Source organism: Thalassospira profundimaris WP0211, from assembly GCF_000300275.1.
GTDB classification, from domain to species: Bacteria; Pseudomonadota; Alphaproteobacteria; order Rhodospirillales; family Thalassospiraceae; genus Thalassospira; species Thalassospira profundimaris.
Window position 1 is genome coordinate 230687 of the sequence record NZ_AMRN01000002.1, and the last position, 53819, is coordinate 284505.

The window sequence follows — 53819 nt, forward strand, 5'->3', positions numbered from 1 at the left end:
CCGCGGTCGGCCAGCAACCACTCCGCATTTGGCAGGCTGCCCAGCAGGGCCGCGGCGCCGGTGTAATCGCTTACCTGGCCGGCGGTCATGGAGAAGCGGAGAGGGCGCCCCTCGGCGTCGGTGACGGCATGCAGCTTGGTGTTCATGCCGCCCTTCGTTCGGCCGATCAGACGGCCGCGCAGGTCGCCGGGGCCCCCTTTTTCGACCGCAGGCTGGTCGCCGTGCGGTGCGCCTTCAAGTAAGTCGCGTCGATCATCACCGTCTTCGGAACAGCGGCCTCGGCGGCCAGGCCATCCATCATCCGGGCGAAGACCCCTTTGTCACTCCACCGCTTCCAGCGGTTGTAGAGGGTCTTGGGAGGGCCGTACTCCCTCGGCGCATCCCGCCACCGCAACCCGTTGCGATTGATGAAGATTATCCCGCTCAGCACGCGCCGGTCATCGACCCGCGGCTTGCCATGGCTCTTGGGAAAGAAGGGCTGGAGCCGCGCCATCTGCGCCTCCGTCAGCCAGAAAAGGTTGCTCATTGGTCAGTCTCCTTGCTGAGGCTGAATCATGCCGCAAGCCAATGATCAATGGGTCCTGACCCTAATGATGGACAACCTTTTGGAGGACTGGGGGCAGCCATTTTATCCAGTCGTCGAGTAGCGACGTCTGCCGGTCAACGCCATGCCCTCGACCCATCGCACACTCGCGCTTGCTCCCGCATCACCGCGTAGTCGCTCAGCATCTCAGCGATGACCGAACCTCCCGGCAGGAGGGCCAGCTCCTCCGCCGCCTGCACCTTGAACTCCCGGCCATACTCGACCACGGGCGGGCACGTCGCGAGCCTGCCGTCCTCAGAACGAACCGTCCCGCAGCCGGTCAGCGAGATCGCTGCGATCGCGAGGACGGCGAGCCGCCGCTTCCAGCATCCGACGTTGGACGTCATTGGCCTTCTCCATGGTTTCAAGGCGTTCCGCCAGCCGTCCCGCACGCTCGCCGGAGCGCCGAAGGGCCAGCAAGAACAGAAGGACGGCGAGTGCGATGGCCGCGTAATGCAGGGCCGCCCGGATCCACGGGGCGGCCGCGATCCCGGTGAACAGAGCGGCGATCATCGACGCCCCCGCTTCCAGTCATCAAGCCGCGCGTAGATCGTGACGGCAACGCCCGCGAGCGCTAAGGCGATGAACACCCAGCGCAGCGTATCGAGGTAGGGCACGAGCGGCAGGATCGCGGACTGGGTGTCCGTCAGGACGCTCTGCGCAACCTCGACACCCGCGGCGCCGAGCGTCGCCACACCGGCCGCGCCGCCACCCTTCATCGTGCGGCTGTCGGCCAGCACCTCGCGCGCCGGCAGCGTTTCCGCGGCAAACGCCGTCGCCCGAACCGGGAAGCGTTCGCCCCACTGCCGCGCAGGACCGAGATCAATGTGCATGAAGTCGGAGCGCGGGTAGAAACCGAACCCGAGGAAGCCGACCTCTCGCGCCGCCGCCTCAAAGGCGACCGGGTCGTGGTTCGCCATGGCGATGTCGAAGGCCGTGCCGTCCATGTGCGTCGAGCGTGGCGCGCCGCCGACGGCCCGGTTATGCGCCGGACTGCGGTAGGCCGAACGGACGATGAGGGGCTTGCCAAGCCGATCGCGCAGCGCCTGGAGCTTGTCGAGCGCATCTTCGTTGATCCGCAGGGAGCCGCTGCCTCGGCAGGCGATCTCGGCAGGCGAGAAGTTCTTCCAGCGCCACGAGTCCTCGGGCACATCGCGCCAGTGGTTGAAATAGCTCGTCGTCATCGGTGGTCTCCGGGCACAAAAAAGCCCGCCGGACGGCGGGCTGGTGGGTTGGGGCTCGTCGGGGCCAATTAGGGCCCATTGCCGAACAGCTTCAGCTTGATGGCGATGCCGGCCATTAGGGCGAGCAGGATTCCGGTGGTAATCAGCCGTACGCTGGTCTGGACGGCCGTGCGCTTGGCGAGCCTGAGGCTGCTCAGCAGGGAGCGCAGGTCGCGGATGTCGCCGGGCGCGTCCTCGTCGACCAAGCCGACATCGGCCAGCGCCCGCTTGGCCCCTCGCTCGGCCGCCAGTTCGAGCAATTGCTCGAACTCGGCCTCGGGCATGGCGACATACCCGTCCTTCGTCGAAGGGCAGTTCATGGTGGTCTCCAATCTGGATCTGATCAGGCGGCCAGGTCGGCCTCGTGAACGCGCGCGTCCTCGCCGACGGCGGTGATTTCCACCTGCTCGCCGCGCGGGCGAACGGCAATGACGCGGGCCTTGGCGCTCCAGGTTTCGCCGGGGCCGAAGGCGAAGTGGCTGCGCTCCTCGGCGGTGCCGGTATAGGGAGCGAAGCCCAGAGGATCGAGAACCCGGAGCGTCCGACCCTCGCCAACGACGGCCTCCACGTGGAACGGCCCGGCGGGACTGCCGTCACGACGGCGCAGCGCGATGTAGTGGTCCTGGCCCTCTACCCACTCCAAGGGCTCCGAGACCGACAGCAGTGCTTCCGTTTCGTCCCAGGCGACCACCTCCCCACCCTGGCCCCAGCGGGGCATGTCGTGGGTGACGGCGACCAGATCGCCGTAGGTGGGGATCAACCCGTCCAGTTCGGTGCGCCAGGAGACCAGTTTGCGCCGATAACGATTGTCGGCGGCCATGTAGAGCCCCTCGCGGGCGGCCTGGGCCTCGTCGGTGCAGCCGAACAGGGTCACCTTGGCGGGCTTTTCGGCGGCGCTGTCGGGCAGGCTTGCCGTGACTTCATCCGGCTTCCAGGCCCGGGCGTTGAAGAACTCGACGGTGACCGCGTCGGCGGTGTCCTCGCCCGGCATGATGTACTGGATCTTGAACGAGCCCTTGACGATGTTGCGCGGCCCGAACATCGCCACCGGCAAGGTCTGCGCCGCATCCCGAAACAGACGCACGATGCCCCCCTGGAGAACCGGCACGGCGCGACCGCAACGGGCGATCCGGGTCAGCGCCTCCCACACGGTCATGGCGCTGTCGAACACGCCGTCGAAGGTATCGCCCCGCCCGGTCCAGATCTGATCGAGGGCATAGAGCGCCAACAGATCGATCCGACCGTCCGCCAGACCGGCGCCGTAGGATGCTCGGCAGGCGTCGGCGAAGGCCCAGGCGATGGAACGGGTCGGCTGTGGTGCGGACCACCCTGTAATCGGCTCCCAAACCGGTAGCCGGCGGGTGACCACGCAGTTGATCATCCGCGAAGAGCGCTGGGACAGGTTGTCGGTGGCCCGCATTTTGACGGCAAGCAGGGTCACTCCTTGTGTCCCTGTCGCGGCTCCGCCGCTCCCCGCCTCTTGGCCGAAGTCGGGCGTGCCTTCCAGATAGGCGCGCAGCGCGCCCCAGCGCAGTTCATGCCCGGCCCTCGACGAGGTGTCGATGGCATCCAGCCGGATCATCCGGACCTCGTAGCGGCCCGGCGTGACGGCGTACTTGTAGCTGAGCCGCAGCGCGGTGTTGGTGGCCGCCGAATGGCTCTCGGTGCCGAGCGTCGTCCAGTCTCCGATGGCCTGACCGTCGTCGTCGACGGCCCTGGCCTGCACCTCCCACTGGGCGCTCCGGGTGTCGAGCCCGCCTGCGTCATTGGCGTAGTAGAGACCTCGAGCGAACACCACGTCGATGCCGATGTGCCCGGCCTGGGTCTCGACGGGATTGGCCGTGAAGGGTCCGACCCAATCGCCGCCATCGCCCGTGCTGCGCAATTCCTGACCCGCGACCTCGGGCGCCGTGACCACATCGGTCTCGAACAAGGTGACCGTGCCGCCAGGGCCGACGATCTCCGTTTCCACCTCCTCGAAGGCGGCGATGGGCGTGTCCTCGATGCGCACCTGTTCCAGGTCGTATTCGCCCTGGCCGATCACATGAAGCTGGAACAGATACTGCTCGTTGCCGGCAAACTCCTGATAGGGCTGGGTGGCAAGGTCGGGATAGATCAGGTGGCGGCCATAGAGCACCGGGATCGGCTGGCCGAGACGGGCCTCGTTGCCCTGGGCCGAGAGGGAATAGGTGGGACTTGGTGCCGGTGGCGCGCCGACCGATCCGAAACTGAGCGACGGCACCGAGGGCTTGGGCGCCGGCACCACGGCATTCATCAACGCCATGCCGGCGAGCGAGATGATCGCCCCACCGATGGCCTGCTGCAGGACACCCGCGCCGATGCCGAGCGCTGCCCCGGCGTTGGCTGAGATGCCCATGGCCGCGCCCAGCGGACCGCCGAGGGCGAACGAAGCCACCATGACGGCGATGGACAGCACGGTGCGCAGCGGATTCTTTCCGCCCCCACCGCCTCCGCCACCGCCTTGGGGCAGGGTCACGAACGCGACCACGTCACCGTCGGCGATGACCGTGGTGGTCCAGTCGGCGCGCAGAACGGCCCTGCCATTGTGCAGGCAGATGGTCGGGCGGTCGAATTCGCCAACACCCCTGTTATCGAGCCAGCCGCGCACCGTGGTCAGGCTCAGCACCGGGCACACTTCGCGGTCCCGATCCGGACAGAACGGGTTACGGACCATGGTCACGGCGGCGAGCATCAGTTTTCCCCGGTGAAACGGTAATAGCCTTCGATGCGCCAGCCGTTGGCCGCCAGCGCGGTCACGCCCTGGAACGCCACCCCGGCCTCCTGGGCGCAGTGCAGAACGCCGCCGCCGTCCACGTCCAGCCAGACGCCGACATGGATTGGATAGCGGGCCTGGCGGATGAGCACGCAGTCCCCCTCGGCGGGAGCATCAACCTGGATCCAGCGTTTCCGTTCCGGGTGGTCACGAAAATCTCGGGCAATACCCAGCAGGTCCTCGGGGTTGGCGATCACGGGCAAGGCTCGCCCGAAATGCCGCTCCTGAACCCAGCACACGAAGGCCCAACAATGAAACGAACCGGGGCCTTCCCCCGTGGCGGACCACGGCAGGCCGATGTAGGTTTCTGCCCAGTGCATTATCGCGTCAGTCCAGGAAAGCGCTTGGCGGTGTAGGTTTCGCCGGGGAAGGTCTTGTTGCCGATGTCGAGCATCCGCGCCCGCCCGGTGACCTGGAGCGCGTTGGCCTCCACCTCGGTCAGAACCAGGGTGATCGGCGGGTCCATCTGCGGCCCTTCCAGATCGGTGGAGAGATAGGGCCGATAGGTGATCTCGATCTTGTCCTGGGAGACGGCCGCTGCATCCAGATGGCGGACGATCTCTCGGCTCACGTTATCCAGCGTCACCGTGATCTCGGGGACCGGCGCGGTGTCGATGGGCGGCAGCGACAGATCGAAGGCGAGCGCCACGAAGGTCACCATCTCCCCGCCGTCGATCGGCGCCGAGGGCTCCAGTCGGGCGGTCAGGTCCCGGTGGTCCCGCACCACGCGGATGGCGGTGGGGTGGCCATCGCCATCCTCGAAGGCCGGATGGCGCAGTTCCAGGGTATGCAGGATCACGACGTCCGACGGCGCGGTGGCATAGGCTTCCTTGATCGCCTGGGACAGGGCCGGATCAGGCATTGGGATCGTCCAGCAGGGTCGGCTTGGGATGCGCGCGTTTGACGGCGAGCCAGCGGCCGATGACCTCGTTCATCTCGGCGGGCAAGGTCGTGCCGTTCATGCGCAGATGATTGAAGGCCTTGAGGATGGCGTCCAACTGCTCGCCGGTCGGCAGCGCCCGTTGGTATTCCGACGCCCGCTCCTCGCGCACGCGTTGGACCGGCACCGACTGGTCCAGGATGTGCTGGATTTCCGCTTCGCCATGATGCTGAAGGTCGATGCCTTCGGCTTGCTCTCCATAATCTCAAACCTCAAAGATCAGGGACGTGACATGGGCGTAGTGACGCCCATCGACTTCACAAAGCCACTCGAATTCGCCGTCGATCCACTCCCCCGGTGGGAGAAAGTGCCAACCGTCCGGGCTTTCCACATAGCTGATAAAAGGCATCAGTGAATCTCCACCCGTTCCACGAAGGTCGGATAGCTGTTGGTCGCCTCCGTCCCCAGCTTGTTGCTGCTGTTGCGCCCGGCCGCCCACAGTTCTCCATTGTTCAGGAGCACGAACGCCCCCCATTCGGAGGTGTAGGCATGGGACACCACGTCCACCACCTTCCGACGGAGGGGATCGTCCGCATATTTTGGCCAGGGGCGGTACCAGCACACGGGTTTCTGCCAGTTGCTGCCACCGCTGTTCCCGAAGAAGTACCCAGCGTAATGGCCGCAGGTATATACCTCGCCATCCGTGCCCAGCATGATGGTGGTGTGCCGTTGGGTGGCCCCGTCGTAGGCGCCGCCCGTGGAGACCTTCTTCAACTGCACGCCCGAGGGAAGATTGATCTTGCCCATATACGCGTTGGACGTGGATCCGACACCCAATTGGCCATTGCCGTTGTATCCGCAGGCATAGCAGGCCCCGTCATCCGCGTTGAAATACGCCTGGGCGTATTCACCCGCGATCCACATGTCGGTGAACCCGCCGACGCCGGTGGGAAAGGCCAGTTGATTGAAGCCGCTCCAGTTGGAAGCGGAGGCGTTCAACTGATACTGCCCCCCGTACCCGGTCCCGAAGACACGGCCATCCTTCAGCAGAACATAAGTGCTGGCCCCACGGCTCGACCCGCCGAGTTGGACCTTCTTGATGGGGGAGTCGGCTGGAAGGCCAACGCAAGGCTTCAGGCGGTACTGGTTCCCGGTGGTCCCATCGCCCAGCTTGCCCCAGTTGTTCTGCCCGCAAGACCACAGCGTGCCGTCCGCGCGAAGGACAAAGACGGCTTGATAGTTGCCGTGCCCCGCGAAGATGCCGATGGCGTCGTCAACGGGCGAGCCCGTGTTGTCATGCAGTTGGACGGGCGTGTAGCAATTCGAGGTGTTGTTCTGCCCCAACTGGCCGTAGCCGTTATAGCCCCAGCCCCAAACCGTGCCGTCCTTGCACCGGACGTATAGGGTGTGCCCGGAGTTCGGATACCCCTTGGTGAGGTCGATTTCCACGACCTCGCGCCCCTTGATGCCGGATCGTGGACCAACATTGGTCCCTGTTATGCCTTGGGCATATCCATTTCCGGACGCATGACCTCGTCCCTGCTGTCCGTGGCCATTGTAACCCCAGACCGCCACGTCACCTTGGTCCGTCAGAACCATCGTGCAGTCATAGGCAGCGCGGATCGCCACGGGATCGCCGATCACCCCCCAGGTGGCGTTCTGATCGTGGCGCAGCAAGGCGACCTTTTTCGTGTCATGGACGCTGAAGCCAGTGTTTCCCTGCGCCAAGGTGTAGTTGTTGTGCGCGCCCGACATATGCAGCAGGCCATCCTTGGTGAGGAAGCAGTTGTGGTAATAGGTGATGTCGGAATTGGACCCGATGGTCTCCTGCCCGCCCGACAGGGTGGAATTCTGGAGCGTGACAACGAAATGCTGGTCAGGCTTCCCGTTGTTGAGCCCGACGGCAGCCCCCTGACCGCCCCGCCGTTCCACGCGCGGCAGGTCGGCGGTGATGGTGGAATTGCTCATCAGTAGTCACCGCCGAAGAAGGTGATGTGGACGTTGCCGGTCGCGACCGCGTTGGCATTGGCCGGAATGCGGGCCGCCAGCGGGGCGGTCAGCAACAGCCAGCGATCGCCCGTGAGATCGAGCCAGGGCAGCGTCTCGAGATCGAGACCGGCTGCGGACGGGTTGCCGTCGAACCCGGCGCGCGCGGGCACGGTCACGGCCCACAGGGGCCGCCACCGATAGGCGTCGATGAATACGCCCAGTTCCTGCGCGATGGCGTTGCCGGGGGTGTTCTGGACGTTGAGGACGTCGAAGATCCCGGAGCCCGGAGTCTGCTCGGCCGTTCCAGAAAGACGATAGTCGCCCCGATTGACGGTCGCCGCGTTCCACAGTGTCAGGACCTGGAGGTTTTCCGTGATAGGCCAGGACTGGTCGTCGACGCGGGTAACGGTGAAGGGATCCGTGGCCGGCGTGGCGCCGGGGACGATGTTCACCTCGATCCCGGAGAACACCACGTCATAGGTACCGAACTCCACCGTCACTTCCGTCTCACCGTCATTGCCGAGCGCCAAGGCATGGAGACGGGTGCCAGCGGCGCCTGGCGTGAAAATATCCTGCGCCGCGTTGCCGAGATCGGCGCGCAGAACGGTCGTGTCCTGGCGATAGCCGGACACGAAGATCGGTTGATTGGCCATGGGGTCCTCGTTCAGTTCAGATGAAGCCGCGGGCCAACGCCACCAGGGCGCCGGCGTGAACCTGCGGGGTCACGGAGATGGCGAGCCGCTCGTCGCCACCGGAATTGGCGATCGTGGCCTCCAGCCCCACCCCGGCCTCGATCTTCGAGGCCAAGCTGGCGGGAGCCGCATCTGTTTCCGAAACGGCCACGGTGCCGACGGCACCGAGTGCCGCATCCCGTGCATCGACGGCTTGATCGCGGGCCAGTTCGGCAGCGGCGCGGGACGCATCCGCGTCATCGACGGCCTGAGTGATCGTCGCCGTACTCGCCGCGACACTGGCCTCCACGTCGTCGATCGCCTTGGCGACAGACTTCACCGGGCCGCCTTCGGTCGAGACGGTGGTCTCGGCATCGCCGTGGACGATCTGATGCAGCAACAGGCTGTCGGCCGTCGCCTTGTCGGCGGCGGCCCGCAGGTCGGTCTCGATGGTCATGGGATACTCCAAGAGGCGAGGAGCACCGGAGGTGCGACAGGGACAAAAAAGGTGTTACCAGACGTGCGGTCCGGGCAGGGTCGCGTGGACCAGGGTGTGCAGCGCTTCGATGCTGACGCCGAGTCCCGTCATCTCTTCTTCCAGCAGGAGGTTCATCGCCCCTTCGGACAGCGTCGGACGCTCACGGATTTCCAGTTCGCTGGTCACTTCCCAGAGCACGCCACCGCGCACACGGGCCTCGAACTGGCGGGTGAACCGGGCCTCGTGGGCGACCAGCCCGAGGCCGCCCAGCAAGTCGATCTCGAACCACGCGCCGCCCTCCTTGGCGTGCCAGCGGTACCAGGCCTCGAAGAGGGCGAACTGCTGGCGGCGAAACAGCCAGCGCACCGAGATCCGGCTCGGCATGCTCGTGAACCGCCGCCGTTGCCGCGCCGGTCCTGCCTCCATCTCGGTGCGCAGGATCGCCTCGCCCGGATGGACGCCGTAGCCCTCGATGGTGGGCAGTGGTAGGGTCGTGGGCCAGGAGATGGACGTACCCATGCGCTAGCGTTCCCAAGTACAATAATTATGGGTGGCAACTATGATTGGTTTTACCTAAACAGGTTTATGTGGACATTTCTTAAGGTAAGGAGGTTTGGTCGTGCACCCCCTGTTTGATAAGGATTGCGACCTTGTCGCTTGGATTGATCCTGGACATCATATTTTCAGTGTAGACATGGATTGGCTGGCATACATCTCGAACGGACATGCTTGGTCGGCCTCCACAGGCGATTGGTTAGGACCGGTGAAGGGACTGCTCTGCTTAGATCAATCGGGACATCCTGTGGCATGGAACCCGAAAGAGGGGGTTTCGGGCACGGCGAGACCTGCAAGACCCGCACGAGCCGCTAGGGCTGCCAAACCAGCGCGACCCGCCCGCCCGGCACGACCTGCAAGACCCGCTCGACCAGCGAGGCCTGCTGGAGGCTGGTCATCTTTGTCTTTCTTCGCATGGGTGGCGCAGTAGACTCATTTTTCTAACAGCCAAGTTTGTTTGCTGGCTTTCCTCACCGATAAGCTCCCGCCGCCGGATTAAGCCCGTAGCGGCGTTCCATGGTCGGAGCCAGGCCTTCGCCGCGACCGATATTGCGGGCGATCTGGCCCTCGATCTGCTCGACCACGATGTCGAGGCTCAAGCCGCCGTTGCCGTCCGAGCGCCACTGGGCGCGGGCCTCCGTGCCAGGGGCGCGATTATCGACATGGACATTCACCTGGACCTCGGGCCGTTGACCGAGTTCCGTGCCGAGCGCCCGCATCTGGCCTGGCGTGAACACGGTTTCGCCGCGCTGGGCGATGATCGGCACTTCGGCTCCGACCACGCCACCGCCGTGGAACCGGGGCGCGTTTTCAAACAGGACCGGTGAGACCGACCGGCTGGGCAAAACGTCTCCGCCGATCACGCCACCACCGTGAGCCACCTGGACCGGGCCGGGGGCCGGGAAATCGCCAATCATCTCCGAACCACCGCCGAACAGGCTGCCGGCGATAGAGCCTCCGATGGACGAGAAGATGCCCTCGAACAGCGACCTGAAGGGCTTGATCACCGCCATGCGATAGGCGGCGCGCAGAGCCTCCTCGGCGATGCTGTTGAACAGGTCGGACGCACTGACCTTGCCGGTGGTCGCCCACTGGACGAAGGCGTCTTCGCCGGCCTTGAGCGCCCGGGTGGTCGCCTGCTCGAACTGGGTCGCCGCGTCCGAGGATTCCCGCGCGTAGTCGCGAAGCGCTCGGACCACGCCCGCCGACCAGTCGTCGCTGGCGCGCAACATCCGGTCATAGGCCTGTTCCGAAGCGCGGGCGAAGGTTTCCTGGTTGATGGCGCCCGCCGCAAGGAGGGCGTTCAACTCTCGCACTTCATCGGCATAGGCCTGCTCGACCGTGCGCAATTGCTCGGTGAGGGACTTTCCCTTCTCACGCAGACGAGCGGCTTCCTCTTCCGCCTTGGTACGCGCCTCGATCGCTTGGCGTTCGTCGAACAAGGCGCCAGCCAAATCACGGACCTGCTGGCGCTGAGAGTCCGTGGCATCCGCTGACAGACGCCGCAGAGCCTGGGAGACGAAGCGTTCCTTGTCGGTCATCGCCAGTTCGTCACGCTCTGCGCGCAGGTTTTCGATGACGCGGGTGTTGGCTGCCTGGCGGCGCCTTGCCGCTTCCTCTTCCTGGGCCGCGAGACGGGCCAGCTTGGCGTCCCGCACGGCCGCCGCCCGGGCCATGATCTCACCCACCTGATCCAGGTTGCCGCCATCGGGCTTGATGAGCGTCTGCATCTCGGCGACAAGCTGTTGGTACTCGGCGCGGATGCGGTCCGCCCCCTCGTGGGTGGCCTCGAACAATTGGCGTTGCAGATCGGTCTCGATCTGGGCGATGCGCTGGGCCCGGTCCTGGGCGGCGCGAATATCGGCCTCGATGGTATCGGGTGTCGAAGCGCCGTCCGGCGCGTCCGGGACATCGGCATTGTCGTCGCGCTGCATCCAGGCGAGCTTGGCCGCCCATTGGCGGTACTGTTCGCCCCGCTCTTGCAAGCGGCGCTCGAGCGCGACCTTGCGCCCCCAGGCGATGGGATCGTCTGCGAACCCGATGTCTCCGATCTCTTTCAGTTCGCGGGCGATCTCCTGCAGTTCCTGGCGGCGCTCATCGACGATGCGCCGGGTGGCGCGTTCCGACAAGCCATCGAAGTTAAAATCGCCGGACAGAGCCAACTTGATCTGCTCGTAGGCGGTGGCGGCATCGGCCGCCAGATCGGCCAGGTTCGACGAGACGTCGGTGATGGCCGGGGCCAGATCCAGCATGGCGCGGGTCAGGTTGGCGGAGACCACCTTGCCCAAGGTATCCAACTGGCTGTGGGCCTCCTCGGCATTGCGGACCAGATCCTCCTCCAGCACGATGCCGAGGTCGCGGGCATGGCGACGGGTGGCTTCCAGCGCGTCCGCGCCGCCGACCAGCATGTTGACCATGGCCACGCCTTCGCTGTCGAACAGCTTGAAGGCGAGCCGCAGCCGTTCCGCCGGATCCTCGGTACGCTTGAAGGCCTCCGCCACGTCGTTCAGCAGATCCTCGGAACGGCGAATGTTGCCATGTTGATCGCGAAGCGCGATACCCATGTCGGTCAGCGCCTGTTTGGCCTCGCCGGTGCCCTTGGCCGCTTCCGCGACGCGCCGGGTGAAGCGCTGCAGGCCCATGTCCAGGGTCTGTTGTTGAACCCCCGCCAGTTGGGCGGCAAAGCGCAGTTCCTGAAGCGCCTCGACGCCCACACCCAGCTTGTCGGCGGTCTTGGCGATGGCATCGGCGGCCGAGATGGACCGGTCGATCAGGGTCGCCAAACCACCGACGGCGGCAGCCCCCGCCATCGCCCCGACCAGACTGCGCATGCCCAGGGTCAACTTGCGGGCACGGTCGGCCAGGCCGGTCAGCCCACGCGAGGCCTTACCGCCGGCACGGTCGATCTTCTTCAGCGACCGCTCGCCGCTGTCACCGACCGAGACCAGCTCGGCCTTGACCTTTCTACCGCCCTCGACGGCAAGACGGACAGCGTAGGTGTGCTTGGCTTTGGCCATCAATCGGCATCCTTGGAGTTCATCGCATCGACCAAGCCCGCCCCCGCCTCCTGGAGCAGTTCGGAGACAATGGCGAGGTCATGGCCTCGGGCTTCGGCGATGTTGAGGGCCACGCCCAGGTCAATGCCGAGCACATGGCCGGATGCAGCCAACCGCAGCTGCCCGAGGCATGCTTGCAGCACATCCCATGCCTGGTGCTCTTCGTCCGTGATCAGGGCGTACTTGCGTCGGGGGCACTGTTGGCCGCAGTCCGTTTCGCAGGCTTCGCAGTATCCCGGCCCTCCGCCCGGCTGGAAGTGCCAGCGGCAGAGAGCCCTGATCCGTTTTTTGCGGCGGTGAGCAGCACCTGTTTGAGCGTGAACTCATGAAAGAACCGCTCGCCGACGGGATAGAGAGCCATGACGGCGGCCACGTTCTCCGGCGTCACCGGCGGGTCGTCTTCGATGCCCGTCCAGGCGCTCACATGGCGGATCGCCAGTTCCTTGATCAGCAGGTCCTGGAACAGACCATCGCGTTCGGCATCGCTCGCCAGATCGGGGAGCCCGTCGGCGGACAGCCCCGCCTCGATCCGTTCCTTGAACTGCGCTTCCAGCCCCTCGACCCGACGCCGTGCGGCCGCCTGGGCCGCCGCCATGCCGGCGGTGGTGAGCGGCTTCACGGTGACCGTGATGCCGTAGGGAAGCTCGATGTCAAAGGGCTCGCTGGTTTGCTTCAGGGAGATCATGCGTATTCCGTCCCGTCCAGATCGTTGGTGAGGGTGACGTCGAGCATCCGCCCGGCGGTCTCATTGCGCGCGCCCTGGAAGTCGAAACTGGCCTGCACCCCGCCCGGCCCCTCGACGGCCAGCTTGGGCTTGGGCAGATAGACCTCGTGGGCAGCGAACGCGACCTTGGCGGTACCGACCGTGTACCCGAAGGTCAGGTCCACCGGCGTGCCGCCCGAGGCGAGGTCGATCAGGGTGGTATCGGCGAAGCGAACGTCGATGCGTCCGGTCAAGGCCGCCACCGTGGGATCGGCCCCGTCGATCTTGCCGTCAGAACGGATGGTCTCGATTTTCTCCAGGTTGTTGGAATAGGTGAGCGAGCCGCCGGTCAGATTGCCGATCGGATTACCGGCCCGGGTGATCGACCCCTGGAACTGACTGATCCTGGTAAACGCCAAGCTCGTCGGTACACCTCCTTGCGTGGCCGCCTTGCGGCTCTCGCCCTGGGCGATGACGCCAAGGGTCGCGGCGGCCGCGCCGGATCGCTGGAACTCCAGCGCGATGGAACCCAACACCACGCCGGTGTGCAGGAAAAACGCGGGCACCTGGGACATGCCGACCTCGACCGTGTAGCTCGGCAGGGCATCGTTTCCGGAGACGAACAGATGATCGAATGTGCCGTCCAGATTGTCCGTGGTGACCGGATCACCGAACAGGCCGGTGAGCCAGATCCCGAGGTAACGCGGGTCCATGGGCACGACGATCTCGCCCTCGTCGTTGATGACGTCCTGCAAGGGTGCCAGCGGATCGCGGCCTTGGCCGAGGACCGGATCGTCGATCAGGCCCTGCTCGGAACCCAGGGTGCAGCGATTGAAGGGCATGCGGATGTAGTCGCCACTGGCCGCCTGCCCGTAGGCGGTTTCCCGCTTGAGCAGCAGCGTGGCGCTCGAACCATAGGCTCGGGCCATGATGGGTTCTCCTGGTTTTCTGTAGATTCAGCCGAGGGCCGTGTCGGCCTCGAACTCAATGGCGACGATCAAAGTGCCGGCCTTGATGGCAGGCGCGCCGACAACAGCTTCGGTGTCGATCTCGGGCCGACCGTAGGTCATGCCGAAGGCCAGGCCGCCGAGGGTGGGGTCGGCATCGAGGATCGAACCGACCATCTGCAACAAGGCGTCGAAGGCCGCATCGCGGGATGTGGCGTCGCCGTCCTCGATGGTGATATCGATCTCGGCCTCCTGTCGGCAGTAGACGCCACCGAACCCGCCCAAGGCTTGCTCGGGCTCGCCCGGCGTGCCGTCACGCAGGATCAGCAATCCGCCGGTCGAGATCTTCTCGGGCACCACAGAATTGCGCTCGACGGTGGCGTCCGGGATGGTCTCGAGCCGGGTCTTGAGGGCATCGAGGATCTGCTCGGTCTTGGTCGCGGGCATGGGTCAGTCCTTACGGGTATGGCGGCCGATCAGACCCGGCACCCGCCCTGTCCAGGTTTCCGCCGCACGGCGAACGTCGAGCCGCTTCGGCATGCGGACCTGGGGCACCATCACGAACATCACCACCGTGGTGATGCCGGACTTCATGCGCCCGGTCTTGGTGAAAGCGCCGCCCTTGGCCCGGCGGCCGACCCGTCCGGTCTTGGCACTGATCCGCACCCCGTCCACCACCAGCAGCGACGGCGCGCCCCGCCGGTAGACGAACCGTAAGGGGCCGAAGCGATGCTCCGGGAACGTGGCCGGCGTGATCCGCTTGCCGCCCCCCGCCTCCGCGGGGACAGGCTTACCCCGCTTGGGCGCCGCTGCTGTCGGAATGGCGAGCCAGAACCCGCTCTTGCCACGGATCACCGCGCCCCGATCGAAGCTGCGCACGATATCGGGCGCCTTGGACCAGACGAGGCTCGCCGCGTCATGCCCCTTGTTGGGATAGGCGCGGGAACGCCAGGTCCGGGCCAGACGGGGGCCGAGCCCCGCCGTGATCACCTGGCGGCGCAGGCTGCCCTTGAGACCGTCGCCAGCGTCCTTGACCCCTTCAGCGACCGCCTTTTCGATCTGGCGCATCTCCGCCTTGAGATCGGCCTTCAGGGAACCGGCAATGGAAGCGGAAAATTTCACGAAGGTCTCACGTCCAGAGTCCAGATCAGCCGATCCGGATCGCGCCGCTCGGGCTCGCCCTGGATCACGTAGTCGACACCGTCCAGGGTCAGCCGATCGCCCGGACGGGGACCGGCGACCTCGGACGCCCGAACATCAAACACCGTGGTCTCGGTGTGGATGCGGGTCTCGCCGAAGCCGATGATCTCGTCCGGACGACGAGCAACAAGCCGAACGGACACCGCCTCGCCACCTGCCGGAACGTAGAGAGCGTCCCGCGCGATGGTGGGATCCCCGAACAGGGCATCGATGGCGGCATCCATTACGGACATCAGACGCTGCCGTTGAGCCGCACACGGCCGATGGTGTCGGTCGCGGTGCCTCCCACCGCTTCGATCGCCACGCCGATCAGGGTGTTTCCGGTCGCCGTCTTGGTGGCGACCTTGTTGGTGTCGTCCCAGTAGACCTTGTCGCCGACACTCCAGGCCTGCGAGGCCGCCTTGGTCAGGTCGAAGACACCGACAAGGCTGGTTTCCACCGCCTCACCGGCCAGCGCATCGCCACCGGCGACGCCGAACAGCGCGCCGACCAGCAGACCGCCGCCAGAAGTGACATCGTAGGGGGCCGCAAGGGTGATCGTGTTGCCGGGCTGAATGTAGTTTCGCATGGAATGGTCCTTTCGTGTGCTTGCGCTTGGTGCGAATATTTCCTACTTTTGGAGACAGGAGGATCCGGATATGACCGAGAAGATCAGCGTTTCCCTGACCGACGAGCACGCGCACCTGTTGCAGGAAGCGGTCAAAAGCGGCGACTACGCCTCCTCCAGCGAGGTGATCCGGGAAGCCTTGCGGGAATGGAAGACCCGCCGCCTTCTGGGCCAGATGTGGGACGAAGGCGTCGCCAGCGGCCCCGCCGAGCCCGGGTTGAGCATGAACGACATCAAGGCCGAGGCCCGCCGACGCAAAGGCCTCGCCTGACCCCATGGCGCGTGTCGTCTTCACGAACAAGGCCCGCGAGGACCTGATCGACATCTGGCTGCATGTCGCGGAGGACGACCCGGCGGCCGCCGACCGTGTTCTCGACCGACTGGACGAGGCCGCCAGCCATCTGGCCGATCACCCGGAGATGGGCGCGGCGCGCGACGACATTCGCCCGGGTCTGCGCTATCTGGTCAGCGGCTCCTACCTCCTGCTCTATCGGATCACCGATGCCGGGGTCGAGATCGTGAGAGCCGTGCATGGCCGCCGGGATCTGATCAGTCTGGTTTAGCGGTTACGCCCCAGGATTTTTATAGAGGCCGCGCCAGTCGATGGCCTTGGCGCCGAAGTCGAGGCGGCACTTGATCTCCACCCCGTCCACATCGAAGCCGTTGCGGGTTTCGATGTAGGCGCCCTGCTGGCCTTCCAGATAGGCATACTCGATGGTATCGATCTGGTTCGGGCTGGCCGCCAGGTACCAGGCGGTTTCGCTGACGGCGTCCAGACGCGGCTCGGAGATGGGCGAGAGCGTGCGGATCGACTGCGGCACCACCTTGGCGGTGTCGGCCGGCACCAGGTTCTGGGCCACCATCTGCTCGGCCTTCAACTCGAGAGAGGCCGGCACGATCAGGAAAGACGGGCGGATGTTGAGCACCGTCTTCTTGTCGAGGCCGGTCTGCTTGGCCATGGCCGCCCGGGCTGCGCCGACCGCATCGACACCGAGCGCCTTGCCGGTGCCGGCCAGGTTCTTGTGGTCGGCATGGAACAGGTTCTTGTTGTCGGCCATGGCCGGATTGGCGGTGATGATGTCCCAGACCACGTCGCTTTCAAGCTGAGCGATGGCGTTGCCGTACATGGCGGGGATCCGGGTAAAGGCGTCCAGATCGTCGTTGATGAGCACCTGACGGGTGATGGCGACCACCCGGCCATAGGTCTCGATGCGGTAGCTCTCCTTGGACTCGCCCAGCGTGCCCCGCTTGAACTCGCCGCTCTCGTCCACTTTCAGAAGCTGCGGCGCCTCGCCCAACTGCACCCGGTGCATGGCCTTGAAGTCGGTGGCCAGGACCTGGCGGCAGAACAGCGTGAAGGTGCGAGGATAGGCGTCGTAGGCCTGACGCAGGGTCTTGTTGGTGACCGCCGCCAGGATCTCCGGGAAGTCGGAGGTGGAATGGAGCGCCCGGGTCGCCACTTCGTCGCGCGAGAGGCCGCGCGTGTTGACGCCGGCGTCCGACAGGCTCTCGCGGGCCAGTTCCATCAGGGTCATGCCGCGATACTGGCGCGCGGCATCCTCCAGCGGGAACAGGGTCGGGCTGTAGCGATGCAGCAGCGCACTGGTCACCGCGTCCCGGCGGGTGACCCGTTCGTCGCGCCCGCCCAGCGGCACGGAGACCTGGGAGAAGGTCCGCGTCTCCTCGGACTTGGACGCCACTTGATCGAGGATCACCGTGCGGGCCTCGTCCAACGAGGTTCCCCGTTTCACGAGGTCGTCGGCAAAGCCGCGCTCCAGGTCCAGCTTGGACGCTAGGTCGTAGATGGTCGAGACCCGTTCGCGCTCGGCCTCGCGCGCCCGGCTGACCAGGGCTTCCGCGTCCGCCGTCCGGGACTGGGGCACGGCTTGGGGCTGGGCTTGGGTCTCGGCGGCATCGTCCGGGGTCTTCGGGGCTTCCTCGGAAATCGTTGCCTCGGTCACCTCGGCGGCATCGTTCTCACGGTTGTCTTCGTCATGCATTGTCTGGGTCCTCTTGCTGTAAGGGGGTTCGGCGCCGTCTCGATGCACGACGCATTCGTGGGTGCGGGGAGCATGGGGGTCGTGGATGGCGCGAAAGCCGGCGTCCGCGTCGGCGCCCACCGGCACGGCGGAAATCTCGAACGGCGTCCAGTCGACGGCCCGCCAGACTTCGCGCGCCCCTTCCGGCTTGTTCACCTCATAGCGGTGAACCTGATAGCCGATGGAGACCGCCCGGATGTGCCCGGCCTGGATGTCGCGCCAGATGGGCTCCACGTCATCGCGATCGGAGAAGCGAATGGTGGCGACACCCCGGCCCTGTTCGATGCGCGCGCTGCCCGGCACCACCGAGCCGATCACCGCGCTCAACTCTCCGGTCTCGTGAACCTTTAGAAACGGTGCGCCGGCGTTGAGGCGGTCGAGACGGACATGGTCCGCCTCCAGGCTCAGATCCTCGTCATAAGGCTCGCCGAAGAACGGCACGCGGCGCACCCGAGCGCCAGTGGACCAGACCACGTCGATGGTCCGGGCCTCGGCATCGGCGGAGTTCGGCGCAAGCTCCGCCGCCCGGCGCAAGGCCGGCAGTTCGATGGTGGTATCCATGAAATCCTCGAAATCAGTCGGAAGTGTCGATGTCGGTGGCGGCAAACGCGTCGGCCGCTTGCGCGCTGCCCGTCTTGGTCACCCGGCGCGGATCGGAATCGAGCACGATCCCGGCTTCATCCAACTTGGCGTTGGTGGCCGCGATCTCCGCCAGCACGGCGTCCGGGTTGCGACCCTGGCGGGCGATCGCCTCGGCCAGGGTCATGGTCCCGGAACGCACCGACAGCAGATCCGCCATGGCGTCCTTCAACGGATCCACGGCGTCGAACTTGGGCGGCGCCCATTCGACGGGCACGACCGGCTCGGGAATGCGCCCGGCCGCCCAGGCGGCCTGCGTGAACCAGTCCCACACCGGCTGGCACAGCATGGGAATGAACAACTGCCACTGCACGGCGTCGATCATGCGCCGAAACTCGACCAGCCCGGCGCGGATCGAGGAATAGTTCACCTGGGAAAGGTCCCCGGTGAGCAGTTCGTAAGGCACCCGGAAGCCGGCCGCGATGGTGTGCAGGCTGGCCCGCTTGTACTCGGCATAACCGCCGACGGCCGCCGGCTGGTTGAAGCGAATGTCCTTACCGCCTCGGGCATAGGCGATGAGACCCGGCTCGAACTGCTCGATCCGCTTGCCGTCGGCATCGACCACGGCGGGCGCGACGCCCTGCTGGGTTTCCTCGTCGCCGAACACGATGGCCGTGACACAGGCCTCGGTCTTCTTGCGCACGATCTCGGCGACCTCGTAGTCGTCGAGGTCGCGCAAACTGCGGATCACCGGCGCGCCCCAGGGGACGCCGCGCACCTGGACCCGCTGCTTCTCGTAGACATGGACGATGTCGCGGGCCGGGATGGGGTGGCTTTGCAGTCCCCCCTGCCAGGCGCCGAAGACATCGCCGGGGTGGCTTTCGTGAAGCCAATAGGCGGTGCGGCGACCGATGCCGTCGAACTCGACACCTTGCACCAAGCGTCCCTTGCCGCTGCCTTGGCCACTCTTGGTAGCATCCAAGAAGTCAGCCTCCAGGATCTGCACTTGCAGGGGAACGTCGAGACCGTCGCTCGGGCGGCGCAGACGTCGGCGCACCAGCACCTCACCGGCCTCGACCATCTCGCGACAGATCAGCGTCTGCAGGCCGTAGAAGTCCAACTGGCCGTCGGCATCGCATCGGCGGGACCACTGTTCCCACAGCGCGTTGACGGTCCGGTCGAGTTTTTCATCGCCGGACGTGGCGCGCGGCATGATCCCGGCGCCGATGATGTTGTTGACCAGCACCGACACCGCCTTGGCGGCATGCGGGTTGTTGCGCACCAGATCCCGCATGCGATCGCGCAGTAACGCCGACGCCATGGCCACCTCGGTATCCGCTGAGGTGCCCGGAGTCCGCCAGCCGTCGGTGCGGCGTCCCTTGGCAGCGCCATCGTAGCCGCGCGCCAGCCCATCGAAAGCCTGCCGCGCCAGCGCCCTGCGAGTGGCCGCCCTCGGCGCGACCGCCGCCAGGGCTCGATCGAACCAGCCCAGAGCCATCAGGAATTACCTCGCCGAAACCCGGCGAAGCCGGCCACCGGAAGCGGCTTGGTGGCAGCCGCCAGTTCCCGTTCGATGGTCCGGATGCGGCCCAGCAGGTCCTCGGCAGAGCCGTACTCGACGGTCTTGCCGTCGTAGCTGACACGCAGCGTGCCGCTGGCATAGGCGCGTTTCAGCGCCGCCAGTTCGGTTTCAGTGAATGACGACATTTATGAACTCACGGAGTTGTCTTGAGACGACCCAGGTCTGGCGTTATGCTGCGCTCAACACGCCCCTCACGCCTCTCAACGATGCGCACCAGAGGGGCCTTCTTTTTTCAAAACCAACCATCCCGCCGACCGAGCCAATCGGAGCGGCGTTTTTCCGACGACACGGGGGCCGGGCGGTTGATCATGCCGGCGGCTTCGACGCCACCATCGACCGCACCGAGTTGCTCCTCCAGATCGGTCCACTGACGATCAGACCAGCGATCGGCGCCGGCGATCCAGGCCGCCGCCCGGGCATAGACCCGGCAGTCCAGCGCTTCGTTGCGTTCGCGCAGCTTCTGCCATTCGAGACGGGCAAAGCCGCGTTTGGTCTTCACCGTCACCAATTGCTCGGCGACCAGCTGCTTGAGCCATTCGCTTTCGACCCAACTCGGCAGATGCACCGTGCCCGGCAGGCACGCGGCACCCTCCGCCTTTTCCTCGTCGGTCGGGCGTTGAAGCCTCAGGAAGCGATAGGTCTCGGACTTGAAGGTCGAGACCGCAATGGTCCAGAGCCTTGCACCACGGCGCAGTTTCTTGCCGCCATCGGTGGCGTCCACGAAGGTCGGCCCGGACACCGGGCTCGCCCGATTGAAGCCTTCGACGCCCTTCACCGGCGCCACCTGCCCGAACCCGACCCGGCGCGCCCAGGCGTATATGGCCGGGGCTTCGTAGCCGGTATCGATGGCCAGCTTGGCGATCCGCAAATGGGCGCCGCGCGCATGCGGCCAGGTCCGGTCCAGAAGCGCGTCGAGATCAGTCCAGGCATCAGGACGGTGCGGCCCGCCTTCGATCACGGTGTGCTCGATGAGCCAGCTTTCGAGTCCACGCCCCCAGGCCCAGACGTCCACTTCCAGGCGGTCCTTCTGGACATCGACCCCCGCGGTCAAGAACAGGCCCCCGGCGGGAACACTCCCCGCCGACCAGGTCTCGCGTTGGTCATAGAGCCGTTGCCAATCGGGCGCTTCACCGGTTTCGACCCAGGTCTCGCCGAGGTCCGTGTTCTTCACCGACTTGAGCGCCGCGTCATTGCCTTGGGCGGCCTCCCAATCGGCGGCGATGTCCGCCCAGCTTCGCCAGCCGATGGGGCTGTAGAGACTGGAGATGTGAAAGCCCGCCGTTTTCTCGCTGCCTTGTTCCGACGCGGCGGTTGCCCGCCACGTGCCTGCCTCCAGCATCCGCGTCTTGTGATGCTCCTGGATATGCCCCTCGCATTCGCCGCAAAGGTAGTGCGCCGTCTCGGGGCGTCCCTTGTCCCAGCGCAGGCGCTCGAACTCGAGCCACTGGAAATGCCCACAATGGGGACAGGGCACGAAATAACGCCGCTGGTCCGAGGCTTCGAACTCGCGCTCGATGCGCGACACGCCCTTGACCGTCGGCGTCGAGACGATGAACACCTTGCGCCGCGCGAAGGTCCGGGTCCGGGCTTCGGCCAGCGCCACCGGATCGCCTTCGCCGTCGATGTCGCCGGGGTACCCGTCGACCTCGTCCAGGAACAGATAACGCACCGGCATGGAGCGCAGGCCCACCGCCGAGTTGGCCCCGGTCATGGCCAGCACCCCGCCCTGGAACGCCTTGGTGAGCACCGTGTTGCCGGAATCCCGCGCGCGTGCCGGCTTGACCAGACTGGACAGCACCTCGCTGTCCTCGATCAGCGGATCGATGCGCTGGCGTGAATTGCGCTTGGCCATCTCCACCGTCGGCAGGACCGCCAGCATGGGACCGGGCGCATGATGGATGACGTAGCCGATCCAGTTGTTCCCCGTTTCCGTCGCGCCCACCTGCGCGCCCTTCATGAACACCACCCGCTCGTAGGGCGAGGACGGCGACAGGCAGTCCATGATCTCGCGCAGATACGGCGTGCGGGCCGTGCGCCAGGGACCGGGCTCCGCCGCGCCCTTGCCCGAGAGACGCCGGTGCTGGTCGGCCCATTCGGAAACCTTCAACAGCGGATCGGGACGCAGGCCCCGGTCGAACGCGGCGTCATGGATGGCGGCGGCGTCAGGAAGCACCGGTCAGGTCCTCGAGTGCTGCGCGGATCTCATTGGTCAGCATGGCATGCACCCGCGCGGCATCGGTCTCGGCCGCCAGCACGGCGGACAGACGTTCAGGGATATTCATCAGGGCATCGCGCACGACGCGGGCCTTGTTGAAAGCGGCGACCTTCACCTCGTCGGCATCGACGTACTTACCGGCCTCGACCCGCGCCTTGATCTCCAGGAGCTTGGCCTTCTCGACCTCGCTTTTGATCCGGGTCTTCAAGAGCAGGGTCGGCAGATCGCCACCGCCCGCACCACCTTGGGGCAGCGCGGGAAGATCGGTCGCCGGAACGGCCGGGTTCGGGGCCGGGTCGGACTTCGGCTTGGTGCTGCGCTCGGGCCGCGCCGGTTCACGGACCGCCGCCAGGGCGGCATCGGCCTGATCCGTGTCCACCTTGCGGTCCTTCAGCGCGATCACGCCCTTGGCCACCATCTGGCCGATGTACTGGCGCGAAACCCCACGCCGGCGCGCGTATTCGGCCTGACTGACAAGCATGTGCGTTCAACGTTCCCATGTCCGGGCCGCCCTCGAAAACTTGATCAATTACAATCTATTAGACTTGATGTTCTTCGCCCGTGGAGCCTGTATGGGATTACCAACGGACACGGAGACGACGCCATGAAAACCGAAACCATCCTGCCCACGCGAAACACCGACTGGGGCTTCTTCGGCACCATCACCCACCACGGCGACCCGCTTGAGGCCTGGCCGCTGGCCATGGCGCGGATCGGCCGCGCCACGGGCTGCCCGCACGACGCGGTGCGCGACTTCCTCGACAGCCGATATGGGCGGCATTTTGCGGACGACGTTGCCAACGGACTGGCGCGCAAGCTCACCATCGAGAGCGCCATCGACGCGGCGGTCGAGCGCTGGATGGGCTGGACCATCACCCGGCGCACGAGCCGCGAGACCGGCATCCCATCGGGGCTTCCCTATCTCACCGGGTTCGTCACCCACTGCGAGATCGAAGCCGAAGCCTTCGGCTGATGGACGGCTCCTCCCCGCCATCGCCCCGCGCGATCAGCGTCGGGGCTCGGGGTGGTAGAAGCCCCGCGATGGTCGCGGCGGCATCACTCGGAGGATAACCCCATGACCACCACCAGCGTCGCCATCGAGAAATTCACCGTCGCTCAGCTCGCGACCGCGATTTCCAGCATCACCGGAGAAACGGTCACCACCAAATCGTTCAACTACAAAAGCAAGGCGGTCGATCGCCTGAAGGCCTTGATCACCGAGCACCACCTTTCCAACCAGGACGTACTCCAGGCGGCTGGCATCGAGGCGATCACGCCGACCGGCGAAGCCATGTCCGGCATCGGGATCGGCGCAGGCGCCAAACCGCCAAAGACGAAGCGCAAGCCCCGCGACAGCAAACGGGCCAAGGTAATCGAAATGCTCAAGCGCGACGGCGGCGCGACCATCACTCAGATCACCGAGGTCACCGGCTGGCAGCCGCACACGGTGCGCGGTGCAATCAGCGGGGCGCTCAAGAAAAAGCTCGGGTACAACATCGTCTCGCGCAAGCTCGACACCGGCGAGCGGATCTATCGGATCGAGGCGTAACCAGCTATGCCAACCTTCCAAGTGATCATCACCCGCGACGTCACCGAGAGCACGGTCATCGAGGTCGATGCCGACACCATGGTGCAGGCTGAAGAGGCGGCATTCGAGAAGCTGGTGGCCAGCGACGATACCGAATGGCGTCTCGACGACGGTTCTTGGAACAAGGGCGACGCCTACGTCACCGCCGTCGACCCGATCGACGAAGCCTGACCATCTCTCCCGCCGGGGTCATCGCCAGATCCCGGCGGGAAAAGCGGACCTGGAATTCTTGAGCCCGCTATGTAGAGCCATAGGGGGCATCAGTCCATTTTCAACGGGCCAAACATGCCGCTTTCGACCATTGCCAGGTAGGCTCTTTTCATTGCAAGAGCCGTTTCTTGATCGACAAAAAGAGAAGATCTGCTGCCGTGCGGTTCACCTAAAAGATATGGGCGCATTACCTCCCATCTTTCAGCGCGGCTTGACCACCTCCAACACGGCAATTCCTGTTCGAGCATTAGGGGAACAGCGATTTTCTTCGGGATCAGCTTGCCGAGCGAAAGCGGTTCTGACCATTCACATTTTACGACGATTGGTTTGGCTCCATCTGCGTAGAACCGTACGTTCAACTCTTCGGCCGTGATGGTCGCGCAATGGTGGTTAATTCGCGATGCGGATTCAATTACATCTGCCACGCCCCCATACGGACAGGTGATAAACCCGTGCGCAAAATAACGAGTATGGTCCAGCCCCTTATACCCGGTTTGTGCATTCGGGATAGTCTCGGGATTACGTCCATCATGTTTGGATACAAGCGGGTGCCATGTTGGATAACTTTCAACGGCAGGCCCCAGTTCATCAACAAGGTCCAGCAGCGCTTCCTCGCTCTCGGACCTCACCTCTGGAGAAAACGTTACCGGAATGAGGTAATTCTTTGCTCTCTCAAATCCGCTAGACGCGGCCTCGTCTGCTCTGAATGCCATCGGCGCACACTCCAAATTTCACCACCATCACGAATATATGGAATTGCGCACAAAAAGTCAATATCGTGCGTCATAATTATATATTACGCACGAACACAAGGTAACATGAAACTCAGTGCTCCCTCCGATTAGCAAAGGACTCGCTCTCCTGGAGGCCGTCGGTGTTGGTCGGCTTTAGCGGCGGAGCGACCATTTCGGCCCGATCCTAAATTTACCTCTGGAGATATTTTCCACAGACGAGCTCATCGCCAGATCCCGGCGGCACTCGTCAGAGATCCACGCATCTGGATCGCCTCGAACAGGCGGCGGACCGCATACGAGCGAATGATGCTGATGCAGGTGAAGACAGCGCCGATGGCCAGATTGTCCGAGAGCGACACCGTGAGCCCGAACAGCGGGAACACCGCGATCTGTGTCGCCACGGCAACGCCGTAACCGATGCCCACGTTGGCCAGCGCTTCCACCAGCGACATGCGTCTCGACTGCCTCATCCGCGCGTCCTTTCCTCCTTGATCTCATCGAACGTCCGATCGTCCCCGTCGAGGACGGCGGTCTTGCCGGTCGCCTTCTGCCAACGCTCGACGGCCACGTCCACGTAGACGGGACTAATCTCCATGGCAAAGACCCGTCGGCCAACGGACTCGCCCGCCATGATCTGTGATCCCGACCCCGAGAACGGCTCATAGCACAGACCGCCCGGCTCCACATGCTGGCGCATCGGCGTCGCGAAACAGTCCAGCGGTTTCGGCGTCGGATGGTCGGGGCGTTCCTCGCCCGAGAGACCATGGATGTCCCAGACCGACGGCAGGAACTCGGCACCATCCGCCTTGGGCGGCATGTTGCCCTTGATCCAGCCCATCAGGCAGGGCTCGTGTTTCCAGAGATAGCGCGACCGGGTGAGGACGCCCTTCTCCTTGTTCCAGATGATCTGCTGATGCTGAAAGGCGCCCATCTCGGTCCAGACCTCTTCGAGCATGGCCTGGCGGCGGGAGGCATGCCAGCAGTACCAGGCGGCGTTGGGCTCGATCGCTTCCGCAATCGCCGCCTTGATGAAGCCGCGATAGAGGTCGGGGCCTTGCGAGGAATCGTCCCAGGTCACACCATAGGTGGCGGACCAGTCCTTGTTGCCGTCGGTTCCGCTGGTGTCACCCTTGGCGACCTTGGCCTTGCGCGCGCTGTTCTGCGGATGGTTGGTGCCATCGTAGTCGACCAGGTACGGCGGATCGGTGGCGAACAGGATGGCGCGCTCGCCGTTCATCAGGCGCTTCACGTCATCCGCGTTCGTGCTGTCGCCGCAGAGCAGACGATGATCGCCCAGCAGCCACAGGTCACCCGGACGACTGACCGGCTCGACCGGCGGCTCCGGGATGGTGTCCTCAGCAACGAAACCACCGGCTTGCTGTTCCCCATCCTCGCTCTCCAACAACCGGTCGATCTCCGACAGGTCGAAGCCGGTCAGGTCGAGGTCGAAGTCCTGGGCCTTGAGGTCCGCCAGTTCGAGACGCAGCAGTTCCTCGTCCCATCCGGCGTTCTCCGCGATCTTGTTGTCGGCGATGATCAGCGCCCGGCGTTGGGTCTCGGAGAGATGGCCGAGGCGGATCACCGGCACGTCGTCGAGACCGAGCTTGCGCGCCGCCATGAGACGGCCATGTCCGGCGATGACGCCACCGTCCTCGCCGATCAGGATCGGATTGACGAAACCGAACTCGGCGATGGACCCGGCGATCTGCGCGACCTGCCCCTCGTCGTGGGTGCGGGCGTTGCGCGCATAGGGGATCAATCGATCCACCGGAACGGTTTCGATCGTCAAGTCCATCTGTCAATCTGCCATGTGTCGGGAACGCTTGACGGACCGGCGGCGCAAACCCGCAGAAACCCTGGGGTTGGCGTCAATCCGTCAAGTCGGTGTCAAGTAAGTTGGCGGGCCTGTCGGTGGCGAAATCCCGCGCTGGCGCCTCCCGCATACGATATCCGCCAGGAAGGAACCAAGATATCAAATACTTAGCGGGCGACGACTACCGGGACCACGTGTCCCGCGCGCGCCTCTCGCGAGCATGGTTTGAATATAGCCCATCGAAGCCGAGCCTGTCTCACCGTCCGATGTCTCACGGAAAAATGTCTCACGAGGCGGTTTCATCTTGACAGCCGTGCCGCCCGGTCGACCACGAAGGACTGCGAGCGCTTCGCCGGGACGCGGCGACCGTCGAGCCGCAGGGCGATGACGCTGAGTCCGTACTGCCAGCGGCGATGGGCGGTGGCGCGACTGACGCCGAAGCGCCAGCAGATGGCCTTCCACGGCGCGCCCTCGGCTCGAGCCCAGAGGAGCTTGCCGTCCTCGGGTGCCAGGAAGCGGATCCAGGTCAGGGTTTCCTCCATGCGCGAGATGGCCGCCGCCGAGGGTGGGGGGCGCCGCATGGGCTGAGGGATCGCTCCGACCATGTCGGCGAAGTCGCGCGCCACCTCGGGCCAGACGTTAAAGAAGCCCTGGACCTTCTCCTCGGGCAACCGCTTGAGCACGTCGGCGGCCTCGACGAGACGGTCCTCGACCCGTTCCGGCGTCCAGTCAGCCATGGTGCACCTCCCGGCCGCCGTCGCGCCGGCCATAGAGCTTCTCGCCCAGTTGGCGGATCAGTTCGCGCTCGGGCCAGGTCAGGCGGTCATCCTCCACCGACACCGCGAGCAGACCCTGCTCGTGCCATCCATCGCGCTTGACCTGTTCGGGGTCGCGGCGTTCGCCGCCGTAGCCTTTCGGGAAACGCTTCATCGCGCACCTCCCCGGGTCTCCATGGCCCAGAGCAGCAGCGCGATGGCGTCGGCCTCGTTGTCGTCGGCGGGGGCATACCCCCGCGCCGTCACCGCCGCGATGACCGCGTCCTTGTTGGCGTTGCCCTTGCCAGTGACATGGCGCTTGATGGTGCCCACCGGCACGGCCTCATAGGGGATCGCATGGTGTTCGCACCAGGCGGTGACGTGAGCGAGGAAGCCGCCGTAGGCATGGGCGGCGTCGACCCCGGCATGGCGACGGACTTCCTCGACGAAAACGGCGTCCAGGTAGCCTGCCGCCTGCTTGATCTCTGTGAGCCAGCGCTTGAAGCGCAGGAAGCGCATGCCGCCACCCTGCCAGCGGTCGTTCTTGAACTCGGCGGTGCCACTGATGATCCGACCGTCCGGCCCATGCAGCGCCCATCCGGTCTTGGTGCCGAGATCGAGGGCAAGAATGACGGGGTGGTCCGGCGCCTGTTCGGCGAGAAATTCGATCAATGCGGGCTGGCTCATCATCGGGCTCCTTGGCAATCGGTTTTGGGAATGGGCCGGGAAGCAGCAACCCGACCATTGGTGGGAGGAGTGTGCGTTCCCGGGAACACTCCTCCCCCTATAGGGGGAGGTGGGAACGTGGAAATCGTTGAAATCATTACGTTTTTCCTTGGTTGGGAACGGATGGGAACGAGATTTTTGGGAAGCTGATTTATTCAATGGGTTCAATGACTTGATGCGGATTTGAGGGCACAAAATCTTGGGAATTCCCGTTGGGAAGCTGGGAACCGGGAACGGAAACCGCCCCCCATCCGCTTGGGCAGGAAGCTCTGGGAACGCTGGGAACGGAGCACGCATGGTCCTCACTCCCCGGTCTCGTGGGCGCCATGGACGAACCGCCCGACACCCCGCGCAAACGGCCCGGCCGGAACGTCCAGCCACTTGAGTTCCTTCGAGCCTTCGGCCATGCCCTTGACCAGGATGGGCGGCCGGCCGTTGAGCATCTCCTGGACCAGCCCCTCGATCTTGTTGCGCGCCATGTCGTGGAATACGACGGGCAAGCGGTGGCGCTGCTTGAACAGCCCCGTGCCGCCGGTATGGGTGTAGGGGTGACCGTCCTCGGCCGCACGGGCGATGGCTTCGACCAGGGCATCCATCAGGTCCTGCTCGGGCCGGCGGACGGCCCGCAGGCGTTCGGTCGCATCGACCAGCAGCCCGGTCGGCGCGCGCAGGAAGGTACGGATGGCCCGATCGGCCGGGCCGTTGGCCTTGACCACCGCGCCCTGGAAAACGGCGTTGCGGGCAAAGGGCTCTTCGAGCGCCTTAAAGATGTACCCCTGATGCTCCTCGGGCGCGGGCCAGAGCGCATAGACCATGCGCACCCCATCGACGATGGCGCTGGTGCCGCGCACGGCGTCACGGGCTTGCTCGACCGAGGCGATGGGCCGATTGCCCTGGGGCTTGCGCATGTGGTGGGCGACGATTACCGCCGCGCCGGTTTCGGTGGCGAGGCTCGCCAACAGGCCCGTCGCAAAACTGCCGGCAGCCGGATCGGAGGTGACGTCGGCATGGATGAAGGACGCCAGCGGGTCGAACACCACCAGCTTGAGATCGCGCAGCCTCATGATCTGATCGCGCACCATGCGGAACTGGGGCGTGATTTCGGGGCCGTCCTTGCCGGACACCACCAGCGGGATCGGCCCGCCCGCATTGGGCAGCGGCACGACGATCAGCCGTTCGGGTGCCTTGAGACGAAGCTCGTCCGGGTCCAGGCGCTGCAAGCGACGATGGACTTCCCCCTGGTCATCCTCGGCGGTGAAGATGACGGCGGTGCCGAACGCGCGCACCGGGCCACCGAAAGCCATCGGCTCAGGGCTGACCGAGACGGAACGCGCCTTGCCGGTCGCCACTGACAGCGCCAGGTCGAGGGTCATCATGCCCTTGCCGGTGTCGCCCATGGCGGCCAGGATCGAGACCATGCCCATGGGGAACGAGCCTTCGACCAGAAAACGCTGCTCGGGCGCATCGCCGGAATAGCGAGTGGCATGCCAGTCCGAAAGGTCGAGAGTGGCATTCTCCGAACGGAGGGTCTGGCGTTCGGTGGTGGCGATGAACTCGGCCACGTCCATGCCGTCGTCGACCGCGTCCGCCGCATCCCATTTCTCAAGCTTTTCGTCGGGCGGTAGCAGAACGGACACCGACCGGGCGCCAGCGGCCAACACGGCCTGTCCCGCCGCCATGGCGTACTGCCAACCGGGGCCGTCCTTGTCGGGCCAGATCAGCACCCGTTTGCCGTCGAGCGGCGACCAGTCGGTCTTCTCGATCGGCGCCTTGGCCCCGTTCATGGCCGTGGTGGCCGAGATGCCGGCATCGATGAGCGCCTGGGCGGCCTTCTCGCCTTCCACCAGAACCACCGGATCGGCGGCCTTGATGCCGGGTCGATTGTAGAGGGGGCGCGGCTCCGGGGCTTTGAGACGCCGGTTGACCACATCCCAGGGCCGGAACTGTTTGCCGCCGGGAGGGTCGTAACGATAGACGCAGGCGATCAGCCGACCGTCCTCGTCGTGATAGTCCCACTTGGCGGTGACCGGCCCGAGATCATCCGTCGGCGGCGCTTTGGCCTGTGCCGCGCGATCGTCGTGGAGTGTCCGGCTGCGGCCATCGAGCCATTCGCGGATGTCGTCCATGATGGCGGGGAAATCCGTGCGCGTATCCCGGCCGGAAACCGCAGCCCACAAGCCGATGATGTCGCCGCCCTCGCCGGTCGCGAAGTCGTGCCACATGCCGGCCTTGGGTCCGGCCAGTTCCACCGACAGGCTGTCGCCGCGATTGCCTTGGACGTCGCCGACCAGGAACTTGCCCCCCTGGAACGCACCGCCCGGCAGCAGGTAGGAAAGCACGCCCCGCAGGTTGACCAGCATCCGGGTCTTGATCTCCTCGGTGGTCTCCGCCCCATCCCAGGGTCGGCTATCGTCGAGGCGCTGGGGCTCGGCGTCGTTGAAGTCACGCCAACGCTCGAAGTCGATGACGTTGTCCTCGGTCGGCGGCGTATCAACCATGGTCCGACCTCCAGCAGCGATCCGACCAGGCGCAGAACCGGCATTCGTGGAAGTCGGCGGATTGGGCGATGCGGGGCAGCAACTCGCCCGCCTCGGTGGCGCGGATGATGCGCACCGCCTTGTCGCTCGCCGTCTGGGCCAGGCCGCCGTCGAACGGCACCAGTTCGTGATGCAGCTCGGCGGTGTCCTTGTTGATCGCCGTGAACAGCGCCGGGTTTTGGGAGATGCCCGGCACGCTTGCTTCCATGTAGGCCTGATAGGTGGCGATCTGGGCCGCATAGATCGGTTTCGAGACCGCCACACCCCGTTTGGCCGTATCCTTCCAGGACCTGTCGTTGAGCGACTTGCATTCCCAAAGCGCCGGGAACCCGGTCAGCACGGGACCGGCATTGATGATGCCGTCCACATGGCCGCGGATGCGCCCGTCGGCGACGGAGAAACCGAACTGCTCGCCGTCCGGGCGGTTGCCCTTGGTGGTGTAGAGATCGAACCCAGCCTTGCGCAGCCAGCCGATGGCCAGGTCCTCGAACACATGACCGGCGGCAAAGATGCGCAACGTCCGACCGTCGAAGTCGCTGCCATCGTCCTTCGGCGCGTCGGCATACTCGAACTGCAAGGCACGCTCGCAGGCCACGCCCAAACGGGATCCGCCGAGATAGTCCCGCGACGGCCTCGCGGCGTTCTCCGCCTCCAGGGCCTCGTCGATGAGCGCGTTGATCCGCTCGGCGACGGTTGCCGAGTGGTTGTAATCGAGCATCAGAAAGGGATCTCCGTGTCCTCGGCCTTGGCCGTCGCCAACATGGCGTCCTGAAAGCCACCGACGGCGACCTCGATCAGGGTGAGGACCTGCGCTTCGGTGAGGTCGACCAGCCGGATCTGCCAGCCGATCTCCTCCATGATTTCGGCGAGCGGCTTCATGGCGGCGCGGATCGCGGCCTGTTCCTGTTCGGTCAGATCAACCATGCCCCAGCGCTCCTTCGCCAAACGCGACCAGAAGCCTTGGCAACTCATGGAGCAGAACCAGACCGAGGGCCGGGGCCGTTTCGATGGCACCGGGTCGAACCAGCCAAAGCCACGGGCTGGACGTCGACAGACGGCACAGAACGCACCACGCGGATGCCAGAGGCGCAGACGGGTGGCGGCAGTGTCGGATGAAGAAGCCATGGATCATGCCGCCCTCCCAATGTCGGCCGCCGAAGCCACCAGATTGGTGATGGCGCCCTTGTTGAACTGGAAGGTGAGCAGCGCCGAAGCCTGATAGCGGGTCAGGCCGAAGTCCTGGCGGAACTGAGGTGGCAGATACTGAAGCTGGCGTTCCGTCGCCGGCTGGTTGAGCCAGGAGCGGGTCTTGTGCGCGCTCTCGTCGGTCTCGTTCTCGTTGAGCCAGTCATCGGCCGCCGCCAGGCAAACGGTGCGCTCGCCCACGGCCAGCAACCGCGCGCGCTGTCCTTTCGCCCCGCCGACGGCATGCCAGCGGCCATGAAGGAAGAAGATGCCGCCCCAGGCACTGAACCCATTGGCCACCAATGCCGCGTCGTCGCCGAAGAGATCGCACCAGCGGAAGCTGGAGCGCTTCAGGAGATCGATCTCCGACATCACGAAATCGGCAAGCGGCGTCGCCTCGCCGTCGCCCAAGCCGGCGGACTCCCACAGGTAGCCGCAGAGGGGGCATTCGCGGAGTGCCAACGGCACCTGAGCGGCGCACTCCGGGCAGTCCTTGGTCGGGGCCTCGCCGTCACCGGTCTTGCCGTCGAGATTGACGTCCTGCTCAAGGCAGCCGTGCAGCAGGGTCGAGGTGCCGAAGTCGAGAACGATGCAATCGGTCTTGACCACACCCGGAAACTCGCCTGGATCGACGGTGCGCAAGCCCCTCCCGACCATCTGGATCATGGTGGACTTGTAGGAACTGGGGCGCAGCAGCACGACGCAGCTGGTCGGCTGATGATCCCAGCCCTCGGTCAGCACCGCCACGTTGACGATGACCTGGGTGTCTCCCTTCTCAAAGGCACGCAGCACCGAGCGGCGTTCCGCCTCGCCCATGTCACCATGGACCATGCCGGCGGCCACGCCATCATCGCGGAAGGCCTCGGTGACGTTGCGGGCGTGATCGACCGTGGAACAGAACACCACGGTCTGCCGATCGCCCGCCTTCTCGCGCCAGTGGCGGATCACCGCTTCGGTGATCGGCGCCGTGTTCATGATCGCGTCGACCGCCTTCATGTCGAAGTCGTCGACGGTCTTGCGAACACTCTTCAGCGCCTCCTGCGCGCCGACATCGATGACGAAGGTGCGCGGCGGCACGAGATGGCCCGAGGCGATCAGTTCGCCGATGCTGATCTGGTCGGCGACGTTGGAGAAGACGGGCCGCAGCCCTCGTCTGTCACCCCGGTTGGGCGTCGCTGTGACGCCGAACACCCGGACATCCGGATTGCGGTCCCGCGCCTTGTCGATGATCCTGCGGTAGCTGTCGGCGGCCACATGGTGCGCCTCGTCGATCACCAGCAGATCGAGCGCCGGCAGGAGATCGAGGTTGGCGGACCGGGCCAGGGTCGGCACCATGGCGAAGGTCGTCCGCCCCCGCCAGGACTTGGTGCGGGAGTCGACAATCGACGTGCTGATCTTCGGATTGACCTTGGCGAACTTGAGCACGTTCTGCGCCGTCAGTTCATCGCGATGGGCGAGCACGGCCGCCTTGGCGTCGGTGCCCTCCAGCATCCGGCCGACCACGCCCGAAAGCATGATCGTCTTGCCGGCACCGGTCGGCGCGACGCCCAGGGTGTTGCCGTGCTCATCGAGCGCATCCACGGCGCGCTCGACGAACACCTTCTGGCGGGGACGGAGAAGCATCGGCCCACCCTCCTACTGCGCCCAGGCCGGACGGCCAGGATTGGCGGCAGGCTGTGATGCGGGAGCAGCGGCTGCCGAGGCCGACGAAGCGGTCGGGGCGCCACCGGCCGGACGCCAGATTCCTCCGTTCTCCTGAAACGCCTTCCAGTCCTTGGTGTCCGGCGTGACGGCGAAGCGGATTTCGTTCTTGGCGTCGCCGTTGGCATCCTTGCCGACGTCGATCTTGGCCAGGAACTCGATGCCGTCCAGATCGGCGAAGCCATTGATCCGCCGCGCCGCCTGGGCCTGGGGGGAGTTGTCCTTGTCCGACAGTCCGCGCGCCGAGTTGAGGATGCCGCGCACGAAGGACCGGCCCATGTTGCCCCATTCGGGACCCTTCAGGCTCAACAGCCCGATCAGCGACCAGACCTTGCGCCGCGCATGGGCGCCTTCGAGGATGACGAACTCGGCATTCAGGTAGACCGAGCCGGTGGTCTCGTTGCGGGTCGCGTAGCCGCCCGTCCAACCCTGGGACGGATCGTCATAGCCGCCGGGCTTGAGGGTCATCCGCACGGGCACGATGGTGCCCTTGGGGATCAGATCAAAGGAGTTCTGGGACTCCGCATCGTTGTAGTCGTTCCACGCACCGGTCATGGTCAGGACGCTCCTTCATTGTCTTGGGGGTCGGGGGTGTCGGGGGTGTCGGCGGGGCGGTCGAAGACCAACCGCTCGCTCGCCGGTTTGACGGGACCGCCGATCTTTTCCATCAGGCGGCCGAGATGGGGTTCCTCGATCTGGTCGAGACGCCCGCTGCGATCCTTGGCGGGGAAGCCGAAGGGGTTCAGTGTCTGGCAAACGAAGGCCCGAAACGGCTCGCCGTCGCCCTGGCTGACTTCGGCCATGGTGATGACCTCATCGACGATGCCGGGCAGTTCGTTGCCGGTCTTGGAGCCGTCGATCTGGGGGGTGAAGACGCGCCGATTGAAGTCGTCGAGCTTCTCGTCGAGGATCCCGACGAACCAGACGTTCTTGCCTCGCGTGTGCTGCAGGTGGGTGAGCCAGGCGATCATCTCCTGGCCGTGCAGGCCGTAGGCGCCGCGCATGTCGGGCTTGCCGGTACGCTCGGAGACCGCCTGCGGCTGGCCCTTGCACCACTGGAAGCACAGCCGTCCGGCAACCGTGATGCTGTCGATGAAGACGGTCTGGTACTTATCCAGCGCCGCCGGGTCGCCGAAGCGATCACAGACCGCCTCGAAATGCGCCTGGCTGTAGACCTGGTCTTCGCGAAGCGCCGGGTTCGGCCCACCGATGAAGACGGCGAAGTCGCGGCATTCCTGCCAAGTCCGAGGGCGGATGGTGTCGCCCGGCCAGCCCTCGATGGCGAGATCGCCGGCCTCTAGATCGAAGAACAAGGTCGATGGCGCATCCAGCGTCCACAGCAGCGAGGTTTTGCCGATCCCGGACTTGCCGAAAATCGTGCCCTTGATGCCACGCCGTTCGGCCAGACGTTCGTCGGCGGAGATGATGGGGAGCACCATTATTTGCGCTCCTTCTTCTCGGCCACGGCGTCGAGGGCGTTGTCGGCCCCGACCGCGCCGTTCTTGCGCGCCAGGTCGTAGAGCCGACGCAGGGAGTCCATCTCGGCGTAGAGGGCCGAGGACCTGCTCTGCAGCGCCAACTGGGCGAAGGCGATGTCGTCGAGCGACGCCGTCTCCATGGGCTTGGTTACTTCCTCGCGCCGCTCGCCCAGAGGCGGAATGCGGATCGCATCGGGGAGTTCGGTGAGGAAGCAGTTGTCCTCGCGCAGGCGGTCGAGCTTGGTCTTGGCGGTCATTTGGACACCTCATCGTTCAGGGAAAGACGGAAGGAGGGCTTGCCGACCCGAACCGTGCGAGCAGCCTCGAAAGCGGCGCGAATGGCATTCGGCCAGGCGGCGTACTTGCGTTCGGGAACCTTGAAGGCGATGTCGACATACTCGGCCGGGTCGTCGCCCTCGGCGCGGATGCGCTCGACCAGGGCGGCCAGTTGGGCCTGATCCCAATCGACCTTCTTTGGAAGGTCGGCGACCACGGTTACGGCGCCGTCTTCGACCCGGACCGTGCCGGTGTCCTTTCCCTGGTGCGCCCGTAGCGCGGCAGCCCGGGCGGCGTATTTGAGGGCGAGCGCCTCGTCGAGCCGGGCCTTGCCCGTCTTCGCCGCCTTCAGGGCGCCGTCCGCTTCCTGCTGCAGGTCGACCAGGACGTCGGCCGGAAGGGCCGCGATGTCACGGACCTCCAGCCGGGTGAGATCGGCAATGGTCGGATGGTTGTCGGGAAAGGGCATTACGCGGCCTCCTCGATCATCAAGGTTGAGAATTCCAAAGGAGTGTTCCGGGGGTGCGGCCGGGCGATGGCGAGGTAGGCGAAAGCGCCGGGGCCGATCCGTCGCTGGACCAGATGAACGAAGTCCCGTTCCGCAAGATCGAAGGCGCGGTCGGAGACGCGGGCCAGCTCGGCCCGAGCTTCGCCGTCCATGGGAGAGCCGAACGGCGTGATATCCAGCACCAGAAAGCCACGGTGGTATTCGAACTCGTCACCCGGCGCGGCCTGGGTGAGCCAGGCGCAAAAGTCGACCTCGCGGATCATCGGCACGGGATCGGCCTGTCGAAGGGAAATGATCATCGGGACGTCGCTCCGGTCTTTCGTGTCGAATGGGGTGTCACTGCGTGGTTGTTCCGTGCTACCCCCATTCGAATTCTTGTTCATTACGAATGACTTCGCGGGATTTCGCTGGCGAAACGGAGCGAAAAAGAAGGAAGGTGCGGGTATCATTTTTTCTGGCCTTCTTCGGTTCCGGCCAGATGCTCTGCCTCGTAGGCCTCGATGTCTTCGAGCCGATAGACCACCCGTCCGCCGATCTTCAGGTAACGGGGGCCCTGGCCGAGCCAGCGCCAGCGCTCCAGGGTGCGCGGGCTGAGGCTCCATCGCTTGGCGAGTTCGACCTGATGCAGGTGCTTGATCGTCATGTGACACTCCTCGAAAATCTTTCTGCCGCTCCCCGGCTCGTTGACGCCCGAGGAATTGCGTTTATTTTCAATGGAGTGCGGGGTTCGTTATATAGTCAGGGTCGGTTTTTCTTGTGACATCTGGCCACGAAAAAGCCCCGGTTTTCGGGGCGACGGTGGGTCGGGTTGTGACATGGAGGGGCCGGGCCTGTGACGTGCGCCCGCGCAGCCGTCTTCGGATGGACGGATTGAAGCGGCTATCGGCTGTCGTTTTTTTCGAGGAACAGACGCCGCTGCTCCTCCCATTCGAGAGGGAACGGCTGCATCAACTTGGCCATGGTGAGGTCCGCCGGTTGGCGGCCGTCGAGGATCATCTCGACGATGTCCGGGGCCAGCAGGGTCAAACGCAGGATGCGGCTGACGTAGGAGGTATTGATCTTCTCCGCCCGGGCGAGGTCCTCGACGGTGGCGTGAGCGCCGTTTTCCAGCAGCCTGCGCCAGCGGAAGGCCCGGGCCAGGGCCTTGACCATGGTGTTGTCGACGCGGGTCCGGGGCTTTGCCCAGGAGGGCACCCCGTCCGGCGACACCACCAGCTTGCGCCCGCCGCGTGTGGCGAAGGTCATGGGCACATGGATGGTCAGGGTCTTACCGCCATCGTCGATCTTCGGCGGCCTGATCGTCGGCTCGCGCATCACGCGGCCCTCGGCTCGGAGGCGGCCCGGATGTCGGCGACCAGGGTCCGCAGGCCATCGACCCGGAAGCGGATGTCGAGGCCATGCTTGTGGACCTCTATCCGCTCGACCAAAAGCTGAAGCACCCGGGCCTGTTCGGCGGGGAAAAGCTCGTCCCACAGGGGATCGAGATCGTGCAGGGCGCCCCGGACCTCGGTTTCGGTGATCCCGTCGTCCTGTCGGCGCGCCGCGCGCCAGGTGGCGACGATCACTTCCGGCGCCCGCAACAGCCCGCGGACATGGTCGATGACGGCCGCCTCGATCTCGGCGGCTGGCACCCGGCGAACGATGTCGGGGTTCTCCTCCCCCTTCATCAGAGCGGCGGCAATGTAATAGCGGTAAAGCTTGTCCCCTCGGCGGGTGTGGGTCGGCGTCATCGCACGGCCATCGGCACCGAAGATCAGGCCCTTGAGCGGCGCCGGGGTCTTGGCGCGGGTGTGATTGGCGCGGGTCCGGGGGCTCTCCTTTATGATGGCGCGGACTTTGTCCCATAGGTCGCGGTCGATGATAGCCTCGTGTTCGCCGGGATAGGCCGTGCCCTTGTGGACAGCCATGCCGATGTAAACTTGGTTGTTCAGCATCTTGTAGAGGTAACCCGTGTTAAAGGGCTTGCCGCGCTTGGTGATCACGCCTTCGGCGGCCAGGGCGCGAGCGAGGATGGTGGTGGAGCCGACATCAAGGAAGCGCTGGAAGATTGCCCGCACGGTGGCGGCCTCCTCGGCGTTGACCACCAGCTTGCGCTCCTTGACGTCGTAGCCGAGCGGCGGATTGCCCCCCATCCACATGCCTTTCTTGCGGCTGGCGGCGATCTTGTCGCGGATGCGCTCGCCGGCGACCTCGCGCTCGAATTGGGCGAAGGAAAGCAGGATGTTGAGCGTGAGGCGCCCCATGGAGGTGGTGGTGTTGAAGGACTGGGTGACCGAAACGAATGTCACCGCATGGCGGTCGAAGACGTCGACCAACTTGGCGAAGTCCATCAGGGAGCGTGACAGGCGATCGATCTTGTAGACCACCACCAAGTCGATGCGGCCGGCCTCGATGTCGGCGAGCAGGCGCTGCAGGGCGGGCCGCTCCAGGGTGCCGCCCGAGATGCCGCCGTCGTCATAGGCATTGGGAACCAACACCCAGCCCTCCGCCTTCTGGCTGGCGATATAGGCCTCGCAGGATTCGCGTTGGGCATGGAGGCTGTTGAACTCCATGTCCAGGCCTTCTTCCGAGGACTTGCGGGTGTAGATGGCGCAGCGCTGCTTGCGGATGGGAGTCTTGCTCATTGGCCCGCTCCCGACTTGCGCAGCCCGAAGAACACCCAGCCGTTCCAACGGGTGCCCGTGATGGACCGGGCGATGGCCGACAGCGACTTGTAGGGGCGGCCCTGGTATTCGAAGCCGTCGGCCAGCACGGTGACGCAGTGCTCGACGCCCTGGAACTCGCGGATTAGCCGCGTGCCGGCGATCGGCCGGTCGTCAGTGCGCTTGCGGCGGACCTCCATCTTGCCGCCGTCCAGATCCTCGCCCAGCGCTTCCAGGCGTTCGATGGTAGCGGGCCGGAGTTCCCCATATTCCAGTTCCTGGATGCGGTAGGCAAGCCGGCTCTCCAGGAATCGTCGGTTCTGGCGCGGCGGTTCGGTCTCGAACAGATCCCGCCACATGCCCCTCAAGTCTGGCGTCGAGGTGTTCTTCAGCGTGGCGATTCGGGCAATGATAGATTCCGTCATGGCATGGATTCCTCCGCGTTGGTTTCGGTGGATCCATGACGGCATTGGTCGGGCGAGAAGTGTAGGCAACTCTCTCCGTGGTCCGCGGATAGTCGCCTTGACTTCCGGGTCCGCAGGCGAACCACCCCGGCAGCCAGGATCGACGCCAGTTCTTCCAGGCGCTCAGCGGCGGACATGCGGTCGGGGGAGAGGGCGTTGTGCATCGGCGTATCGGTCTTTAGTTGCGGCCGATAGTCAAATTAAGCGGCTGATTTTGTTGAAGCAAAACAAAAACCTGCCCCAGCGAAGAGGTTCGAAAACAAAGGAGCCCACGCGGTGGATGACGAAAAGACCCTCAATGGGAAGTCACGCCTACACGCTACAGGCGGTAAAGGCTCAGAGAATACTTCTTGAGCATTGCCACCATTCGGAGAGCCTCATATGATCGTAACAGCGCGAATCGGAACGTGGTGCGAGCGAAAACGTCGCCCTATCATGGCAAGGACAAGAAAGAAAATGTGAGGTACGCCATTGGGCCATCAACGTCTCGGTTCGCCACCAGCGTCGAGAAAATTGCCTGAGATCATTAATCTCCTGGTGGCCGGGACGGCTTCAGCGACGGAACTGGTCGAAGCGATTACGAAGGCAACGGAAGCGGCGCTGACTCGGGCCCTCAAGGACCAGGCCTTCGTTGAGGCGCTGTGGCTTCTGGTAAAAATCCCCCAAGCGGCCAAGGCCGAGAGTTTCTCGGAAGCGTTGCGGGCCGTAGGGGTCGCGGCCCCGGACAATCCGAGCGCGACCGACCTCGTTGCTGGTTACGATGCGGCGATCGAGGCGGTCCAACGCAGGTCCGACGGTGATGTAACCGACCTTGGCGAGATGGCTCGACAGGCCGGAATCTCGGCGCTTTACAGCTTGATCGAAGAGCGCTTGCCGTCTCTTTGGGAACCGACCCGGGAAGATGTGCGAACGACCCTCGCCACCTTCGTCGGGCCCGAAAAATTCGGCGAACTTTCTCAGCGGTTCCTGACCAACTTCTCGGAACGGACCATCCAGTACTACCTAGACCGGGAAATACCCAGACATCTTGGTCCGGGAAACGTCGTTCAATCGGTCGGCGACATGGCCGTGTTCGATGACGCGGTGCGGCGGCACTGTGCGGAGTCCACTATGATCATGCGCCCCTTCGCCAAGGATTGGCTCGGCAAAAGCGTCTACAGCGAGGGGAAGGACATCTCTCAGAAGAAACTCGTAGGCTTCACCGCCGTTGCGCTGAAGAAAGTCAGAAAAGAGTTCGAGATCAGGAGCAAGGCCGGTGAGAACGTTTAACATATCATGCGGGGGCGCTTCCTCGACATTTGGAAGTGGGGAGCATCGCTCGATCCAGATGGATGTTCAGGGTAGCAACCAGGACGTCACGTTGAAGATCGAGGACATCAGCCGAGCGATGGTCAGCAATATTCCGGATGTCCTGTTGGACCTGCTGGAGGTGGCGGCTTACATCTACTGCGCCGACCGGCGGTGCTCACGCGGTGGCGACACGTTGGACGACTACGGCCACGATTGGCGGCGCGATCTGCGTTTTACCATTCCCCTTCGCGAACCCGACCGATGGGAATCGCCGGCGGTCAAGGAGGCGCTGCGTGACGCCCTTGGCTTTCTATCCGATGACGCCTACTCATTCTCTTTCGTGAGGGCAGAGAACCCCGTAGCGCCGAAAGAGCTGTACTTCACCGGATTGACCGAGGGAACTTTCGAGCCCGACGAGGTCGCCTTGTTCTCTGGCGGTGTCGACTCGTTTGCCGGTGCCGTCCACGATCTGGTCGCCAACGACATGAATCTGGCTCTGATCGGACACTTCTCGGCCACCAAGGTCGTCAACGTGCAAAAGGAACTGATCAGCGGTTTGCAACAGAACGGCCTTGATGGCCGGTTTTTCTACACATCGGTCGAGGTCAAGAACAAGGGCGTCCGTTCAGTAGACGAAAGCCAAAGGACGCGCTCCTTCCTGTTCGCCTGTCTGGGACTGGTCGTCGCCCGCCTGTTCGGAAAGGACCGGCTCACCTTTTACGAAAATGGCGTGGTCAGCCTGAACCTTCCGATCGCCAAGGACATTATGGGCGCCCGGGCGACCCGCACGACTCATCCCCAGGTTCTGGACGGATTCACGACGTTCTTCTCGGAACTGCTCGATCATGAGATCGGGATCAGAACCCCCTTGCAATGGATGACCAAGCGGGAAGTCGTCGAAACCCTCAGCGGAAGCGGTTTTGAAGGCATGTTGGGAGATACGGTCAGTTGTACACGGACTTTCGTTCGCACTGTCGATCATCCGCATTGCGGTGTGTGCTCTCAGTGCATCGACCGGCGGTTCGCTGTCCTGGCAGCGGGGATGGAAGAATCCGATCCGGAGCAGGGGTATACGGTAGACCTGTTGACCGGGGATCGGAGCGCAAAAGAGCAAGACGTTCGAATGGCGGTCGATTACGTCAAGTGTTTCCAGAAGCTGACGGCCTGTCCCAAAAATCGCTTCTTGGTCGAGTACCCTGAAATCACGTCAGCCTTGCGTTATTTTTCGGGCCTCTCGACCGCCGAGGCCTGCGATCGCATCTACGACCTGCTTCAACGGCATGCTCGGGACGTCCTGGACGTCCTTGATGCCGCAACCACGAGGCACAAGGGAGAATTGGTGCGGGGCGAATTGCCGGCGGGCTCCTTGCTGTCCATGTGCTTCAGCCGAAGTAAGATCGAGGTGTCTCCGCCTTCCGGCTACGACAGTCAGGTGAAGGATTTCATGGACAGGCTGCAGCGACCGGTTTGCGAGTTCGCTGTTGACGAAACCGCCAAGCGCGTCCTGTTCAAGGGCGACTTTTCCCTGGAAGGCACCAACTACGATCTGGTCGCCGCGCTGCTGGACAACCATCGCACTGGCAAACGGAACGGCTCCGATATTGCCTATATCCCGGCTCCCAACTTGGCGCAGGTGCTTGGCATAGCCGATGCCTCGCTGCGGCAACAGGTAGGCCGATTGCGGAAGCTGGTGACAGAGCGGCTTGGGGTCGATTTAGGCGTCCCACTGGGTACCGACGACTTCATTGAGAACAAAGAGCGGGCGGGCTATCGCCTCAGCCCGGCACTGCGGGAGGTTTCGCCCGGTGACCTTTGATTCGGTCTCCGTACTTTCCGTCATGAATTCTTGTTTGGTTTCAGGGGGGAAGTTGGGCAGGTGACTTTTGCGAGGCAGACAGGCCTTCCAATAGCCCTAGATTCCGATCAGAAAAGCGCATGGAAATTCAATGCCCCACCAACCCGTACCGAACGGCCGTGGTCAACAGCTTCGGAGAGAATGAGCCGAGAGAGAGGGTGTGTGGGGAGCAGAGCCGTCGGGGCGGTCAACAGCTTGGCCGTGGGAGGCGCGCGGAAGCTGGGAATTCTGACGGCAACCGTCTCGCCGAGAGACAGTTGCCGATAGAAAAATGGCGGAGAGGGTGGGATTCGAACCCACGGTACTATTGCTAGTACAACGGTTTTCGAGACCGCCCCGTTCGACCACTCCGGCACCTCTCCGCATATGTGGTCTTGGCGTTCGAGGCGGTGTTTACCGGGATGAGCGTCAGATTGCAAGAGGGAAATCTCAAATTTCCCGGACTCTTTTGCATGGGCTTTTCGGGCATGCCGGTTGGTCGCTTTCGAAAGTCGGGCAAGCTCATGCAAATCTGCGGCTTTGCCATGCTGTCCCCGGCGGCGTAAAAGCTCACTCCGTGGTTGACTCTTTGGGCCAAAAGCGGTAATCCACCCGTTCTTCGCAGCGGTTCGGTATCTGTTAGCAGCGGCACCGAGCTGCGCGTTTGTGTTTCCAGAATGTTTTTCAGGAACTTTTAGATGTACGCAATCATCAAAACTGGCGGCAAACAGTATAAAGTTGCTGCCAACGACGTTATCAAAGTCGAAAAGATCGCTGCCCAGGCCGGTGACACCGTGAAACTTGAAGAAGTTCTCATGGTTGCTGGCGACGGTGCGCCGAAGGTTGGTGCTCCGTTGGTCAAAGGTGCTTCTGTTACCGCAGAAGTTCTCGAGCAGGCCAAGGGCGACAAGGTGATCGTTTTCAAGAAAAAGCGCCGGCATAACTACCGTCGTAAAAATGGTCATCGCCAGAACCTGACTGTTCTGCGCATCAAGGACATCAAAGCCTGATTTATCAGGTTGAGATGCAGTTTTAGGAGAGTTTCATGGCTCATAAGAAAGCTGGTGGTAGTTCGCGCAACGGTCGTGACTCCGAAGGTCGCCGTCTCGGCGTTAAAAAATTCGGTGGTCAGGCAGTTGTTGCAGGCAACATTCTCGTTCGTCAGCGTGGCACCAAGTTCCATGCCGGTGACAATGTTGGCCTCGCCAAAGACCACACCCTGTTTGCGACTGTGAACGGTTCTGTCCAGTTCAAGTCGGGCTTCAAGGGTCGTACCTACGTAACCGTCGTTCCGGCCGAGGCGTAAGCCTCCCGTCGGCTGCGCGATACGTAGCAAGATTAGGGTCAGTTCCCATCAATCTCATCCATTCTGCGCAGTCATAAAGACATCTGAGAAGAAGTCGGCTGCGCAGAACGCTTTTCAGCATTCAAGCAGGCGTGACGTACTCAGAGGTCTTTATGACCGCGCCCGCAGGGTTTCAGGCAAAGCGCACAATCGAAATAGTCGACCGCTTGAAAAGGTTCCAACCTGTTCGTCGCAATTGCACACTTTGTCTGAAACAGAATTGTATGAAATTGATGGGAACTGACCCTTGAGGGAGGAATGAGCAATCATTCCTCCCTTGTTTTATGTGATATAGAATTTCGGACCCCGTCGCTGCGCGTCCCTCGCGCACCGGGGAGCCAATATAAAGTGATAAACGGGTGCGCCCGAAGGACCGGTTATGAAGTTTCTCGATGAAGCCAAGATTTATGTGCGCAGTGGCCGCGGCGGTGCCGGTTCGGTCAGCTTCCGCCGTGAAAAATATATCGAGTATGGCGGGCCGGACGGTGGCGATGGCGGCCGGGGTGGCGATGTCATCCTTGAGGCGGTCGAAAATCTCAATACCCTGATCGATTTTCGCTATCAGCAGCACTTCAAGGCCGAAGTCGGCATGCATGGCATGGGCCGTCAGCGCACCGGCCGTTCGGGCAAGTCCATCACCATCAAGGTCCCAGTCGGAACCCAGGTTTTGGCCGAAGATCGCGAAACCCTGATTGTCGATATGGTCAAGCCGGGCCAGACATACTTGCTGTGTCGTGGCGGTGATGGTGGACGTGGTAATACGCATTTCAAATCCTCCACCAACCAGGCGCCGCGCCGTGCCGAAGAAGGCTGGCCGGCAGAGGAAATGTGGGTGTGGATGCGCCTGAAGCTGATTGCGGATGCCGGTCTGGTTGGCCTCCCGAACGCTGGCAAGTCGACCTTCCTTGCGGCATCCTCGCATGCGCGCCCGAAAATTGCCGATTATCCCTTCACCACCCTGCATCCGCAGTTGGGTGTGGTGAATGTCGATGATCATGAGTTCGTTCTGGCCGATATTCCCGGCCTGATCGAAGGCGCATCCGAAGGCAAGGGCATCGGCACGCGCTTCCTTGGTCATATCGAACGCTGCGAAGTTCTGGTCCATCTGATCGACTGCGGCGAAGAAGATCCGGTCGCGACCTATAAGACGGTGCGTGAAGAACTTGAAGGCTACGCCGAGGAACTGGTCGAAAAGCCCGAAATCGTTGTTCTGTCCAAGGCCGATCAGCTCCTGCCCGAAATGGTCGAGGAGCAGCGCCAGATCCTTGAAAAGGGTATCGGCAAAAAGGTCTATGTCGTGTCCGGCGTGACCCAGCAGGGCTTGAAGGAAATCCATCGCGAAATCCGCGCCTATATTGATGGGGAGCGTGAACGCCGTGCGAGGGAAGGCCGCGAAGAAGAGGGCTTCCAGCCGTGACAAGCAATGCCCTGGCGGATGCGAAGCGCCTGATCATCAAGGTGGGCTCGGCCCTGCTGGTGGATGAAAATACCGGCAAGCTGCGTCGTGCCTGGCTTGAAGCATTGGCCGATGATATCGCCCTTCTGCGCGAACGCGGGGTCGAGGTGATTGTGGTCTCCAGTGGTGCGATCGCCCTTGGTCGTCGGTTGCTCGGCCTTGATCACCGCACGATCAGTCTGGCCGACAAACAGGCCGCCGCCGCCACCGGGCAAATCAGCCTGTCACAAGTCTGGCAAGAGGCCCTTGGCCGCAATGGCCTGACCATGGCACAGGTGCTGGTCACACTTGAGGACATGGAAGGCCGTCGTCGCTACCTGAATGCCCGCGGGACGCTGAATGCCCTGCTTGGCCGTGGCGCCATTCCGCTGATCAATGAAAACGATACCGTTGCGACCGAGGAAATCCGCTTTGGCGACAATGATCGCTTGGGGGCCAAGGTCGCGCACATGATTTCGGCCGATACGCTGGTTCTGCTTTCGGACATCGATGGTCTTTATACCGCCGATCCGCGCAAGAACCCGGATGCCGAACTGATCCCTGAAGTCCGCGAACTGACGCCCGAGATTTTCGATATGGCCGGTGTTGCGCCGACCATGTATAGCTCCGGCGGGATGGTGACCAAACTTCAGGCCGCCGAAATCGCCATGAAGGCCGGGTGCCGCATGATCATTGCGCGCGGCACCATCTATCATCCGCTCAAAGCCCAGCTTGAAGGCGCCCCCAATACCGTCTTCCTGCCGAGCGAAAGTCCTTTGGCGGCACGTCGTCACTGGATTGCGACCTCGCTCAAGGCGTCAGGAGCCATCATTGTCGATGCCGGTGCGGCCAAGGCCCTGGCGGCGGGCAAGAACCTTCTGGCGGCCGGAATAACCGGCGTTGATGGCCGGTTCAAGCATGGGGATGCTGTGCGGGTGCTGGGGCCTGACGGGGCGCAGATCGCGCGCGGCATCACATCTTATGGCGCGGAAGAAACCCGGCTTCTGATGGGCCATGCATCGGCTGATATCGAAGCCACCCTTGGTTTTACCCGCGGTAACGCCATCATTCATTCCGATGATCTGGTGCTGGTCGAGGGCTAGGCGCAAGCGCTGCACAATTTCAGCAGACCCAAAGGGGACGTTCGTGTCCCTTTTTTTGCGTCTGCGAACCAATCATAAAAAAGGCTGGCCTCCGGAATACAGAGGACAGCCTTTTTTGCGGTGGCACTATGGTCCGGATATGCGGACTTAGGCAGCCTGATCGGCAAGGGCACGGGCCATCTGGCTCAGTGCTTCCTGATGCTTCTCGTGCTTGATGCTTGCAAAGTTACGTGCAAGTTCAAGGCACATACGCTGACGCGCATTGAGCTCGGTTTCCTGATTGCCTTCCAGGCCTTCATAGAAATAGCTTACCGGAACGCCCAGCACCTGAGAGATTTCGTAAAGACGACCAGCAGAGATGCGGTTAATGCCGCGCTCGTATTTGTGAGCCTGCTGATAGGTAACGCCAATCAGGTCCGCCATCTGCTGCTGGGAAAGGCCCAGCATGATGCGACGTTCGCGGATGCGCTGACCAACATAACGGTCAGTGTCTGTGGCGCGGTTTGCGCGTTTCGGTTCTTCGGTTTGTGTGTTCTCAGTCATGTTATAATCCGTTATCAACCGCCAGTTATTATTCCCCACTTCGGATGCTGTCGGGTTCGTTGTTTTTCCCGATATGTCACACCCATCGCGGCACCTTTCAGGCACTGCGATTTTGATGACCTGTACCTGAACATTGGTCAGATAATCATTACAGCTTTCCGCCAGAAGCTAGCTATATAGGTCAATCGAGCTGTCTTTGTCTAGTGCAGAAGGCGAAAAAAAGACGTTCGTTTCTACGCTGTCTGGTTTGTGATGAAGCGCATAGCTGGCATGCGCAGACTGAATGACCGGCGGTTGCAAAAGGTTTTCCTGAGGTAGGATCTGACCCAGAAGCTGGGTCCAGAATGCTGCACTGCCCACAAGATCATGGGGTTGCAGCCACGCGCCACCACCCTGCGCAATTTTTTCAACAGGTGAAAATTGCGTCAGTTGCTCGATCCCGATCCCGGCAGGACCATCGGTTCCACTGCTCGCAGTTTCGGTCCTGCGGGCCGGGAGCATGGAAATCGGTGTGATCGCGGTCATGTGTTTTTCGGTTTATTGGGTCATTGTTGCCTGTGTATTTCGGGACTCCGTGGGTTTTGGTCTGTGGTCATGGCAATCACCCGGCAAAAATTGCCGCCTTTCGGCGGTGCCGGGCGTTCTGAAAGTGTTAACGAAAAATTTATGCAGGATTGGTGCCGGACGGCTTGGGCGTTCGGCGGGGCATTGTTTGCCGCCCGGCCAAACATCTGATGCGGGCATGAAAAAAGGCGAAGTGCGCTATGGCAGCTTCGCCTTTTTGATCTCAGTGCCCGGGATGCGGGCCGGGGGCCTTATTTGCCGGACTTGCCACCGGCAAGGTTGTTAAGCTGCGCCTGCATGGCTTCAAGCTGGCTTTTCAGCTCATCCAATGACGCATCTGATTTCGCAGCACCGGGTGCTGTTGGCTTTTTCGGGCCTTCGCCGGTCGGCTCACCATTTTCATCCTGCATGAAGGGCGAGAACATCTTCATCGTCTGTTCAAACAGCGCGATGTTCTGTTTGTTCATTTCCTCGAACTGGCCAAACGGGAACATGCCCTGCATGGTGCCCTGCATATATTCGCGCATCTGTTCCTGATTATGGCCAAAGGCGCGCATTGCCTGTTCAAGGTAGCTCGGCACCAGCCCCTGAAGGCTGTCGCCATAAAAACCGATCAATTGGCGCAGGAAGCTGATCGGCAGAAGGTTCTGCCCCTTGTTTTCTTCCTCGACAATAATCTGGGTAAGGACCGGACGGGTGATGTCTTCACCCGATTTCGCGTCATAGACAACAAAGTCGGTATTGTCTTTGACCATCTGCGAAAGGTGATCAAGCGTCACATAGGAACTGGTCGCCGTGTTATAGAGGCGGCGGTTCGCATATTTCTTGATAACGATGCGGTCCTGATCATCTGATTTCTTGTTGGTCATGGCGTCTTTCCTGCTTCCCTGTTTCCCGGACGTATGTCTGGCGAACCTTCTGGTGGTGTCGTTCCACCTGCTTTGCGCCCCGGCAATTCACATTGTTGCGTTTACGATGTTGCGCAGCATTTTCGATTTTGCATTCGCTCAGAAGACTGTGAGAGTGCCGCGAATTTTCCAATGTGTCCAGTATTCAACGCGAAGTGCAGTGCGAAAAACAACTTTGGATACCGTTTGTTGCGCCACAGCACGGGAATTCGTTTTCCCGCGACCCTCAACCTCTTATAGTGGTCGCCAACAGATACGCGTCGCATCTGAACAATACTGGGAACAATAAGGGTATCGCCGATGGCCAAGGCTACGAACGACCCCGACCAATCACAAACCACAGGGGCTTCGTCATCAGACGCCGATGACGAACGGCTTGACCAACTTGCCCGGCAGTTTCTTGAACTCTGGCGCCAACAGGTCGCTGCAACCGCTGACGGTGCCCATGCCGCCAGTGCCATCGGGCGCCTTTATGCATCCCTTGGTGCCGATACCACCCGCATGGGTGAAGGCTTTGAAGCCTGGGGCAAGCTGATCGGTCAAATGGCGATGGGCCAGCATCCCGCATCCGGTGTTGGAAATCCAATCGGCAACCCGATGGGCGATGCCATGGCGGCGGCCAATCCTTTGCAGGCGATGCTCGATCAGATGGCCAAGGCCGCACGCGAACTGCCGGCATCCCCGTTCGCGGGCATGCCGTTTGCGCCCGATATGTCTGCCATGGCTGGTATGGCCGGGATGACGCCAAAACCAGACACTGCAAAAGCTGAACCGGATGTCGCGGATGCTGCCGGTAACACTGCCGGGCAGACATCCGATAAAGACAGCGCACAAACATCCGCCGCCGATGAAGCCAACAAGACTTCCAAAACCAAACGTGCCGCAAAAAACGCTGCAAAGGGGCAGGGGAAGAATGATCAGTCCGCCAAAACAAAAACCGCTTCCGCCAAAACGCGAAAATCAGAGGCGGGCGGGGCCAAGACCGCTTCCGATGCATCTGGCAGTCGAGATGACGAGCTGGCTCAGCTCGCGCGCCGCATTGCCGATCTTTCTGAAACAATTGCTGCCCTGGAAGCCGGAACTGAAGGATCAGGCGGAAAGTCTTCTGGCTGAGCTTGAAGCCTATCACCCTGATGACGTTGCACAGGCACTTGATCGTGTCGCCTTTGATCGCCATGCCGGGTTCCATGACGGGGTGCGGGCCTATCAACGCCATCCCTATCGCCGCCCGCGTGATCAGGACCGCAAGGATATCCCGACCGTCTGGGAAGAGGGATCGACACGGGTATATGATTATGGCGCGACTTCTGACAACAAGGCGGCAAAAACCGGCGAAGTCGTCCTGCTTGTGCCGTCGCTGGTCAATCGCGGTTATATCCTTGATCTCAATGAAAAGCGAAGCTTTGCGCGCTATCTGGCCAAATGCGGCTATCGCCCGCTTCTGGTCGAATGGGGCTATCCCGGCATGGACGAAGCCAACTTTGGCCTTGATGATTATGTTGCTGGCCGTCTGGTCACCATTCTTCAGGACGTCGCCGATATCAATGGCGGGCCCGTGCCGGTGGTGGGCTATTGCATGGGCGGGGTTGTTGCCCTTGCGGCGACACTTCTCGATCCGGCTCAGGTGTCAAAGCTTGTTCTGCTGGCAACCCCTTGGGACTTCATGGCCGCCGGTCCAACCCAGTCACGCATTGCTGCGGCCTTTGCGCCCTCTTTGCCGCAAATGCTGGCGATCCATGACACGCTTCCGGTCGATGTGCTGCAAAGCCTGTTTGCCAGCCTCGATCCCTTCATGATGGGCGAAAAGTTCCGGCGTTTTCAGGCCATGGCAATGGATTCAACCAAGGCACAGGATTTTGTCGCCCTCGAAGATTGGCTGAATGATGGTGTGCCTTTGCCGCGTCGGGTCGCGGTCGATTGCCTGATTGGCTGGTATGTCGAAAACCGCCCGGCCAAGGGCCAGTGGCAGATTGACGGCATTGATATCAACCCGGCGGACTTGTCCTGCCCGGTGCTGGCCGTGATCCCGGAAAATGATCGCATCGTCCCGCCCGAAAGCGCGCAGGCGCTTTTTGATGCCTGCCCCGAAGATCTCCGCACCGAACTTCATCCCTCCGCCGGGCATATCGGCATGATGGTCGGATCACGGGCGGAAAAATCCACATGGAAACCGGTGGTCGACTGGCTTGCGGGCTAACCCGAAAGCCAGTTTTTAATCGGCACTCTCCGTGGCAAGTTGGGCGCGCTCCGGCGCCCAGCGCAGGGTCAGGCGCGCCAGAAGGGCGATGATGATCAGCGTCAGGATCACGCGTCCGACAAGGACAACCCAGATATCCGCACCAAGTGCCAGCATGATCGCCGTATCCTCGATCAGGGAATGTGACAGCGACAACCAGCTGAGCGACAGGAAAAGGGTGCGTTTGGGGTAATTGTTCTTGCGCGCCTCATCAATGATCAGCGCCCCGCCATAGGTAATGCCGAGTAACACACCGATGGTGGTCACCGGCGCTACATCACGCGAAATGCCCGAAATGCGCAGGACCGGCATCATCGCCTGTGTGATGCGCGCGGTGATTCCGGTTTTCTCCAGGATATCCAGCAGGATCAACAAGCCGACAATCACGCCAAAGGTCACCACAAGCGATTTGACCACCTGAATGGACCAATCCATCCACGCGGCCAGCCCGCTGGTAGCGGCGGTCGCAGCTTCACTGCCGACCATCCAGGAAAAATCAACCGGCTCGGACAGCCATCCGGTCAAATCGCTGATCCAGGTTACCAATGCGGCATATCCGATCGCGGCACCCACGCGAAGGGCGGTGGTTGCCCAAAAACTCGCCCCGGCCCGTTTGACAATCGCCTGTTCGACCGGCAGGCCATGGGCAAACAGCATCATCGCACACAGCGCGCTCAGTTGTGCCGCGGTCATATCAAGATGGGCTGCCAGCCCGATAAAGGCCCCGACCGCGCCATACATGCTGACCAACACACATGTCGCCCAGATCAACCCGGCCTCCGGCGGCAGCCCAATCAGCGCCATGACCGGCGCCAGCCAGTTGGATACCAGTTCAACCGCACCAAATTCCTCGGCAATGCGGACAATCACCATCACGGGCAACATCACCTTGATCAGGGTGATGAATAGTTTCTGGCTGCGGTTGATCAGGTCAAAGGCATAGCGATGCATGGGGCGGCAATCCGGTTAGGTACTGAGGGTTTTGATGGTGGTGGTAGGCGCATGTAAGGTCGTTCAAGGCCGCGATCATGCCACGGGTTTTCGATTTTTGTGCAGCGTATTTACGCATCTTCGTGCAATATGGAAGCGTTATTAAGCTGATTGGCGCGGTGGAGTTGCGTAATATGCCCGAACTGGATCAGATCGATACCAAAATCCTGCGCCAGTTGCAGGTGTCAGGGTTCAGTGATGTTGAGAATACTACTAATTGAACCCCTTTTCGCACAAACTTTGAGCCGTTTTCGCACTAACTCTGAAGCAGTATCACTTCTTGCCTAGTTAGTTCATTTTTGCCGTAATGTCACAAGTCGTTTCAGGGCGATTACCCATGTCAATGCAATCGGTCTATTTAAACTCTACGAGAAAACGTTCGTTTTCTAGTGCAATTTTTTATAATTATATTTCGATATCGTAATGAATAGAAAAATAGGGTACGCCAGAGTTTCGACAACAGAGCAATCAACCGCTGCTCAAGTAGAGGCTTTGTATGAAGCGGGATGTGAGCTTGTTTTTTCTGATAGTGTATCTGGCGCAAAAAAGGATAGGGTCCGATTAAGAGAAGCAATCGCTCATATTGGCCAGGGAGACCAGCTTGTTGTTGTTAAAATTGATCGTCTTGCTCGATCCCTTACAGATCTATTGCAGTGAATAGCCCCTAGATTTGTAGACACCTTGCCCCCTAAAAATGAGGACAAGGAGAAGATCATGAGCACCTCCCGATTTACCGAAGATTTCAAGATTGACGCGATCAAGCAGATTACTGAGCGGGGATATTCCGTTAGTGATGTTTCGCAACGATTGGGCGTCAGCACACATTCTCTTTATGCTTGGATGAAGCGGTATTCAGCGTCTCCTGGTAGCGCAGCAAGGGACGATCAATCGTCCGAGATCAGACGATTGAAGCAGGAACTGGCGCGTGTCACCGAGGAGCGTGACATCCTAAAAAAAGCAACCGCGTACTTCGCCAAGGATGCAAAGTGAGGTACGCGTTCATCAAGGCACATCGCGTGCAGTTCAGCATTCGTGCCATGTGTCGGATGCTTTGTGTTCATCCGAGCGGATTTTACGCCTGGCGCAAGAACCCTTTCAGCAAAAGATCCTCTGAAGATCAGCGGCAGACTGAGTTGCTCAAGGAAGCGTGGCAGGATAGCGGCAAGGTCTACGGTTATCGCAAGCTGCACGATGACCTGCGTGATCAGGGTGAGACGTGCTGTCCGAACCGTGTAGCCCGACTGGCAAGGCTGGCAGGGATTAAAGCCCAGATTGGCTATAAACGCCGCGCCGCCAAGTATGGTGGTCGGCCCTCAATAGCTGTCGATAATACTTTGGCACGCCAGTTTGATGTTGCCACTCCTGACAAGGTCTGGGTGACCGATATCACCTACATCAGAACCTATGAGGGTTTCGCGCATCGCCTTTGCAGACATCCGATCGGATGAGAAAAAGGAAAGCGCATCGCGTCTCTCAAGGCCGCTGTTGCCTATTACGCTAGCCTCGGCATCATCATCGTCGAGAGGGTCATGACCGACAACGGACCGTGCTATCGCTCCAAGGCCTTCAACAAAACCTGTGCCGCCTTGGGCGTGTGCCACGTCTACACAAAACCCTATACCCCGAAGACAAATGGCAAGGCCGAGCGGTTCATCCAGTCCTCGCTGAGGGAATGGGCATACGCCAGAGCGTATCAAAACTCAGAGCAAAGAGCCGAGGAACTGCCATACTGGCTCCACCATTACAATGGGCACCGGCCTCACACTGCGATAAAAGGAAAACCACCCATCAGCCGATCAGGCCTGAATGTGAACAACCTTATGAGACTCCACAGCTAGACCATTCCGCGCTTGCGGCCACAATATTCTCAACACTTGAAGACGCGATGGGTGCGCTTCACCAGCAAATTGTGGATATCGCAGAGAGTGCCAACAAAGATCGACCGCAGATTGAATGGGATAATCTCTTCGTTGGAAAGGTTAGGCGACCGGTGCTCTTTCTCGGCCAAAGCATGGTATATCTACCAACATCAGCGGGTAAGCAAACACCTACACCTCTGAAGATGCTTGTAATGTATGGCGCCAATGGCTCATTAGATACCATGGCGAAATGGCTCTCAGAAAACATGAATGCATGCAGCACTTGTTGCGCGGGAACTTGGATGTAAACGGGTGGCCTATTCAGCTGCAAGGTGTCTTATGAACCTAGAACAGCTCAATAATCTGCGCCACGTGAGCTGCCAAATCATGAGCGATCCGCAATTTCCAAGTAGCGAGCATTTGTGACTTTACGTCATGAGTGGCAATGCGGAAGCAAACAGTTCAATGTATACAATATTCATTACGTTGTTTTGCAATAACCTTGATCCATTCTCGACCAATTCTGCGTTTTTCGCATTAAATATGGACTCCTATCTATTTGGAATAAAAGAATAACTGTTTCGCATCAATTGTGGTGCCCGACAGCAGGAAAACGCCGATATCCCCAATGCCGAATTGGCTGATCGGATCGGCCTGTCGCCCTCAGCCTGTTTGCGGCGCGTGGCCAAGCTCCGCCAATCAGGGGTGATCCGCAAAACTGTCGCGGTGATCGACCCAACCCAGGTCGGACGTCCGCTGGGTGCCGTGATCAATCTTGAATTTCATCGCCACGGCAATCAGTACCGCCAGGACTTCATCCGCAAGGTCCGTAAACTTGATGCCGTACGCCAATGCCATGTCGTCACCGGCGAAGTCACCGGGGTGATGATTTTGCACATGCGCGACATGGCGGAATATACCGCCCTTTGCGAAACCCTGTTTGATGCCGATGACAACATCGTCTGGTACCGCACCTATATCATCACCGAAACGC

General features: G+C 62.6%; 66 protein-coding genes, 1 tRNA gene and 2 pseudogenes (2 of these 69 running past the window's edge). 19 read left to right on the forward strand and 50 right to left on the reverse strand.

The features are described from left to right. The 12 genes from TH2_RS20710 to TH2_RS05260 form a co-directional block, all read right to left on the reverse strand. A protein-coding gene (locus tag TH2_RS20710) for an IS5 family transposase (protein WP_414717972.1) occupies positions 1-526 on the reverse strand; the annotation gives its coding sequence in 2 pieces (ribosomal slippage) (positions 1-208 and positions 208-526; 771 coding nt in all) (it extends 244 nt beyond the left edge of the window). Positions 527-838: 312 nt separating this feature from the next. After that, on the reverse strand, positions 839-1096 hold the full coding sequence (locus TH2_RS05205) for a hypothetical protein (RefSeq protein WP_008889357.1): 258 nt from the start codon (positions 1094-1096) through the stop codon (positions 839-841). Then, positions 1093-1767 carry a YcbK family protein gene (locus tag TH2_RS05210; protein ID WP_008889358.1) on the reverse strand — a complete coding sequence of 225 codons (675 nt, stop codon included), beginning with the start codon at positions 1765-1767 and terminating at the stop codon, positions 1093-1095. Before TH2_RS05210 ends, TH2_RS05205 begins: the two co-directional genes overlap by 4 nt. A 68-nt stretch (positions 1768-1835) precedes the next feature. After that, complete coding sequence (locus tag TH2_RS05215) at positions 1836-2126, reverse strand: DUF6127 family protein (RefSeq protein WP_008889359.1); 291 nt, start codon at positions 2124-2126, stop codon at positions 1836-1838. A gap of 23 nt (positions 2127-2149) precedes the next feature. Beyond that, positions 2150-4519 (reverse strand): host specificity factor TipJ family phage tail protein, encoded by a 2370-nt coding sequence (locus TH2_RS05220; RefSeq protein ID WP_008889360.1) that lies wholly within the window; start codon positions 4517-4519, stop codon positions 2150-2152. Then, positions 4519-4920 (reverse strand): NlpC/P60 family protein, encoded by a 402-nt coding sequence (locus tag TH2_RS05225; RefSeq protein WP_008889361.1) that lies wholly within the window; start codon positions 4918-4920, stop codon positions 4519-4521. The genes TH2_RS05220 and TH2_RS05225 overlap by 1 nt, the downstream gene beginning before the upstream one ends. Continuing rightward, positions 4920-5462, reverse strand: coding sequence for a DUF1833 family protein (locus tag TH2_RS05230; protein ID WP_008889362.1), 543 nt, complete (start codon positions 5460-5462; stop codon positions 4920-4922). The genes TH2_RS05225 and TH2_RS05230 overlap by 1 nt, the downstream gene beginning before the upstream one ends. Further along, positions 5455-5667 (reverse strand): hypothetical protein, encoded by a 213-nt coding sequence (locus TH2_RS21205; protein ID WP_008889363.1) that lies wholly within the window; start codon positions 5665-5667, stop codon positions 5455-5457. The genes TH2_RS05230 and TH2_RS21205 overlap by 8 nt, the downstream gene beginning before the upstream one ends. Positions 5668-5888: 221 nt before the next feature. Next, positions 5889-7448: an RCC1 domain-containing protein gene (locus TH2_RS05245; protein ID WP_008889365.1), complete on the reverse strand. Its 1560-nt coding sequence runs from the start codon at positions 7446-7448 to the stop codon at positions 5889-5891. Next, positions 7448-8122, reverse strand: coding sequence for a hypothetical protein (locus tag TH2_RS05250; protein WP_008889366.1), 675 nt, complete (start codon positions 8120-8122; stop codon positions 7448-7450). The genes TH2_RS05245 and TH2_RS05250 overlap by 1 nt, the downstream gene beginning before the upstream one ends. Before the next feature lie 16 nt (positions 8123-8138). Then, the gene (locus TH2_RS20490) at positions 8139-8597 is read right to left on the reverse strand and encodes a hypothetical protein (protein WP_008889367.1); all 459 of its coding nucleotides are present in this window, start codon (positions 8595-8597) and stop codon (positions 8139-8141) included. 54 nt (positions 8598-8651) lie between these two features. Then, positions 8652-9137, reverse strand: a complete 486-nt coding sequence (locus TH2_RS05260) for a hypothetical protein (protein ID WP_008889368.1) — start codon at positions 9135-9137, stop codon at positions 8652-8654. 100 nt (positions 9138-9237) lie between these two features. Between TH2_RS05260 and TH2_RS21950 the strand changes: the two genes are divergently transcribed. After that, positions 9238-9603: a 4-fold beta flower protein gene (locus TH2_RS21950; protein ID WP_415674386.1), complete on the forward strand. Its 366-nt coding sequence runs from the start codon at positions 9238-9240 to the stop codon at positions 9601-9603. 40 nt (positions 9604-9643) lie between these two features. Here TH2_RS21950 and TH2_RS20495 read toward each other — a convergent pair whose 3' ends face one another. The 8 genes from TH2_RS20495 to TH2_RS05300 are packed head-to-tail and all read right to left on the reverse strand — an operon-like array spanning position 9644 to position 15647. Further along, complete coding sequence (locus TH2_RS20495; protein WP_008889369.1) at positions 9644-12190, reverse strand: phage tail tape measure C-terminal domain-containing protein; 2547 nt, start codon at positions 12188-12190, stop codon at positions 9644-9646. Then, positions 12190-12372: a DUF7697 family protein gene (locus TH2_RS05270; RefSeq protein WP_008889370.1), complete on the reverse strand. Its 183-nt coding sequence runs from the start codon at positions 12370-12372 to the stop codon at positions 12190-12192. Before TH2_RS05270 ends, TH2_RS20495 begins: the two co-directional genes overlap by 1 nt. Before the next feature lie 29 nt (positions 12373-12401). Continuing rightward, entirely contained in the window at positions 12402-12914 is a 513-nt protein-coding gene (locus tag TH2_RS20500) for a hypothetical protein (protein ID WP_008889371.1), read from the reverse strand. After that, positions 12911-13861: a phage tail tube protein gene (locus TH2_RS05280; protein WP_008889372.1), complete on the reverse strand. Its 951-nt coding sequence runs from the start codon at positions 13859-13861 to the stop codon at positions 12911-12913. Before TH2_RS05280 ends, TH2_RS20500 begins: the two co-directional genes overlap by 4 nt. Before the next feature lie 27 nt (positions 13862-13888). Next, a complete protein-coding gene (locus TH2_RS05285; RefSeq protein WP_008889373.1) occupies positions 13889-14326 on the reverse strand; it encodes a hypothetical protein in 438 nt (145 codons plus the stop codon). Between the two features lie 3 nt (positions 14327-14329). Further along, complete coding sequence (locus TH2_RS05290) at positions 14330-15001, reverse strand: DUF6441 family protein (RefSeq protein ID WP_008889374.1); 672 nt, start codon at positions 14999-15001, stop codon at positions 14330-14332. Further along, entirely contained in the window at positions 14998-15303 is a 306-nt protein-coding gene (locus tag TH2_RS05295; protein ID WP_202948992.1) for a head-tail joining protein, read from the reverse strand. The genes TH2_RS05290 and TH2_RS05295 overlap by 4 nt, the downstream gene beginning before the upstream one ends. Positions 15304-15311: 8 nt before the next feature. Further along, positions 15312-15647: a DUF2190 family protein gene (locus TH2_RS05300; RefSeq protein WP_008889376.1), complete on the reverse strand. Its 336-nt coding sequence runs from the start codon at positions 15645-15647 to the stop codon at positions 15312-15314. A gap of 70 nt (positions 15648-15717) precedes the next feature. Here TH2_RS05300 and TH2_RS05305 point away from each other — a divergent pair, with 70 nt between their 5' ends. After that, positions 15718-15957 (forward strand): ribbon-helix-helix domain-containing protein, encoded by a 240-nt coding sequence (locus tag TH2_RS05305; protein ID WP_040822905.1) that lies wholly within the window; start codon positions 15718-15720, stop codon positions 15955-15957. 4 nt (positions 15958-15961) lie between these two features. Continuing rightward, positions 15962-16249, forward strand: coding sequence for a type II toxin-antitoxin system RelE/ParE family toxin (locus TH2_RS05310; protein WP_008889378.1), 288 nt, complete (start codon positions 15962-15964; stop codon positions 16247-16249). A gap of 3 nt (positions 16250-16252) precedes the next feature. On the opposite strand, the gene TH2_RS05315 is transcribed toward TH2_RS05310, so the two are convergent. From TH2_RS05315 to TH2_RS05335, 5 genes are all read right to left on the reverse strand, one after another. After that, on the reverse strand, positions 16253-18286 hold the full coding sequence (locus TH2_RS05315; protein ID WP_008889379.1) for a prohead protease/major capsid protein fusion protein: 2034 nt from the start codon (positions 18284-18286) through the stop codon (positions 16253-16255). 13 nt (positions 18287-18299) lie between these two features. Beyond that, positions 18300-19802 (reverse strand): phage portal protein, encoded by a 1503-nt coding sequence (locus tag TH2_RS05320; protein WP_008889380.1) that lies wholly within the window; start codon positions 19800-19802, stop codon positions 18300-18302. Continuing rightward, on the reverse strand, positions 19802-20011 hold the full coding sequence (locus TH2_RS05325; protein WP_008889381.1) for a phage head-tail joining protein: 210 nt from the start codon (positions 20009-20011) through the stop codon (positions 19802-19804). Before TH2_RS05325 ends, TH2_RS05320 begins: the two co-directional genes overlap by 1 nt. Positions 20012-20118: 107 nt before the next feature. Further along, the gene (locus tag TH2_RS05330; protein ID WP_008889382.1) at positions 20119-22059 is read right to left on the reverse strand and encodes a phage terminase large subunit family protein; all 1941 of its coding nucleotides are present in this window, start codon (positions 22057-22059) and stop codon (positions 20119-20121) included. After that, complete coding sequence (locus TH2_RS05335; RefSeq protein WP_008889383.1) at positions 22049-22582, reverse strand: hypothetical protein; 534 nt, start codon at positions 22580-22582, stop codon at positions 22049-22051. The genes TH2_RS05330 and TH2_RS05335 overlap by 11 nt, the downstream gene beginning before the upstream one ends. A gap of 123 nt (positions 22583-22705) precedes the next feature. Here TH2_RS05335 and TH2_RS05340 point away from each other — a divergent pair, with 123 nt between their 5' ends. The 3 genes from TH2_RS05340 to TH2_RS05350 all read left to right on the forward strand — a co-directional run bounded on the left by TH2_RS05340 (position 22706) and on the right by TH2_RS05350 (position 23860). Then, complete coding sequence (locus TH2_RS05340; RefSeq protein WP_008889384.1) at positions 22706-23074, forward strand: hypothetical protein; 369 nt, start codon at positions 22706-22708, stop codon at positions 23072-23074. A gap of 102 nt (positions 23075-23176) precedes the next feature. Beyond that, positions 23177-23650 (forward strand): DUF3489 domain-containing protein, encoded by a 474-nt coding sequence (locus tag TH2_RS20505; protein ID WP_008889385.1) that lies wholly within the window; start codon positions 23177-23179, stop codon positions 23648-23650. A 6-nt stretch (positions 23651-23656) separates the two neighbouring features. Continuing rightward, entirely contained in the window at positions 23657-23860 is a 204-nt protein-coding gene (locus tag TH2_RS05350) for a hypothetical protein (protein WP_008889386.1), read from the forward strand. A gap of 89 nt (positions 23861-23949) precedes the next feature. Here TH2_RS05350 and TH2_RS05355 read toward each other — a convergent pair whose 3' ends face one another. The 20 genes from TH2_RS05355 to TH2_RS05445 form a co-directional block, all read right to left on the reverse strand. Next, entirely contained in the window at positions 23950-24612 is a 663-nt protein-coding gene (locus TH2_RS05355; protein WP_008889387.1) for a hypothetical protein, read from the reverse strand. 242 nt (positions 24613-24854) lie between these two features. Then, the gene (locus TH2_RS05360) at positions 24855-25103 is read right to left on the reverse strand and encodes a DUF7220 family protein (RefSeq protein ID WP_040822740.1); all 249 of its coding nucleotides are present in this window, start codon (positions 25101-25103) and stop codon (positions 24855-24857) included. Continuing rightward, entirely contained in the window at positions 25100-26428 is a 1329-nt protein-coding gene (locus TH2_RS05365) for a site-specific DNA-methyltransferase (RefSeq protein WP_008889389.1), read from the reverse strand. The genes TH2_RS05360 and TH2_RS05365 overlap by 4 nt, the downstream gene beginning before the upstream one ends. Before the next feature lie 317 nt (positions 26429-26745). Beyond that, complete coding sequence (locus TH2_RS05370) at positions 26746-27183, reverse strand: DUF6362 family protein (protein ID WP_008889390.1); 438 nt, start codon at positions 27181-27183, stop codon at positions 26746-26748. Then, positions 27176-27376: a hypothetical protein gene (locus TH2_RS05375; protein WP_008889391.1), complete on the reverse strand. Its 201-nt coding sequence runs from the start codon at positions 27374-27376 to the stop codon at positions 27176-27178. The genes TH2_RS05370 and TH2_RS05375 overlap by 8 nt, the downstream gene beginning before the upstream one ends. After that, entirely contained in the window at positions 27373-27888 is a 516-nt protein-coding gene (locus TH2_RS05380) for a crossover junction endodeoxyribonuclease RuvC (RefSeq protein WP_008889392.1), read from the reverse strand. The genes TH2_RS05375 and TH2_RS05380 overlap by 4 nt, the downstream gene beginning before the upstream one ends. A 341-nt stretch (positions 27889-28229) precedes the next feature. After that, positions 28230-30425 (reverse strand): AAA family ATPase, encoded by a 2196-nt coding sequence (locus TH2_RS05385; RefSeq protein WP_008889393.1) that lies wholly within the window; start codon positions 30423-30425, stop codon positions 28230-28232. Continuing rightward, the gene (locus TH2_RS05390; RefSeq protein ID WP_008889394.1) at positions 30418-31182 is read right to left on the reverse strand and encodes an isoleucyl-tRNA synthetase; all 765 of its coding nucleotides are present in this window, start codon (positions 31180-31182) and stop codon (positions 30418-30420) included. The genes TH2_RS05385 and TH2_RS05390 overlap by 8 nt, the downstream gene beginning before the upstream one ends. Next, on the reverse strand, positions 31182-31388 hold the full coding sequence (locus tag TH2_RS21690; RefSeq protein WP_008889395.1) for a DUF6511 domain-containing protein: 207 nt from the start codon (positions 31386-31388) through the stop codon (positions 31182-31184). Before TH2_RS21690 ends, TH2_RS05390 begins: the two co-directional genes overlap by 1 nt. Beyond that, positions 31381-31596 (reverse strand): hypothetical protein, encoded by a 216-nt coding sequence (locus tag TH2_RS21695; protein ID WP_147250607.1) that lies wholly within the window; start codon positions 31594-31596, stop codon positions 31381-31383. Before TH2_RS21695 ends, TH2_RS21690 begins: the two co-directional genes overlap by 8 nt. Beyond that, positions 31593-33272 carry a DEAD/DEAH box helicase gene (locus tag TH2_RS05400; protein WP_008889396.1) on the reverse strand — a complete coding sequence of 560 codons (1680 nt, stop codon included), beginning with the start codon at positions 33270-33272 and terminating at the stop codon, positions 31593-31595. Before TH2_RS05400 ends, TH2_RS21695 begins: the two co-directional genes overlap by 4 nt. A gap of 12 nt (positions 33273-33284) precedes the next feature. After that, positions 33285-33905 carry a hypothetical protein gene (locus TH2_RS05405; RefSeq protein WP_008889397.1) on the reverse strand — a complete coding sequence of 207 codons (621 nt, stop codon included), beginning with the start codon at positions 33903-33905 and terminating at the stop codon, positions 33285-33287. 2 nt (positions 33906-33907) lie between these two features. Next, on the reverse strand, positions 33908-34789 hold the full coding sequence (locus tag TH2_RS05410; protein ID WP_008889398.1) for an ATP-binding protein: 882 nt from the start codon (positions 34787-34789) through the stop codon (positions 33908-33910). Next, a complete protein-coding gene (locus tag TH2_RS05415; RefSeq protein WP_008889399.1) occupies positions 34789-35085 on the reverse strand; it encodes a hypothetical protein in 297 nt (98 codons plus the stop codon). The genes TH2_RS05410 and TH2_RS05415 overlap by 1 nt, the downstream gene beginning before the upstream one ends. Continuing rightward, entirely contained in the window at positions 35082-35573 is a 492-nt protein-coding gene (locus TH2_RS05420; RefSeq protein ID WP_008889400.1) for a hypothetical protein, read from the reverse strand. The genes TH2_RS05415 and TH2_RS05420 overlap by 4 nt, the downstream gene beginning before the upstream one ends. Next, positions 35573-35911, reverse strand: coding sequence for a hypothetical protein (locus TH2_RS05425; RefSeq protein ID WP_040822915.1), 339 nt, complete (start codon positions 35909-35911; stop codon positions 35573-35575). The genes TH2_RS05420 and TH2_RS05425 overlap by 1 nt, the downstream gene beginning before the upstream one ends. 146 nt (positions 35912-36057) lie before the next feature. Further along, complete coding sequence (locus TH2_RS05430) at positions 36058-36255, reverse strand: helix-turn-helix transcriptional regulator (RefSeq protein WP_008889402.1); 198 nt, start codon at positions 36253-36255, stop codon at positions 36058-36060. A gap of 236 nt (positions 36256-36491) precedes the next feature. Next, entirely contained in the window at positions 36492-36926 is a 435-nt protein-coding gene (locus TH2_RS05435; protein ID WP_008889403.1) for a hypothetical protein, read from the reverse strand. Then, entirely contained in the window at positions 36926-38236 is a 1311-nt protein-coding gene (locus TH2_RS05440) for a recombinase family protein (protein ID WP_008889404.1), read from the reverse strand. The genes TH2_RS05435 and TH2_RS05440 overlap by 1 nt, the downstream gene beginning before the upstream one ends. Further along, entirely contained in the window at positions 38233-38679 is a 447-nt protein-coding gene (locus tag TH2_RS05445) for a DUF2924 domain-containing protein (RefSeq protein WP_008889405.1), read from the reverse strand. Before TH2_RS05445 ends, TH2_RS05440 begins: the two co-directional genes overlap by 4 nt. Positions 38680-39231: 552 nt before the next feature. On the opposite strand from TH2_RS05445, the gene TH2_RS05455 reads away from it, so the two are divergent. After that, positions 39232-39987 carry a hypothetical protein gene (locus TH2_RS05455; protein ID WP_008889406.1) on the forward strand — a complete coding sequence of 252 codons (756 nt, stop codon included), beginning with the start codon at positions 39232-39234 and terminating at the stop codon, positions 39985-39987. A 91-nt stretch (positions 39988-40078) separates the two neighbouring features. After that, positions 40079-41824, forward strand: a complete 1746-nt coding sequence (locus tag TH2_RS05460) for a 7-cyano-7-deazaguanine synthase (protein ID WP_167549067.1) — start codon at positions 40079-40081, stop codon at positions 41822-41824. Positions 41825-42135: 311 nt separating this feature from the next. Here TH2_RS05460 and TH2_RS05465 read toward each other — a convergent pair. Beyond that, positions 42136-42225, reverse strand: a tRNA-Ser gene (locus tag TH2_RS05465). Between the two features lie 315 nt (positions 42226-42540). Between TH2_RS05465 and rplU the strand changes: the two genes are divergently transcribed. The 4 genes from rplU (at position 42541) to proB (ending at position 45725) form a co-directional block, all read left to right on the forward strand. After that, complete coding sequence (gene rplU, locus TH2_RS05470) at positions 42541-42852, forward strand: 50S ribosomal protein L21 (protein ID WP_008889408.1); 312 nt, start codon at positions 42541-42543, stop codon at positions 42850-42852. A gap of 35 nt (positions 42853-42887) precedes the next feature. Then, positions 42888-43148 carry a 50S ribosomal protein L27 gene (gene rpmA / locus TH2_RS05475; protein WP_008889409.1) on the forward strand — a complete coding sequence of 87 codons (261 nt, stop codon included), beginning with the start codon at positions 42888-42890 and terminating at the stop codon, positions 43146-43148. A gap of 418 nt (positions 43149-43566) precedes the next feature. Next, positions 43567-44604 (forward strand): GTPase ObgE, encoded by a 1038-nt coding sequence (gene obgE, locus TH2_RS05480; RefSeq protein WP_008889410.1) that lies wholly within the window; start codon positions 43567-43569, stop codon positions 44602-44604. Next, positions 44601-45725: a glutamate 5-kinase gene (gene proB / locus TH2_RS05485; RefSeq protein ID WP_008889411.1), complete on the forward strand. Its 1125-nt coding sequence runs from the start codon at positions 44601-44603 to the stop codon at positions 45723-45725. Before obgE ends, proB begins: the two co-directional genes overlap by 4 nt. A 147-nt stretch (positions 45726-45872) precedes the next feature. On the opposite strand, the gene TH2_RS05490 is transcribed toward proB, so the two are convergent. The 3 genes from TH2_RS05490 to phaR all read right to left on the reverse strand — a co-directional run bounded on the left by TH2_RS05490 (position 45873) and on the right by phaR (position 47701). Continuing rightward, the gene (locus tag TH2_RS05490) at positions 45873-46268 is read right to left on the reverse strand and encodes a helix-turn-helix domain-containing protein (protein ID WP_008889412.1); all 396 of its coding nucleotides are present in this window, start codon (positions 46266-46268) and stop codon (positions 45873-45875) included. 168 nt (positions 46269-46436) lie between these two features. Continuing rightward, positions 46437-46793 (reverse strand): hypothetical protein, encoded by a 357-nt coding sequence (locus TH2_RS05495; RefSeq protein ID WP_008889413.1) that lies wholly within the window; start codon positions 46791-46793, stop codon positions 46437-46439. Positions 46794-47083: 290 nt separating this feature from the next. Then, positions 47084-47701 carry a polyhydroxyalkanoate synthesis repressor PhaR gene (gene phaR / locus TH2_RS05500; RefSeq protein ID WP_008889414.1) on the reverse strand — a complete coding sequence of 206 codons (618 nt, stop codon included), beginning with the start codon at positions 47699-47701 and terminating at the stop codon, positions 47084-47086. Between the two features lie 339 nt (positions 47702-48040). Here phaR and TH2_RS05505 point away from each other — a divergent pair, with 339 nt between their 5' ends. Together TH2_RS05505 and TH2_RS05510 are read left to right on the forward strand one after the other, a co-directional pair. Continuing rightward, positions 48041-48853, forward strand: coding sequence for a hypothetical protein (locus TH2_RS05505; protein ID WP_008889415.1), 813 nt, complete (start codon positions 48041-48043; stop codon positions 48851-48853). Further along, positions 48750-49937, forward strand: coding sequence for an alpha/beta fold hydrolase (locus tag TH2_RS05510; RefSeq protein WP_081579273.1), 1188 nt, complete (start codon positions 48750-48752; stop codon positions 49935-49937). The genes TH2_RS05505 and TH2_RS05510 overlap by 104 nt, the downstream gene beginning before the upstream one ends. A gap of 15 nt (positions 49938-49952) precedes the next feature. Here the strand turns inward: TH2_RS05510 and TH2_RS05515 are convergent, their stop codons facing one another. Beyond that, positions 49953-50927 (reverse strand): nucleoside recognition domain-containing protein, encoded by a 975-nt coding sequence (locus TH2_RS05515; RefSeq protein WP_008889417.1) that lies wholly within the window; start codon positions 50925-50927, stop codon positions 49953-49955. A gap of 77 nt (positions 50928-51004) precedes the next feature. Here TH2_RS05515 and TH2_RS05520 point away from each other — a divergent pair, with 77 nt between their 5' ends. The 5 genes and pseudogenes from TH2_RS05520 to TH2_RS05545 all read left to right on the forward strand — a co-directional run. Next, complete coding sequence (locus TH2_RS05520) at positions 51005-51187, forward strand: hypothetical protein (protein ID WP_008889418.1); 183 nt, start codon at positions 51005-51007, stop codon at positions 51185-51187. Positions 51188-51389: 202 nt separating this feature from the next. Next, positions 51390-51623, forward strand: a complete 234-nt coding sequence (locus tag TH2_RS20720; RefSeq protein ID WP_081579274.1) for a recombinase family protein — start codon at positions 51390-51392, stop codon at positions 51621-51623. 57 nt (positions 51624-51680) lie between these two features. Next, positions 51681-52387, forward strand: a pseudogene (locus tag TH2_RS20725) (IS3 family transposase); the annotation flags it as partial. Then, a pseudogene (locus TH2_RS05535) lies at positions 52380-52804 on the forward strand (integrase core domain-containing protein); the annotation flags it as partial. The pseudogenes TH2_RS20725 and TH2_RS05535, both read left to right, overlap by 8 nt. A gap of 606 nt (positions 52805-53410) precedes the next feature. After that, positions 53411-53819, forward strand: partial view of an Lrp/AsnC family transcriptional regulator gene (locus TH2_RS05545; RefSeq protein ID WP_274517096.1) — the 5' portion only. Its footprint extends 29 nt past the window's final position; the window shows 409 of its 438 coding nt (coding positions 1-409); it begins with the start codon at positions 53411-53413; its stop codon lies beyond the right edge, outside the window.

Coding starts and splice junctions, on each gene's coding strand:
- TH2_RS05205 (WP_008889357.1), bottom strand. CDS start 1,096: ATGATCGCCGCTCTGTTCACCGGGATCGCGGCCGCCCCGTGGATCCGG.
- TH2_RS05210 (WP_008889358.1), bottom strand. CDS start 1,767: ATGACGACGAGCTATTTCAACCACTGGCGCGATGTGCCCGAGGACTCG.
- TH2_RS05215 (WP_008889359.1), bottom strand. CDS start 2,126: ATGAACTGCCCTTCGACGAAGGACGGGTATGTCGCCATGCCCGAGGCC.
- TH2_RS05220 (WP_008889360.1), bottom strand. CDS start 4,519: ATGCTCGCCGCCGTGACCATGGTCCGTAACCCGTTCTGTCCGGATCGG.
- TH2_RS05225 (WP_008889361.1), bottom strand. CDS start 4,920: ATGCACTGGGCAGAAACCTACATCGGCCTGCCGTGGTCCGCCACGGGG.
- TH2_RS05230 (WP_008889362.1), bottom strand. CDS start 5,462: ATGCCTGATCCGGCCCTGTCCCAGGCGATCAAGGAAGCCTATGCCACC.
- TH2_RS05245 (WP_008889365.1), bottom strand. CDS start 7,448: ATGAGCAATTCCACCATCACCGCCGACCTGCCGCGCGTGGAACGGCGG.
- TH2_RS05250 (WP_008889366.1), bottom strand. CDS start 8,122: ATGGCCAATCAACCGATCTTCGTGTCCGGCTATCGCCAGGACACGACC.
- TH2_RS20490 (WP_008889367.1), bottom strand. CDS start 8,597: ATGACCATCGAGACCGACCTGCGGGCCGCCGCCGACAAGGCGACGGCC.
- TH2_RS05260 (WP_008889368.1), bottom strand. CDS start 9,137: ATGGGTACGTCCATCTCCTGGCCCACGACCCTACCACTGCCCACCATC.
- TH2_RS20495 (WP_008889369.1), bottom strand. CDS start 12,190: ATGGCCAAAGCCAAGCACACCTACGCTGTCCGTCTTGCCGTCGAGGGC.
- TH2_RS20500 (WP_008889371.1), bottom strand. CDS start 12,914: ATGATCTCCCTGAAGCAAACCAGCGAGCCCTTTGACATCGAGCTTCCC.
- TH2_RS05280 (WP_008889372.1), bottom strand. CDS start 13,861: ATGGCCCGAGCCTATGGTTCGAGCGCCACGCTGCTGCTCAAGCGGGAA.
- TH2_RS05285 (WP_008889373.1), bottom strand. CDS start 14,326: ATGCCCGCGACCAAGACCGAGCAGATCCTCGATGCCCTCAAGACCCGG.
- TH2_RS05295 (WP_202948992.1), bottom strand. CDS start 15,303: ATGGATGCCGCCATCGATGCCCTGTTCGGGGATCCCACCATCGCGCGG.
- TH2_RS05300 (WP_008889376.1), bottom strand. CDS start 15,647: ATGCGAAACTACATTCAGCCCGGCAACACGATCACCCTTGCGGCCCCC.
- TH2_RS05305 (WP_040822905.1), top strand. CDS start 15,718: ATGACCGAGAAGATCAGCGTTTCCCTGACCGACGAGCACGCGCACCTG.
- TH2_RS05310 (WP_008889378.1), top strand. CDS start 15,962: ATGGCGCGTGTCGTCTTCACGAACAAGGCCCGCGAGGACCTGATCGAC.
- TH2_RS05315 (WP_008889379.1), bottom strand. CDS start 18,286: ATGGATACCACCATCGAACTGCCGGCCTTGCGCCGGGCGGCGGAGCTT.
- TH2_RS05320 (WP_008889380.1), bottom strand. CDS start 19,802: ATGGCTCTGGGCTGGTTCGATCGAGCCCTGGCGGCGGTCGCGCCGAGG.
- TH2_RS05325 (WP_008889381.1), bottom strand. CDS start 20,011: ATGTCGTCATTCACTGAAACCGAACTGGCGGCGCTGAAACGCGCCTAT.
- TH2_RS05335 (WP_008889383.1), bottom strand. CDS start 22,582: ATGCTTGTCAGTCAGGCCGAATACGCGCGCCGGCGTGGGGTTTCGCGC.
- TH2_RS05340 (WP_008889384.1), top strand. CDS start 22,706: ATGAAAACCGAAACCATCCTGCCCACGCGAAACACCGACTGGGGCTTC.
- TH2_RS20505 (WP_008889385.1), top strand. CDS start 23,177: ATGACCACCACCAGCGTCGCCATCGAGAAATTCACCGTCGCTCAGCTC.
- TH2_RS05350 (WP_008889386.1), top strand. CDS start 23,657: ATGCCAACCTTCCAAGTGATCATCACCCGCGACGTCACCGAGAGCACG.
- TH2_RS05355 (WP_008889387.1), bottom strand. CDS start 24,612: ATGGCATTCAGAGCAGACGAGGCCGCGTCTAGCGGATTTGAGAGAGCA.
- TH2_RS05360 (WP_040822740.1), bottom strand. CDS start 25,103: ATGAGGCAGTCGAGACGCATGTCGCTGGTGGAAGCGCTGGCCAACGTG.
- TH2_RS05365 (WP_008889389.1), bottom strand. CDS start 26,428: ATGGACTTGACGATCGAAACCGTTCCGGTGGATCGATTGATCCCCTAT.
- TH2_RS05370 (WP_008889390.1), bottom strand. CDS start 27,183: ATGGCTGACTGGACGCCGGAACGGGTCGAGGACCGTCTCGTCGAGGCC.
- TH2_RS05375 (WP_008889391.1), bottom strand. CDS start 27,376: ATGAAGCGTTTCCCGAAAGGCTACGGCGGCGAACGCCGCGACCCCGAA.
- TH2_RS05380 (WP_008889392.1), bottom strand. CDS start 27,888: ATGAGCCAGCCCGCATTGATCGAATTTCTCGCCGAACAGGCGCCGGAC.
- TH2_RS05385 (WP_008889393.1), bottom strand. CDS start 30,425: ATGGTTGATACGCCGCCGACCGAGGACAACGTCATCGACTTCGAGCGT.
- TH2_RS05390 (WP_008889394.1), bottom strand. CDS start 31,182: ATGCTCGATTACAACCACTCGGCAACCGTCGCCGAGCGGATCAACGCG.
- TH2_RS21690 (WP_008889395.1), bottom strand. CDS start 31,388: ATGGTTGATCTGACCGAACAGGAACAGGCCGCGATCCGCGCCGCCATG.
- TH2_RS21695 (WP_147250607.1), bottom strand. CDS start 31,596: ATGATCCATGGCTTCTTCATCCGACACTGCCGCCACCCGTCTGCGCCT.
- TH2_RS05400 (WP_008889396.1), bottom strand. CDS start 33,272: ATGCTTCTCCGTCCCCGCCAGAAGGTGTTCGTCGAGCGCGCCGTGGAT.
- TH2_RS05405 (WP_008889397.1), bottom strand. CDS start 33,905: ATGACCGGTGCGTGGAACGACTACAACGATGCGGAGTCCCAGAACTCC.
- TH2_RS05410 (WP_008889398.1), bottom strand. CDS start 34,789: ATGGTGCTCCCCATCATCTCCGCCGACGAACGTCTGGCCGAACGGCGT.
- TH2_RS05415 (WP_008889399.1), bottom strand. CDS start 35,085: ATGACCGCCAAGACCAAGCTCGACCGCCTGCGCGAGGACAACTGCTTC.
- TH2_RS05420 (WP_008889400.1), bottom strand. CDS start 35,573: ATGCCCTTTCCCGACAACCATCCGACCATTGCCGATCTCACCCGGCTG.
- TH2_RS05425 (WP_040822915.1), bottom strand. CDS start 35,911: ATGATCATTTCCCTTCGACAGGCCGATCCCGTGCCGATGATCCGCGAG.
- TH2_RS05430 (WP_008889402.1), bottom strand. CDS start 36,255: ATGACGATCAAGCACCTGCATCAGGTCGAACTCGCCAAGCGATGGAGC.
- TH2_RS05435 (WP_008889403.1), bottom strand. CDS start 36,926: ATGCGCGAGCCGACGATCAGGCCGCCGAAGATCGACGATGGCGGTAAG.
- TH2_RS05440 (WP_008889404.1), bottom strand. CDS start 38,236: ATGAGCAAGACTCCCATCCGCAAGCAGCGCTGCGCCATCTACACCCGC.
- TH2_RS05445 (WP_008889405.1), bottom strand. CDS start 38,679: ATGACGGAATCTATCATTGCCCGAATCGCCACGCTGAAGAACACCTCG.
- rplU (WP_008889408.1), top strand. CDS start 42,541: ATGTACGCAATCATCAAAACTGGCGGCAAACAGTATAAAGTTGCTGCC.
- rpmA (WP_008889409.1), top strand. CDS start 42,888: ATGGCTCATAAGAAAGCTGGTGGTAGTTCGCGCAACGGTCGTGACTCC.
- obgE (WP_008889410.1), top strand. CDS start 43,567: ATGAAGTTTCTCGATGAAGCCAAGATTTATGTGCGCAGTGGCCGCGGC.
- TH2_RS05490 (WP_008889412.1), bottom strand. CDS start 46,268: ATGACTGAGAACACACAAACCGAAGAACCGAAACGCGCAAACCGCGCC.
- TH2_RS05495 (WP_008889413.1), bottom strand. CDS start 46,793: ATGACCGCGATCACACCGATTTCCATGCTCCCGGCCCGCAGGACCGAA.
- phaR (WP_008889414.1), bottom strand. CDS start 47,701: ATGACCAACAAGAAATCAGATGATCAGGACCGCATCGTTATCAAGAAA.
- TH2_RS05505 (WP_008889415.1), top strand. CDS start 48,041: ATGGCCAAGGCTACGAACGACCCCGACCAATCACAAACCACAGGGGCT.
- TH2_RS05510 (WP_081579273.1), top strand. CDS start 48,750: ATGACGAGCTGGCTCAGCTCGCGCGCCGCATTGCCGATCTTTCTGAAA.
- TH2_RS05515 (WP_008889417.1), bottom strand. CDS start 50,927: ATGCATCGCTATGCCTTTGACCTGATCAACCGCAGCCAGAAACTATTC.
- TH2_RS05520 (WP_008889418.1), top strand. CDS start 51,005: ATGCCACGGGTTTTCGATTTTTGTGCAGCGTATTTACGCATCTTCGTG.
- TH2_RS20720 (WP_081579274.1), top strand. CDS start 51,390: ATGAATAGAAAAATAGGGTACGCCAGAGTTTCGACAACAGAGCAATCA.